This is a genomic window from Leifsonia sp. Root112D2, from assembly GCF_001424905.1.
In the GTDB taxonomy this organism is placed as follows: Bacteria; Actinomycetota; Actinomycetes; order Actinomycetales; family Microbacteriaceae; genus Root112D2.
The window spans coordinates 2,784,747-2,842,417 of the sequence record NZ_LMCU01000001.1; the positions used below are offsets into that span (position 1 = coordinate 2,784,747).

Here is a 57,671-nt window from a genome sequence, read left to right on the forward strand (position 1 = left end):
TCAAGCCAGGCACCGACATCGAGCCCTATCTCGAGCTGCTGGCCGAATTCGATCAAGTACTCGTCATGACCGTCGAACCCGGGTTCGGCGGCCAGTCGTTCATGCCCGAGACGATGCCCAAGCTGCGGATGCTGCGCGAACGAGCCCTGAAATCCGGTCTCGACGTGTGGTTGCAGGTCGACGGCGGAATCACCGAGGAAACCATAGTGACCGCGGCGGAGGCCGGGGCGGACACCTTCGTGGCCGGCTCCAGCGTCTTCGCCTCCGAAGACCCCGCTGCCCGGATCGCGCTGCTGCGCGAGACGGCCGCGCGACACAGCCACTGATGCGATACCGGTAGCCTGTATTCGTGAAAACTTTCGACGACCTCTTCGCCGAGCTGAGCGAGAAAGCCAGGACCCGTCCGGCCGACTCTCGCACCGTTGCGGAACTCGACGCCGGCGTGCATGCCATCGGCAAGAAGATCGTCGAGGAGGCCGCCGAGGTGTGGATGGCCGCCGAATACGAGACCACAGAGAACACGGCCGAGGAGATCTCGCAGCTGCTCTACCACCTGCAGGTGCTCATGATTGAGCGCGGGCTGTCGACGGCGGATGTGTACCGACATCTGTGATGTGCACACCACAGATGTTCGAACATCACACCCCCTGACACTTTTATCGATAGGCCATCACCATGCTGAGAATTGCGGTGCCCAACAAGGGCTCCCTGTCTGAAACCGCAGCACAAATGCTGCTCGAGGCCGGCTACAACGGTCGCCGCGACCCCAAAGAACTCATCGTCGCCGACCCGCAGAACGACGTTGAGTTCTTCTACCTGCGCCCCCGCGACATCGCCACCTATGTCGGCTCCGGCGCGCTCGATGTGGGCATCACGGGGCGCGACCTGCTGCTGGATTCCGGGTCGAGCGCGGCAGAGATCGCCACACTCGACTTCGCAAAGTCGACGTTCCGCTTCGCCGGCCCGACGGGTGCGTTCTCGGAGCTCGCCGACCTCGAGGGCACCCGTGTGGCGACAAGCTATCCGGGACTCGTCGGGAGCTTTCTCGCGGCATCCGGGATCTCGGCCGATCTCGTCACCCTGGACGGCGCCGTCGAGTCCGCGGTGCGCCTCGGCGTCGCGGATGCGGTCGCCGATGTCGTCGAGACCGGCTCAACCCTGCAGAAACAGGGCCTGGAGATCTTCGGCCCGGTCATTCTCGCCTCGGAGGCCGTACTCATCAGTCGCGAGCCGGATGCCGCGGCCGGCGACGTACACGGCGTCGACGTTCTGCTGCGGCGGCTGCACGGCGTCATGGTGGCTCGCCAGTTCGTGCTCATGGACTACGACCTGCCGGTCAAGCTGCTCGAGCAGGCCGTTGCGCTGACCCCCGGCGTGGAGTCGCCAACGGTGTCGCCGCTGCGCGACCCCGAATGGGTGGCCGTGCGGGCGATGGTGCGTCGCGACGGCACCAACCACATGATGGACGCGCTGTACGACCTCGGCGCGCGCGCCATTCTCGTCACGCCCATCCACGCGGCCAGGATCTGAGATGTCCCTCGCGGTGCGGGTCATTCCCTGCCTCGACGTGGCAGACGGACGCGTCGTCAAGGGGGTCAACTTCCAGAACCTGCGCGACGCGGGCGATCCCGTTGAACTCGCCCGGCGCTACTACGAGCAGGGCGCGGATGAACTGACCTTTCTCGACGTCACGGCGACCGTCGACAACCGCAACACGACCTACGACGTGGTGCGGGCGACGGCCGAACAGGTCTTCATACCACTGACCGTCGGCGGGGGAGTGCGCAGTACGGAGGACGTCTCCCGCCTGCTGGCGAGCGGAGCGGACAAGATCGGCGTGAACAGCGCCGCGATTGCGCGCCCCGCCCTCATCGGCGAGATAGCCGACCGCTTCGGTGCCCAGGTGCTGGTGCTGTCGCTGGACGTGAAGCGGGCGCCGGGTACGGCATCCGGTTTCGTGGTGACGACCCACGGCGGTCGCACCGAGACGACGCTCGATGCGCTCGAATGGGCCGAGCAGGCCATAGCGCTCGGCGCGGGTGAGTTGCTCGTGAACTCGATTGACGCCGACGGCACCAAGGCCGGGTTCGACACCGAGTTGATAGCGCTCATGCGCGGTATCAGCTCTGTTCCCGTGATCGCCTCCGGGGGCGCGGGAGCCGTCGAGCACTTCGCGCCGGCCATCGTGGCCGGAGCCGATGCTGTGCTTGCTGCCAGCGTCTTCCACTCGGGACAGATCACCATCGGCGAGGTCAAGTCTTCCCTCGCCGCAGCAGGACTGGAGGTGCGCTCATGACCGACGACCGCGCGGTGGAAGGCCTTGACCGTATTACCTTCAACGACGCGGGCCTGGTGCCGGCGATCATTCAGCAGTGGGACAGCCATGAGGTGCTCATGATGGGCTGGATGGATGCCGAGGCGTTTCGGCGCACCATGACCGAGGGCCGTGTGACGTTCTGGTCGCGCTCCCGCCGCGAATATTGGCGCAAGGGCGACACCTCCGGCCACGCACAGTATGTGCGCGGCGCGGCGCTCGACTGCGACGGCGATACCCTGTTGGTTCAGGTGGAGCAGATCGGCGCCGCCTGCCACACCGGCGCGCACGCCTGCTTCGACGTCGATCCTTTGAACCCCACCATTCTGAACCCCACCGTTTCTGGCCCCCTGGAGCCGCAGCAATGACTACCGCAACCGGTACGACCACCTCGAGCGATTTCGCGGCCTTGCTCGCCGAGCACCGCGTGATCCCGGTGACCCGCGAACTCTTCGCAGACGGCGAGAGCCCGGTCGGCATCTATCGCAAGCTCGCGGCGGGCCGACCCGGCACCTTTCTTCTGGAGTCCGCAGAGCAGGGTGGCATCTGGTCACGCTTTTCCTTCGTGGGTGTTTCCTCCTTCGGTGTTCTCACGCAGCACGGCGACGAGATCTGCTGGCTCGACTACGGCGTCTCGGCCGAGCGCGCCCTCGGTGCGGATGCCACGGGGCTGGCCCCGCTCGATGCTCTCGCGCACCTTTACGCGCGCTGGCAGACACCGCGCATCGACGGGCATCCGCCGCTCACCGGGGGCCTCGTCGGCTTCATCGGCTGGGAGGCCATTCGGCAGATCGAACGGCTGCCCAACCAGCCACCAGCCGACTACGACGTGCCCGGGCAGGCCTTCTGCTTCGCGGCCGACCTCGTCGTGCTCGACCACAAGTTCGGCACGGTGCAACTCATCTCCAACGTTCTGAACGACGGTGAGGAGAGCGCCGAGGAGTTGTGGAGCGGGGCACAACAGCGACTGGATGCGATGCAGGCCGCCCTAGCGAAGCCGTCCGAGGCGTGGCTTGCCGAGGTGGACCTCTCCACGCCGTCGAACGCGGTCTCACGTACCAAGCGGCAGGATTTTCTCGACGCCGTTGTCACCGCAAAACAACGCATCCACGACGGCGACATCTTTCAGGTCGTCATCTCGCAGCGCTTCGAGGAGCCGCTCACGGCGCATCCGATCGACGTCTACCGGGTGCTGCGCAGCCTGAACCCCAGCCCCTACATGTACCTGCTCAATCTGCACCGGCCGGACACGAACGGCACTGGCGGCGGTGAATACACCATCGTCGGCTCGTCACCCGAGGCCCTCGTCAAGGTGGCCAACCGCCGTACCTTCATGCACCCGATCGCCGGTTCCAAGCCCCGCGGCGCCACCCCCGACGAGGACATCGAACTCGGCGAGAGCCTGCGCGCCGACGAGAAGGAGCGCGCCGAGCACCTCATGCTGGTGGATCTTGCCCGAAACGACCTGCTCAAGGTGTGCGAGGCGGGCAGCGTCGAGGTCACCGAATTCATGCGGGTCGAACGCTTCAGCCATATCATGCACCTGGTTTCCTCGGTCGAGGGCAACATGCTGCCGGATGCCACCGCCATCGACGTCTTTCGGGCCACGTTCCCCGCCGGCACGCTTTCGGGCGCGCCCAAACCGCGGGCGCTCGAAATCATCGACGAGCTGGAAACCAGCCAACGCGGCGTTTACGGGGGAGTCGTGGGCTACTTCGGCTTCGCCGGAGACGCCGATCTGGCCATAGCCATTCGTACGGCGACGCTCATGGACGGGGTCGCGCGGGTGCAGGCCGGTGGCGGACTCGTCGCGGACTCGAACCCCGTGAGCGAGTTCGAGGAATCGCAGAACAAGGCCGCGGCGCCGCTCCGCGCGGTAGCCGTGGCGAACGCCATGAGGCGCGTTTCCTGATGCGGGAGCAGAATTCAGCGACCGATGCCGAGCCACCAGCCGAGATGCCGCGTCCGAATCGGCGCGCCAAGTACACGGCGATGCTGGCCACGGTTCTCAGCAGCGGCCTCGTGCTGCTGGCCGCGACACAGAACTGGTACGCACTGCACCTGAACGCGACGGCGAACCATGACGGGGCAGTGAGCGTGCAGGGATCGCTCGCCGCGCCCGCCCTGACGGCGCTGGCTCTGGCCGGCCTCGCGCTGACGGCGGCCCTGGCCATCGGCGGTCGCATCGCCCGGCTCGTGCTCGGCGTGCTCGGGGTTGTCATCGGCGCCTGCATCCTGTTCTCCGCTTTTGCCGCCATCGGGGATCCGGCACATGCCGGTGCCACGGCCGTGACAACTGCAACCGGCGTGGCCGGGGACGCCTCGGTGACGCATCTCGTGGATCGGGTGGACGCATCCGTCTGGCCGTGGGTCGCCGTTGCCGGCGGAATCCTGCTGCTCGCGGCAAGTGTCGTCGTGCTTGTCACCTCGCCACGCTGGCCGGGACCGTCGAGAAAGTATCAGGCCACCCGCCTGGAGCCGACGAACAGCCGCGATTCAGCCATCGACAGCTGGGACGAGCTCAGCCACGGTGAAGATCCGACGGTCGAAGATCCGAGCACTGCCGCCCCGACCGCTGAAGGCCCAGACGCCGAAGATCCCACCCGCTGAGCCCGCTGCGCCTCGGCTCGTTCTCTCTTCGCTAGACTGGCATGGCCCCTCATCGCACGAACAACAGGAGTCTCATGAGCACGGAATCGGTTGAGCCCGGTCACGGACACTCACCCGCAGCCTGGACGGCTGTCATCATCATGCTGGTCGCCGTGCTGATCGGCACCGTCGCGTTCTGCCTCGAGACTGTCGCGTGGCTCGTGTGGGTTTCTGTCGTGATCTTCCTTCTCGGCCTCGTGGTCGGCTGGGTGATGAAGAGAATCGGCTATGGCGTCGGCGGTTCCAAGTACACGCCGAAGGGTCACTGACCCACGTGCTCACCGACCTCATCGCGGGGGCCGTTGCCGACGCCGGGGAACGCGAATCCCGCCGCTCGCTCGCCGCTGTCGAATCGGCCGCGATCGAACGCGAATCCGCGCTCGACGCGCTGAACCTGCTGCAGCCGACCGAACGAGTCAGAATCATCGCCGAGGTCAAGCGCTCCAGCCCGTCACGGGGCGTTCTCGCCGAGATCTCTGACCCCGCCGCCCTCGCCGTCTCGTACCAGACGGGCGGAGCGAGCGCCATCAGCGTGCTCACCGAGCAGCGCAAATTCAATGGATCGCTCGCCGACCTCGAGGCCGTGCGCGAGGCCGTAAGCCTGCCCGTCCTGCGCAAAGATTTCATCGCCACGCCGTACCAGGTGTTCGAGGCTCGTGCCGCGGGCGCCGACATTGTGCTGCTCATCGTGGCGGGGCTCGACCAGCCCACCCTGGCCTCGCTCTTCGAGTTGAGCACCTCGCTCGGCATGACGACACTCGTCGAGACGCATTCGGCGGATGAGATCACGCGCGCACTCGACATCGGCGCCAATCTGATCGGCGTCAATGCCCGCAACCTCTCCACATTCGAGCTCGACCGCGATCTGTTCGGCCGGCTCGCGGATCAACTTCCCGCCGGTGTCGTGCGCGTCGCGGAATCCGCAGTGAAGTCCGCCGACGATGTCGCCCACTACCGCGCGAGCGGTGCGGATGTCGTGCTCGTCGGCGAGGCGCTCGTCACGAGCGACCCCATTGCCACCCTCGAAGAATTCCTGGCGGTCTGATGTCCCTCCGTTCTGAAACCGGTCCCTATTTCGGGGATTTCGGCGGACGTTTCGTTCCCGAATCCCTCATCGCAGCCCTCGATGAGCTGTCCGAGGCCTGGGAGCTGGCGAAGGCCGATCCCGCGTTCCACGAGGAGCTCGACTTCCTGAACCGCACGTACACCGGGCGTCCCTCCCTCATCACGGAGGTTCCACGCTTCGCTGAGCATGCCGGGGGAGCGCGCGTCATCCTCAAGCGCGAAGACCTCAACCACACCGGTTCACACAAGATCAACAACGTGCTCGGCCAGGCGATTCTCACCAAGCGCATCGGCAAGACCCGCGTGATTGCCGAGACCGGCGCCGGCCAGCACGGCGTCGCCACGGCGACCGCTGCCGCGCTGTTCGGCCTCGATTGCGTCATCTACATGGGTGAAGTCGACACCGAACGCCAGGCCCTCAATGTGGCCCGCATGCGGCTGCTCGGAGCCGAGGTCGTCTCCGTGAAGACCGGATCTCGCACTCTCAAAGACGCCATCAACGACGCCATGCGCGACTGGGTCACGAACGTCGAGAACACCAACTACATCTTCGGCACCGTCGCCGGGCCACACCCGTTCCCGGCCATGGTGCGCGACCTGCAGAAGATCATCGGCGAAGAGGCACGCGCACAGGTGCTCGAACTCACCGGCGCGTTGCCGACTGCGGTGGCAGCCTGTGTGGGCGGTGGATCGAACGCGATAGGAATCTTCCACGCCTTCCTCGACGACCCCTCGGTCGCCCTGTACGGCTTCGAGGCGGGCGGTGAAGGCGTCGAGACCAGCCGTCACGCGGCGACCATCACCAAGGGCCGCGCCGGCGTGCTGCACGGCGCCCGCAGCCTGCTGCTGCAGGACGACGACGGCCAGACCATCGAGTCGCACTCCATCTCCGCGGGCCTCGATTACCCGGGCGTCGGCCCTGAACACGCGTGGCTTGCCGAGATCGGCAGGGCCACGTATCGACCCGTCACCGACGCCGAGGCCATGGATGCGCTGCGCCTGCTCAGCCGCACGGAGGGCATCATTCCCGCCATCGAGTCCTCGCACGCCCTGGCCGGCGCGATGCAGCTGGGTCGTGAGCTCGGTCCGGATGCCACGATCCTGGTCAATCTCAGCGGTCGCGGTGACAAGGACATGGAGACCGCAGGGCGCTACTTCGACCTGCTCGATGCCGACGCGGTGCAGTCGTGAGCGGCAACGCTGCGGGAGTGAGCAGCTCCGTCGCATCCGCCATCACCGCGAGAGCGGATGCAGGCAGCGGGGCGCTTATCGGCTATCTGCCTGCTGGGTTCCCCGATCTCTCGACGAGCATCGAGGCCGCGGTGGCGCTGGCGAACAACGGCGTCGACGTGATAGAACTCGGCCTGCCGTATTCCGATCCCGTCATGGACGGCGCGGTCATCCAGGCTGCGACGCAGCAGTCCCTGGCCGGCGGCTTTCGCCTGCGCGACGGCTTCACGGCCGTGCGTGAGATCACGAGCCAGGTCGAGATTCCCGTGCTGCTTATGACGTACTGGAACCCCGTGCTGCAGTACGGGGTCGACCGCTTCGCCGACGATCTTCTCGCTGCCGGCGGCGCGGGTCTCATCACTCCCGACCTCATCCCTGACGAGGGGGCGGCCTGGCTGCAGGCCTCCGAACGCACCGGCCTCGACCGCGTGTTCCTGGCGGCTCCGTCGTCGACAGACGCACGGCTGCGCCAGGCGGTCGAGAAGAGCCGTGGTTTCGTCTACGCGGTCTCCACCATGGGCATCACGGGGGCGCGCACCGATGTCGATTCCGCGGCACGCGCGCTCGTGACACGGCTGCGCGCCGTCGGAGCAACGAGCGCCTGTGTCGGACTCGGCATCTCCAGTGCGGCCCAGGTCGCGGAGGTGCTCGAATACGCCGACGGTGCCATCGTGGGTTCCGCGCTCGTGAAGGCACTCGCCGACGGAGGCGTGGCACGGCTCGCCGAGGTGGCCGCGGCGCTGGCAGAGGGCACCCGTGCTCAAGGAACGCACACCGCGAATTAGACTATGGTGGCCGAGGCGCATGTGAGCGCCGATGGTCCCTCAGAACCCCCGCAAGAAAGGTGAGTCATCGGGTGATTGCGCCGTTGAGTCTGCTGCACCAGAGCATCCCGAGTCCTGACCCGTCCTGGCAGTCCATTCCCATCAAGTTCTGGTTCGTCGACTGGCACATCCAGACCTACGCCCTGTGCATCCTGGCCGGCATCATCATCGCCGCCATCTGGACCTCTCGTCGGCTCACCAAGCGTGGTGCCGAGCCGGGAGTCGTGCTCGACATCATTCTGTGGGCGGTGCCCATCGGCATCATCGGTGCCCGCTTTTATCACGTATTCACTCACCCCACCGACTACTTCTACCAGGGGGCCGACCTCTGGAAGGTCTTCTTCATCTGGGAGGGCGGCAACGCCATCTTCGGTTCGCTGCTCGGCGGCGCCGTCGGCGCGTACATCGGCTGCCGGCTCTCCGGCATCCGGTTCTGGTCATTTGCGGATGCGCTGGCTCCCGGAATGCTGCTGGCCCAGGCCACGGGGCGCCTCGGCAACTACTTCAATCACGAGCTCTTCGGCCTGCCGACGAACCTGCCGTGGGGCCTGCAGATCGAACAGAGCAACGCCGCCTTCCCGGCCGGGCTGCCCGCGGGAACGCTGTTCCAGCCGCTGTTCCTCTACGAGATCATCTGGAACATTATCGGTGTGATTGTGATCATCGCCATCGAGCGCAAGCTGCGGTTGCGCTGGGGCAAATCGTTCGGCCTCTACCTCATCTGGTACGGGCTCGGTCGCTCCTATCTCGAGTCGATTCGCATCGATCCGAGCGAATACAACTTTCTCGGCATCCAGAGCAACGTGTGGGCAGCTTTCGCCGCGGTTGTCATAGGCATCGTCATCATCATCGTGCAGACACGTCGGCACCCCGGCCAGGAGATCAGCCCCTACCGACCGGGTCGTGAATGGAGACGGCCCGATGCTGAGGTAGACTTCGACGACACCGATTCGGATGATGAGGATCACGGCGATGACGCCGGCCGGACCACCGAACCGGGTGAAGCCAGGGCCACAAGCCTTCTCGGCTCCTGATTCCGAAGCTGACCATTCCAGCACCGGGAACCCCACCGCAGTAACCGTCTCTCGCTTCCCAAGCGGGAGTTTCTCCCTCCCTATTTCATGGGCCGAAGGCGTCCCACCTCGGTAATACCTTCGTGAGGACGGTAGACCATGGCGCTTACCCCCGCATTTTCCCGCTTCGGCTCGATTCCCGCGCGCCAGGGCCTCTATGACCCTGCCGCCGAGAAGGATGCCTGTGGCCTGGCCATGGTTGCCACGCTGCGCGGCACCGCCGGCCACGACATCATCGACACGGCGCTGAACGCGCTGCGCAACCTGGAGCACCGCGGTGCGGTCGGCTCCGACGCCGGCACCGGTGACGGTGCGGGCATCATCACCCAGATTCCGGATGCGTTCCTGCGCGCCGTCAGCGGATTCGAACTTCCCAGCGCCGGCCGGTACGCGGTGGGCAACGCCTACCTGCCCGCGGAGGCGGGCGAGCGCGCGCGCGTCAAGGCCGCCATCGAGGCCATAGCCGCTGAGGAAGACCTCGAGGTCATCGGCTGGCGTGACGTTCCCGTGCGGCCCGATGAGATCGGGACCCTCGCCAGGGCCGCGATGCCCGCCATCGAGCAACTCTTCGTGAAGAGCACGCGGCTGGGGGAATCCGGCTCGCCCGTGCGCGGCATCCTGCTCGACCGCCAGACATTCCGGCTGCGCAAACGCGCCGAACGCGAGTTCGAGGTGTATTTCACCTCGCTGTCCTGCCGCACCATGGTCTACAAGGGCATGGTCACGACGCTGCAGCTCGAACCGTTCTATCCCGACCTCTCCGACGAGCGCTTCGCCTCGAAGCTCGCCCTCGTGCACTCGCGCTACTCGACGAACACTTTTCCGTCGTGGCCGCTTGCCCAGCCGTTCCGCATGATCGCCCACAACGGCGAAATCAACACCGTGCAGGGCAACCGCAACTGGATGCGTGCCCGCCAGTCCCAGCTCGAGAGCGAGTTGCTGGGGGATCTGGCACCGATCCTGCCCATCGTCACGCCGGGCGCCAGCGACTCGGCATCCTTCGACGAGGTTGTGGAGTTGCTCACTCTTTCGGGCCGTTCGCTGCCACACGCGATCATGATGATGGTTCCGGAGGCGTGGGAGAACCAGACGGAGATCGAGCAGAGCCGCAAGGACTTCTACGAGTACCACTCGATGCTCATGGAGCCGTGGGACGGCCCCGCGGCCATCGTCTTCACCGACGGCGCGCTCGTGGGCGCCACTCTCGACCGCAACGGGCTGCGCCCCGGTCGCTTCCTGGTGACCGATGACGGCCTCGTCGTACTCGCGAGCGAGATCGGCGTCATCGACGTCGACCCCAGCCGCGTGGTGCGCAAGGGCCGCCTGCGCCCCGGCAAGATGTTCCTCGTCGACACCGTCGCAGGGCGGCTCATCGAAGACGAGGAGGTCAAGTCAGAGCTCGCGGCCGAACAGCCCTGGGGAGAGTGGCTCGAGGAAGGCCGCATCAATCTGAAGGATCTGCCCGAGCGGGAGCACATCGTGCACACCCGGGCATCCGTCACCCGCCGTCAGCGCACCTTCGGCTATACCGAGGAGGAGCTGCGCATCCTGCTGATGCCCATGGCCCAGACCGGCGCGGAGCCTCTTGGTGCCATGGGCACTGACACGCCCATCGCGGTCCTCTCCGAGCGGCCGCGGCTGCTCTTCGACTACTTCACCCAGCAGTTCGCCCAGGTCACGAATCCGCCGCTCGACTCCATTCGCGAGTCCGTGGTCACCTCACTCGCGCTCGGCGTTGGCCCCGAGCGCAACCTGCTCTCCGCCGGTCCCGAGCATGCCCGCCAGGTCGTGCTCGACTTCCCGGTGATCGACAACGACGAACTCGCGAAGATCCAGCACATCGACCCGCGGTTCGACAGCGCCCGCACCACGACGGTCAAGGGCATCTACCGCTTCGACGCCGGGCCCGACGCCATGCAGAACCGCATCGAAGAAATGTGCCAGGAGGTCGATTCAGCCATCGAGGCCGGCGCCGAGTTCATCGTGCTGAGCGACCGCGACTCCAACAAAGACCTCGCACCCGTGCCATCGCTGCTCATGCTCGCCGCGGTGCATCACCATCTCATTCGCACCGAGAACCGCATGAAGGTCGGCATCATCGTCGAGGCCGGCGATGTGCGCGAGGTGCACCATGTCGCGCTCCTCATCGGCTACGGCGCCTCGGCGGTGAACCCCTATCTCGCCATGGAGACCTGCGAAGAGCTCGTGCGCAGCGGCATGATCACCACGGTTAGTGCCGAGGCCGCGGTCAAGAATGTGATCAAGGCCCTCGGCAAGGGCGTGCTCAAGATCATGTCCAAGATGGGCATCTCCACGGTTTCGTCGTATGCCGCCGCACAGACGTTCGAGGCGGTCGGGCTCAGCGAGCAGTTCCTGGAGCGATATTTCACGGGCACCACAAGCAAGCTCGGTGGTGTCGGCATCGAGACGATAGCCGCCGAGAACCTCGACCGGCATACGAGCGCGTATCCGGAAGACGACGCTGTGCTCGCCCACGAACGCCTTGCCACAGGCGGCGAATACGACTGGCGTCGCGACGGATCCCCGCACCTCTTCAACCCGGAGACGGTCTTCAAGCTGCAGCATTCCACGCGCACCCGCCGCTACGACATCTTCCGTGACTACACGCGGGCCGTCGACGACCAGGCCGAGGCGCTCAAGACGCTGCGGGGCATGTTCCGTCTGAAGACGGGCCAGCGACCGGCGGTCCCCCTCGACGAAGTCGAGTCGGTGGCATCCATTGTCAAGCGATTCTCCACCGGCGCGATGAGCTACGGCTCCATCTCCGAGGAGGCTCACACGACCCTCGCCATCGCCATGAACAGCATCGGCGCGAAGTCGAACACGGGCGAGGGCGGCGAAGACCTGGACCGCCTGCTCGACCCCGAGCGACGCAGCGCCATCAAGCAGGTGGCATCCGGTCGTTTCGGCGTTACGAGCATGTACCTGACCCACGCGGACGACCTGCAGATCAAGCTGGCGCAGGGAGCGAAGCCGGGGGAGGGCGGCCAGCTACCACCCGGCAAGGTGTACCCGTGGATCGCGCGCACCCGGCACGCCACGGCGGGCGTCGGGCTGATCTCGCCGCCGCCGCACCACGACATCTACTCGATCGAAGACCTCAAGCAGCTCATCTATGACCTGAAACGCGCGAACCCGAACGCCCGCGTGCACGTCAAGCTCGTCAGCGAGAGTGGCATCGGGGCTGTGGCCGCGGGTGTCGCGAAGGCTCTTGCCGACGTGATTCTCGTCTCCGGTCACGACGGCGGCACGGGCGCAAGCCCACTGAACTCGCTCAAGCACGCGGGAACCCCGTGGGAGCTCGGGCTCGCCGAGACACAGCAGACACTGATGCTCAACGGCATGCGCGACCGCGTGGTCGTGCAGGTCGACGGCCAGCTCAAGACCGGCCGCGACGTCATCATCGGCGCATTGCTCGGTGCCGAGGAGTTCGGTTTCGCCACGGCACCGCTCGTGGTCTCCGGCTGCATCATGATGCGCAAGTGTCACCTGAACACCTGCCCGGTCGGCGTGGCCACGCAAGACCCGGTGCTGCGGGCCCGATTCACGGGCAAGCCGGAGTTTGTGGTGAACTTCTTCGAGTTCATTGCCCAGGAGGTGCGCGAGTACCTGGCAGAGCTCGGTTTCAGGAGCCTCGACGAGGTGATTGGCCACCGCGAGCTGATCGACGTCAACGAAGCGATAGGAAACTGGAAGACGTCGGGGCTCGACCTGGCACCGATCCTCGTCGGCCCTGAATTCGAAGCGGATGCCCCGCTCAAGAACACGCGCGGCCAGGATCACGAACTCGACAAGCACTTCGACAACCAGCTCATCGCCGCAAGCGCCGATGTGCTGGAGAACGGCGGCCACATCGAGTTGAGCCTGCCGATCCGCAACACGGAGCGTGCGGTCGGCACCATGCTCGGTCACGAGGTGACGGTGCGCCATGGGTTCAACGGGCTGCCGACCGGATCAATCGAGGTCACGCTCAGCGGCTCGGCGGGCCAGTCCCTCGGCGCTTTCCTTCCTAGCGGCATCACCCTGCGCCTGGAGGGTGACACCAACGACTATGTCGGCAAGGGGCTCTCCGGCGGCCAGATCGTCATTCGACCCGACCGTGGCAGCCTCTTCGCCGCGGAGCGCAACGTGATTGCCGGCAACGTGATCGGCTACGGAGCGACCCAGGGCAGCATGTTCATTCGCGGCATAGTGGGTGAGCGATTCCTGGTGCGCAACTCCGGTGCGACGGCCGTCGTCGAGGGTGTGGGAGACCACGCGCTCGAGTACATGACGGGTGGGCTCGCGCTGATCCTCGGTGCAACGGGGCGCAACCTCGGCGCGGGCATGTCCGGCGGCACCGCCTATGTATACAAGCTGCGCACGGAGCGGGTGAACCCGGACTCGCTGGCATCCGGCGAGCTTGAGTTGCTGCCGCTCGGCAGCGCCGACGTCGAGATTGTGCGCGATCTGCTGCAGCAGCACAGGCAGCAGACCGATTCCGCCCTCGCGGCGAAAATGCTCGAGAACTTCAACGAGGCCGTTGGCGACTTCGTCAAGGTGTACCCGCGCGACTACGCAGCGGTGCTGGCAACCAGGCAGACGGCCGTCGATGAGGGGCTCGACCCCGACGGCGACGTGGTCTGGGAGAGAATCATGGAGGTGACCGGTGGCTGACCCCAAAGGCTTTTTGAAGACCACGGAGCGCGAACTGCCCAAGCGGCGTCCGGTCTCGGTACGCCTCATGGACTGGAAAGAGGTGTACGAGCCCGGTGACCCGACCGAGTTGCAGCGCCAGGCCGGTCGCTGTATGGACTGTGGTGTGCCGTTCTGTCATCAGGGCTGCCCGCTGGGCAACCTCATTCCCGAGTGGAACGACCTCATGTGGCGCGGTGAGGGCCGACTGGCCTCCGACCGCCTGCTGGAGACGAACAACTTTCCCGAGTTCACCGGCCGCCTCTGCCCGGCGCCGTGTGAGACCTCGTGCGTGCTGGGCATCAACCAGCCCGCCGTGACCATCAAGCAGGTCGAGGTGTCGATCATCGACCAGGCGTGGCAGAACGGATGGGTGCAGCCGCACCCGCCGGAGCGCCTCACCGGCAAGACGATAGCCGTCGTCGGTTCCGGCCCCGCAGGGCTCGCCGCCGCCCAGCAGCTCACCCGCGCCGGCCACACCGTCGCGGTGTACGAGCGCGACGACCGCATCGGCGGCCTGCTGCGCTACGGCATTCCCGACTTCAAGATGGAAAAGAAGAACATCGAGCTGCGCCTGAACCAGATGATGGCCGAAGGCACCCGCTTCCGTGCCGGCGTCAACATCGGTGTCGACATCAGCTGGGACGAGCTGCGCACGCGCTACGACGCTGTTGTGGTTGCTACCGGCGCCATGGTGCCCCGCGACCTGCCCATTCCCGGCCGTGAGCTCTCCGGTGTGCATTTCGCCATGGAATACCTCGTTCAGCAGAACAAGGTCGGCGCCGGCACGGTCGTCGAGAACCAGATCACCGCACAGGGAAAGCATGTGGTCGTTCTCGGTGGCGGCGACACGGGCGCGGACTGCATCGGCACGGCACACCGCCAGGGGGCGGCATCCGTCACCAATCTGGCCATCGGCGTGCAACCGCCGAGCGAGCGTCCTGCCCACCAGCCGTGGCCCATGACGCCGACGCTCTTCGAGGTGCAGAGCGCCCACGAAGAGGGCGGCCACCGTGCCTACCTGGCCTCCACCGTCGAGTTCCTGCGCAACGAGTACGGCGAGGTGCGGGCCATCCGCGTCGCCGAGACCGAGTTCCTCGACGGGCGCCGCGTTCCCAAGGCCGGCACGGAGAAGGAGATTCCTGCCGACCTGGTGCTGCTGGCACTCGGATTCACCGGTCCCGAGCAGGCCGAGATCAGTGCGCAGCTTGGACTGGACTTCGACGAGCGCGGAAACATGCAGCGCGCATCCGACTACCAGAGCAGCACCCCGGGCGTCTTCGTCGCCGGCGATGCAGGGCGCGGCCAGTCGCTCATCGTTTGGGCGATAGCGGAGGGCCGGGCTGCGGCCAGCGCCTGCGACAGGTATCTTGAAGGGACGACCCAGTTGCCGTTCCCGGTCAGGCCGACCGATAGAGGCATCACCCTCTAAGCCCTAGTCCTTAACCCCCATGAAGCCCGCGGGCGCGACACGCGCCCGCGTTCTTCAGCCCCGACACCCACGCGTCATCCGGCGCAGAATCACGGAGTACATCAAGCATGAGACGAGCAAAAATCGTCGCAACACTGGGCCCGGCAACATCGAGCTACGAGAACATTCGTGCCATCATCGATGCCGGTGTCGACGTGGCCCGCATGAACCTGAGCCACGGCAGCTACGACGTTCATGAGAGCGTCTATGCCAATGTGCGCAAGGCAGCGGATGATGCCGGTCGTGCCGTCGCCGTGATGGTCGATCTGCAGGGTCCCAAGATTCGCCTCGGCAAGTTCGAGGGCGGCCCGTACGACCTCGCCGTCGGCGATACGTTCACCATCACCATCGATGACATCCTGGGCACCAAGGAGCTCTCGTCGACGACGTTCAAGGGGCTGCCCCAGGACGTCAAGGCCGGCGACTTTCTGCTGATCGACGACGGCAAGGTGAAGGTGCGCGTTGTGAAGTCCGACGAGCGCACGGTGACCACCGAGGTCGTCGTGGCCGGCGCCGTCTCGAACAACAAGGGCATCAATCTGCCCGGCGTTGCGGTGAACGTGCCCGCTCTCTCTGAGAAAGACGAGGCCGATCTGCGCTGGGGCCTCAAGCTCGGCGCCGACCTCATCGCCCTCTCCTTCGTGCGCAACGCCAGCGACATCACGCGCGTGCACGAGATCATGGCCGAAGAGGGCCGAAAGATTCCTGTCATCGCCAAAATCGAAAAGCCGCAGGCCGTCGACGCGCTCGAGGAGATCATCGACGCCTTCGATTCCATCATGGTCGCCCGCGGCGACCTCGGCGTCGAGTTGCCGCTCGAGGCCGTGCCGATCGTGCAGAAGCGTGCCGTCGAACTGGCCCGCCGCATGGCCAAGCCCGTCATCGTGGCAACGCAGATGCTCGAGTCCATGATTTCCAGCCCGGTTCCGACCCGCGCCGAGACCTCGGATGTCGCGAACGCCGTTCTCGACGGCGCGGATGCCGTCATGCTCTCCGGCGAGACAAGCGTCGGCGAATACCCGGTGATCACGGTGCAGACCATGGCCCGCATCGTCGAATCCACCGAGGAGCACGGTTTGGAGCGGGTCGCACCGCTCGGCACGAAGCCGCGCACGCAGGGTGGCGCGCTCACGCTGGCCGCCGCCGAGGTTGCCGAATTCGTCGACGCGAAGTTCCTCTGCGTGTTCACGCAGTCCGGGGACTCCGCACGCCGCATGGCGCGGCTGCGCTCGAACATTCCGATGCTGGCCTTCACGCCTGAGCCCGCCATCCGCCGCCGCCTCGCACTCACGTGGGGCATCCAGAGCCACCTCGTGGAGATGGTGACGCACACCGACCAGATGTTTGTGCAGGTCGACGACATCCTTCTGGGCAACGGCACGGCCAAGGTCGGCGACAAGGTTGTGGTCATCTCCGGTTCGCCCCCCGGAATCTCTGGCTCGACCAACGACGTGCGCGTGCACGTCGTCGGCGACGCCCACAACGGAGCGGCCCCGGCGTACGCCACCAAGTAGCCGCGTCGCCGACAGGCTCGGGCTTCAGGCCTGGCTGAGATCCACGGGCTCCAGGGTGGCGATCTTCGCCACCCTGCCGTCGCCGGACGAGCGTCCTGTCAGACGACGTCCGATCCACGGCAGCACGAAGCTGCGGTAGTAGGCGGCAGTGTTGCGTGCCCGTTCCCCGGGCGGCGCAGCGGCCACCTCCTCAACGCCCCATGCGCTCGGCACGGCTACGCCGAGCGCGGTAAGAACGTTGCTCGCGACGCGTGCGTGGCCAAGCGCATTCAGGTGCAGCTTGTCGGCCGACCAGTATCGGATGTCCTCGAGCCCGGCATCCGCCCAGTTGTCGACGAAGGTGACGTTCTGGCGCGGGTAATGTGCCCGCACGGCGCGCGCGAGCCGCTCGCCACGCGTGCGTACGACACCGCCGAAGGGCAGGTGCTGTGACGGATTCGCTCCGCTCAAGAGCAGCACATGGATGCCTGCGGCCAGCGCCGCCGTGACCGCGTCATCGAGTTGCCTCGCGACCGCCTCGATCGACACCCGCGGACGCATGATGTCATTGCCGCCGCCGTTGACGCTCAGCAGCTCGGGGCGCAGCTCGATCCCGGGCTGCAGTTGCTCGGCGATGAGCGGGCCGAGCTTGCGCCCGCGAATGGCCAGATTGGCGTAGCGAACCGGCTCGGTCGTTGCCGCAGCCAGCCCGAGCGCCACGAAGTCCGCCCAGCCGCGCGCCCGGCCATCCGCACGCTCGTCGCCAACACCCTCGGTGAAACTGTCGCCGATGGCAACGTAGCTGTGAAACATGGTCTTTACGCTACTCGCGCCGTTCCGGAGACCCGAAGATGTCTTGTGCCGGTGGTGGGACTCGAACCCACACGCCCTTTCGAGCAAAGCATTTTGAGTGCTCCGCGTCTGCCATTCCGCCACACCGGCGCACAACAACGACCCTCAGAATACCGTAGGCTTTCACTCGTGAGTGACCAGGACATTGCCCCAACCGCACCCCGCCGCGTCGTCGTTGCGGAGGATGAATCGCTGATTCGTCTCGACATCGTGGAGATTCTTCGCGATAACGGCTTTGAAGTCGTGGGGGAGGCCGGTGACGGCGAGACGGCCGTGGCCCTCGCAACCGAGTTGCGGCCCGACCTGGTGATCATGGACGTGAAGATGCCGCAGCTTGACGGCATCTCCGCCGCCGAGCGGCTGTCGAAGGCGCACATCGCTCCCGTGGTGCTGCTGACCGCGTTCAGCCAGAAAGAGCTCGTGGAGCGGGCCACCGAGGCCGGCGCTCTGGCCTATGTGGTCAAGCCGTTCACGCCGAACGACCTGCTGCCTGCCATCGAGATCGCCCTTGCGCGCTACGCGCAGATCATTGCCCTCGAGGCCGAGGTCACCGATATGGTGGAGCGCTTCGAGACCCGCAAGCTCGTCGACCGGGCCAAGGGCCTGCTCAACGAGAAGATGGGACTCACCGAGCCGGAGGCCTTCCGCTGGATTCAGAAGGCATCCATGGACCGTCGCCTCACCATGCACGATGTCGCCCAGGCGATCATCGAGCAGTTGTCAGCGCCGAAGAAGTAGTTACTGCGAAGGCGTAGCTACCGGGCGTCTTTGATCAGGTTCGTGATGCGCACCGTGGAGCAGCGGCGCCCCTGATCGTCTGAGATCACGATTTCGTGTGTCGTCAGGGTACGTCCCAGATGAATGGGTGTGCACACCCCCGTCACGAAACCGGATGTCGCGGAGCGGCTGTGCGAGGCGCTGATCTCGATGCCGAGGGCGAACCTGTCCATGCCAGCGTGCAGATTCGCGGCCATCGAACCGAGAGACTCCCCGAGAACGACGTAGGCCCCGCCGTGCAGCAGATTGCGCGGCTGGGTGTTTCCTTCGACCGGCATCGTGGCGACCGCACGTTCGATAGTGAACTCGGTGAACTCAATGCCCATCTTGTCGGCCAGGGCGCCGACTCCACGTGCCTGAACCCAGGCAAGGGCATCCGTAATGAGTTCGGTCATGGTCACCTTCGTACGATTGGCGGGCTCAGGAATTATGCAAGCAGAGTGTCTGACGGCACTTGTAGGCTGGCCGTGTGCCGCACTCAGAAAAGCCTACCCTCCTGATCATCGACGGTCATTCGCTCGCGTTCCGGGCGTTCTACGCTTTGCCGGTGGACAGTTTCATGAACCGCGAGGGGCAGCACACCAATGCCATTCACGGATTCATCGCCATGTTCATCAACCTGCTCAAGCAGGAGAAACCCACCCACATCGCCGTGGCCTTCGATATCTCGCGGTATTCCTTCCGCACCCGCGAATATCCCGAGTACAAGGGCACCCGCGGTGAGACGCCGCCGGAGTTCGTTGGGCAGATTCCGCTGCTCGAAGAGGCGCTGCACGCCATGAATATCGTCACGGTCACGAAGGAAGACTTCGAGGCCGACGACATTCTCGCCACGCTTGCCCGGCAGGGCGACGAGGCCGGATACCGGGTGCTCGTCGTTTCCGGCGACCGCGACGCGATCCAGCTTGTCAACGAGAATGTGACCCTGCTGTATCCGAACGCCCGCGGCGTTTCTGAACTGAAACGCTACGACATCGAGGCGGTGCACGAGCGTTACGGCATCCAGCCACATCAATACCCCGAGATCGCCGCCCTCGTCGGCGAGACCAGCGACAACCTCATCGGCATCGACAAGGTCGGCGAGAAGACCGCCGTCAAGTGGATCACGCAGTACGGCAGCCTCGACGAGGTGCTGGCGCACGCCGACGAAATCAAGGGCGTCGTGGGGGAGAAGCTGCGGGAGCAGAAGGAGAACGCGATTCGCAATCGCCGCCTCAACCGGCTCGTGAACGATGTCGAGCTGCCCGTCGGGCCCGCCGACCTCGAGCGTCGCCCCATGAACGAGCAGGCGATTCGGGAGATCTTCGACAAGCTGCAGTTCAAGACGCTGCTGGAGCGCGTGCTCACGATTGCGGCGGCTGAGGGCGGCATCGACGAGGCAGCCCCGTCCGATGCGGCACTGGCCACGGAAGATGACCTCACGCCGCGCGCCCCGGCCGTGCGCACCCTGATCGACGAAGAGCTCGCCAACTGGCTGAAGAAGGCCACGAGCGACGGGTCTCCGGCCATCGCCGTGCAGATCGAGCACGGCCAGGCTGGCATCACCGGCTTCGGCCTCGCCACCGAAGACGATTCGGTATACGTGCCGTGGGCGGCCGAACGTCCGGACTACACGGCCCTGGAGGCCTGGCTCGCCAGCGATGCGCCGAAGCAGTTGTACTACGCCAAACCTCAGCTGAAGGCGCTCTCGCGCGCCGGCATCGCCTTCGACGGACTCGCTTTCGACACGCGGCTCGCGGCCTGGCTGATCAAGCCCGGCGGGCATCCGCTCTCGCTTGCCGACCAGGTATACGAGGTTCTGGGAGAGAACCTGCCGCAGTCCGACCCCAACCAGTTGGTGCCTGCGGACGACGCCATCGGTGTGGCCACCGAGGCCTGGTATGTTCTGCGCATCGCCGAGAGCCAGGCGTTGGCGATAGACGCCGGTTCCAGGCGCGTGCTCGACACCATCGAGCTGCCGCTGGTCTCGGTGCTGGCGCGCATGGAACTTGACGGCGTCGCCATCGATCGACCGGTGCTCACCGGGTTGCGCGAAGAGCTCACGACTCGGGCGGATGATTACGCAACGCGCGCGTACGCCGAGATCGGGCGCGAGGTGAACCTCGGCTCGCCCAAGCAGCTGCAGCAGGTGCTGTTCGACGAACTCGGCATGCCCAAGACCCGTTCCACCAAGACCGGGTACTCCACGGATGCCGCGTCGCTGACAGATCTGCAGGAGAAGAGCCCGCATCCGTTCCTGGGTCTGCTGCTGCAGCACCGCGATGTCACCAAGCTCAAGCAGATCATCGAGACGCTCGAGCGCGGCGTCGAGCAGAACGGGCGCATCCACACCACGTATGACCAGACCGGCACGAGCACGGGCCGCATCTCGTCGAACGATCCCAACCTGCAGAACATCCCGGTGCGCACCGAGGAGGGCCGTCGCATTCGCTCGGCCTTCATCAGTGCCCCCGAATACGACACTCTGCTGACGGCCGACTACTCGCAGATCGAGATGCGCATCATGGCGCATCTCTCGGGCGACGCCGGGCTCATCGAGGCGTTCAACGCGGGGGAGGACCTGCACCGCTTCGTGGGTTCGCGCATCTTCGGCGTCGACCCGGCCGAGGTTACCTCTGCCATGCGTTCCAAGGTCAAGGCGATGTCGTATGGGCTCGCGTACGGACTCAGCGCTTTTGGGCTCTCGAAGCAGCTGCGCATCGAATCGTCCGAGGCGAAGCAGCTGATGACAGACTATTTCGCCCGCTTCGGGGCGGTGCGCGATTATCTGCGCAACGTTGTCGAACAGGCCCGCGTCGATGGCTACACCGAGACCATCTTCGGCCGCAGGCGGCCCTTCGGCGATCTCACGAGTTCGAACCGGGTGCTGCGCGACAATGCCGAGCGCGCGGCGCTCAATGCGCCGATCCAGGGATCGGCCGCCGACATCCTGAAGATCGCCATGCTCGGCATCGCCCGCGACCTCCGCGAGCAGAAGCTCGAATCACGCATGCTGCTGCAGGTGCACGACGAGCTCATCTTCGAGGTCGCGACGGGAGAGTGGGACGCGCTTAGCGGCATCGTCACGAACCGCATGTCCACGGCCGCCGAGCTCAGCGTTCCACTCGACGTGCAGCTGGGTCGCGGGCCCAACTGGGACGCCGCCGCGCACTAGCCCCCGGTCCTGCCGGGGTTAGGCTCGAACGCATGACAAACGCAGAGAAGCGAAACCCCACTGCCATCGACACAATTGCTGACGAGTGGGTCGATACCGAACTCGATCTGTACCCGGAATTCCGGGTCTATTTGGGCCGGGAAGGCCGCGAAGGCGAATACGCCGACTACTCGCCCGCCGGGGCCGAGAGCGCCGTTGAAGAGACCAGAAAGGCCTTGGCGAAGATCCGCGCGGCCGAGGCCGTCGACGATGTCGACCGCGTCACCAAGCTTGATCTCACCCGCGAACTCGAGCTCGAGATCGAGAAGCACGAGGCCGGCTTCGAGCAGCGCGACCTCAACGTTATTGCGTCTCCGGTGCAGAGCCTGCGCGATATCTTCGACCTCGTTCCCACCGCGACGGAGGCCGATTGGGGCAACATCGCCAAGCGAATGCACAATCTTCCGCAGGCAATGGCGGGCTACATCGAAACGCTGCGCAGCGGCATCCGCGCTGGCAACGTGCCGGCCATCCGCCAGGTGCGGGAGAACATCGTGCAGGCCCAGAAGCAGGTGGCCGACACCGGCTTCTTCTTCCAGCTCGCCCAGAATGCGAAGGCCGGAGAGGCAGGGCTGCCCGACTCGCTGAAGAGCGACCTCGCCGCGGGTGCCCGTGAATCGGCCGCGGCCTATGCGTCGCTGGCCGCATTCCTGAAGGACGAACTCGCCGAGCACGCCCCCGAGAAGGATGCCGTCGGCCGGGATCTCTACACCCTCGCCTCCCGCAGCTTTCTCGGTGCCGCCGTCGACCTCGACGAGACCTACGAATGGGGCATCGAGGAGCTCGCCCGCATGACCGCCGAGCAGGAGGCGATAGCGCGCGAGATCAAGCCCGGGGCATCCGTTGCCGAGGCCATCGAGTTTCTCGACGGCGACGCCAGCCGCAAGTTGCACGGCACCGACGCCCTGCAGCGCTGGATGCAGGAGACCAGCGACCGCGCCGTCGAAGAGCTCGGCAAGACGCACTTCGACATTCCGGATGAGATACGCCGGCTCGAGTGCATGATCGCTCCCACGCAGGAGGGCGGCATCTACTACACGGGCCCGTCTGACGACTTCGTGCGCGCCGGCCGCATGTGGTGGAGCGTGCCCGAGGGCGTCACGGAGTTCGATACCTGGCGCGAGCTCACCACCGTGTACCACGAAGGCATTCCCGGGCACCACCTGCAGATCGGCCAGGCCACATACAACAAGGCCATGCTCAACTCGTGGCGCCGCATCGCCGGCACCTCGGGGCACGCCGAAGGATGGGCCCTCTACGCCGAACGCCTCATGGAGCAGCTCGGATACCTCGACGACCCCGCCGACCGGCTGGGCATGCTCGACGGCCAGCGCATGCGCGCCGCCCGCGTCGTGCTCGACATCGGCGTGCACCTCGAGAAGACGCTGCCCGACGGCAGCGGCCCCTGGACCGGCGAGTACGCCTTCGGATTCCTCGGCCGCAACGTCAACATGAACGAGCCGTTCGTGCGTTTCGAGGTGAACCGCTATCTGGGCTGGCCCGGACAGGCGCCGTCGTACAAGATCGGGCAGCGCATCTGGGAGCAGCTGCGCGACGAGTACGCACGCCGCGAGGGCGCCTCCTTCGACATCAAGGCGTTCCACAAGAAGGCGCTCGACATCGGCGGTGTGGGACTGGACACTCTGCGGTCTGCACTGCTGGACTGACTCTGCACACCTGAGAAGTGGGCGGACACGGAGGGCGGCCCGCCGGTGTCGCGGCGGGCCGCCGGTCAGGGGGATTGCCGGTCGGTGGGGGCTGCTCAGGCCGATTCGAGGGTGGCGTCGACGGTGATCGAAGCGCCGGCGAACAGGCGTGAGACTGGGCACAGAGCGGATGCCTCATCGACGATGCTCTGGAATGTCGCGGCGTCAACACCCGGCACGACGGCCTTCACCGTGAGCGCAGACGAGACGATAGTGGGCAACCCGTCGACGGCATCGAGCGTGACAGTGGAGGAGACGTGCAATCGCTCAGGTGTGAGCTTGTGCTCGCCGAGACTGAGGGCGAGAGCCATGGAATAGCAGGACGAATGTGCGGCAGCCGCGAGTTCCTCTGGACTGGTCTTTCCGCCGGGTGTCTCCGTGCGCGCGGCCCAGGTGACCGACTGGTCTTTCAATGCCCCGCTGCCGGAGTTGATGCTGCCGGCTCCCTGCGCGAGGTTGCCTGTCCAAACGGTTTCGGCCGTGCGATCCGCAATGCTCATGGTGACGTCTCCGGTTCTCTATTTGAAGGGAATTTCTTCCTTCAAACTAGCAGCGATCGCCGACCGTGAACATCCTTCCGCGAGCGGAGCTTCAGCGCTCGATGCGGAAACCATGCTCGTCGTTCGGCGTACATTCCGTGACCTCGAGGGCATCGACCGTCGCCCATGCCGGGCCGTGCCGCAACCAGTCGAGCATCTGCTGCACCGCCACCTCATCGCCCTCGATCTCGGCCTCCACTACGCCATTCGGAGCATTTCGCACGAATCCCGCCAGATTCAGCGAGCTCGCCCGCTGTCGCGCGGAGTAGCGAAAACCCACTCCCTGTACCTGCCCGTGCACCACGATGCGCCTGCGAATCATGTCTCTATTCTGGAGTGGACGGGGACGGCCGAAAACAGCTAAGCTTGACTGTCACATTTGTGACGTCCTATCCGCATGCCACTCGCGGAATAACAACACCATCCTGTTCGGTCGTCAACGGCGTATCGAACATCGCGAGTGGCCCGATATATGTCCATCCTGGAGCACTTACTACATGACAATCGCAACGACCGAAAAGGCACCCAAGCAGGTCGCCATCAATGACATCGGATCTGCTGAAGACTTTCTTGCCGCGGTCGAAAAGACGCTGAAGTTTTTCAACGACGGGGACCTCATCGAGGGCACCGTCGTCAAGATCGACCGCGACGAGGTTCTGCTCGACGTCGGTTACAAGACCGAGGGTGTCATTCCCTCCCGCGAGCTTTCCATCAAGCACGATGTGAACCCCGATGAGGTCGTCTCCGTCGGAGACACCGTCGAGGCCCTCGTTCTTCAGAAGGAAGATAAAGAAGGTCGCCTCATCCTCTCCAAGAAGCGGGCTCAGTACGAGCGTGCGTGGGGCGATGTGGAGAAGATCAAGGATGCCGATGGCGTGGTGACCGGAACGGTCATCGAGGTCGTCAAGGGCGGCCTCATCGTCGACATCGGACTGCGCGGCTTCCTGCCTGCCTCGCTCATCGAGCTGCGCCGCGTGCGCGACCTCACCCCGTACCTCAGCCAGGAGATCGAGGCGAAGATTCTCGAGCTCGACAAGAACCGCAACAACGTCGTGCTCTCACGTCGTGCGCTTCTTGAAGAGACCCAGTCGGCCAGCCGCACCTCGTTCCTCAACAACCTCCAGAAGGGCCAGGTCCGCAAGGGCGTCGTCTCCTCGATCGTCAACTTCGGTGCGTTCGTCGACCTGGGCGGCGTTGACGGCCTCGTGCACGTCTCCGAGCTCAGCTGGAAGCACATCGAGCACGCATCCGAGGTCGTCGAGGTCGGCCAGGAGGTCACCGTCGAGATTCTCGAGGTGGACCTCGACCGCGAGCGTGTCTCCCTGTCGCTCAAGGCAACGCAGGAAGACCCGTGGCAGGTCTTCGCCCGCACCCACGCCATCGGCCAGGTTGCACCGGGCAAGGTCACCAAGCTCGTTCCGTTCGGTGCGTTCGTTCGCGTCGCAGACGGCATCGAGGGTCTCGTGCACATCTCCGAGCTCAGCGGCAAGCACGTTGAGTTGGCCGAGCAGGTCGTTTCCGTCGGCGAAGAGGTCTTCGTCAAGGTCATCGACATCGACCTCGAGCGTCGCCGCATCTCGCTCTCGCTGAAGCAGGCGAACGAGGGCGTCGACCCTGAGGGCACCGAGTTCGACCCGGCCCTGTACGGCATGCTCACCGAGTACGACGACGCGGGCAACTACAAGTACCCCGAGGGCTTCGACCCGGAGACCAACGAGTGGCGCGAGGGCTTCGACAGCCAGCGCGAGAAGTGGGAGCAGGACTACGCTGCAGCCCAGGCTCGCTGGGAAGCGCACAAGAAGCAGGTCGCCAAGGGCCTGGAGGAAGAGGCGGCTGGCTCCAGCACCTCATCCGCCGGCTCGGCATTCACGGCGGAATCCGCCAACGGCGGCACCCTCGCCGACGACGAGACGCTTGCCGCCCTGCGCGAGAAGCTCTCGAGCAGCAACTAGCACCTAGCAGCTAGTACTCAAACGGCCGGTCCCGATGGGGCCGGCCGTTTGTGCGCGCCGGGCAGCGAATGCCCCCGCCCGATAGCATGGGCGGATGCTTGTGGTCGCGCTCACCGGGGGAATCGCATCCGGCAAGTCCACCGTTGCGAAGCGCCTCGTCGAGCACGGTGCGGTGCTCGTCGACGCGGATAAAGTGGCGCGCGAAGTCGTGGAGCCCGGCACGGCTGGCCTGGCCGCTATCGCCGAGCGCTTCGGTTCAGGTGTCATCGATGCCGATGGGCGGCTGAACCGGCCCGCGCTCGGCGCGATCATCTTCTCCGACGAGCAGAGCAGGCTCGATCTGAACGCCATCACGCATCCGGCCGTCTGGCGCCGAGCCACCGAGTTGTTCGCCGCCGCCGAGGCGACGAACCCGGATGCCGTCGTGATCTACGACGTGCCGCTGCTCGTGGAGGCGAGCGGGGATCGTCCGCTGAACTTCGACCGCGTTGTGGTCGTGCACGCCGATCGTGACGAGCGGATGCGACGGCTCGTCGACGTCCGCGGCCTGAGCACGCGGGAGGCGGCGAGCCGCATCGACGCGCAGGCCGGCGACGCGGAGCGGCTCGCGGTGGCCGATGTCGTCATCGACGCCAACGGCACGCTCGCGCAGACCCTCGAGCAGGTCGACGCGCTCTGGGCCGAGTTGAGCTCCGGCCGATAAACGCCGTCAGTAACCCTCGGCCGTGCCGGTTCAGACGAACGCCGGTGCCACCAGAAGGACGGTCGGCACCGCGAGGAGGGCGACGGCACACGCGATGGCCAGCGCACGCAGCGGCGTGGGCAGGGCACCCCGGGCGTCCACGAGACGCGCGATGCGCCTGGTGGCGCTGGGGCCGTCGGCGGCGAGCGGGCTTTCCAGCCCCGGTGAGAGGGTGGACGGCTCGCCGGATTCGCTCGCCACGAGGGCAATCGAACGCACGAGCGTGGCATCCGTCACCTCGCGACGTGCCCCGTCGTCGGCCAGCATCTCCACGAGCATGGCAACGGCCTCGTGCGCCCGGGTCGCGATGGGAAACCACGGCAGAGCCCCGCGCCAGGCGCGGAACGACAACAGCACCAGGTGGTGCCGTTGGGAGGCGTGGGCGCGTTCGTGGGCCACCACCGCCCGCAGCTGGTCCTCATCGAGCAGGTCAATGAGGCCGGCCGAGAGCACCGTGACCGAGCGGGTGGTTCCCGGTAGGCAGTATGCGACCGGCGCGGCGTGGTCTATCAAGCGGGTTCCCGGGCGCTCAGGCATGGGGTCGCTGAGCAGCGTTACCAGTTGCGCGTGCCGACGTCGCAGCCGTTCGGCCTTCACGAAGGTGGTCACCAGGCTCAGCAGCAGGTGGATGCCGAGCAGAATAGCGCCACTGAGGGCGAACATCTGGCTGAACTCGGCACCGAGCGGCAGGGTGCCGGCCACCAGCCTGGCCACAAAACTGCGCAGCCCATTGACGAGATCGTTGCCGAACGGCACCAGTCCATAACTCAGCATCGCGCCGATCATCGACAGCCCACCGGCCAGGGCTATCGACTGCCACACCACGAGCGCCGCGCCGGGGGCGCGGGCAGGCCAGTGGGCGCGAGCGAGCAGGATGGGCACCGGCCACGCCAGCGCAACGGCAAGAGCCGCCAGCGCGAACGAGGTGAGCAGCACCGTATCTACTTGCGTTCGAGCATCCGGCGCAGCGCCTCGGCCTCGTCCGGACCGACCTGCCCGACGAAGCGCGCCAGCACCGCCTCGCGGTCGGTCGCGCCGCCCAGCACCTCGTGCATGAGTTCGGCCATGTGATCGGCCCGCCCCGTTGCGGCGTGGTACAGGTGCGGGCGCGTCTCGCGGTCACGCGTGACGAAACCCTTGTTCTCGAGCCGCGAGAGCACGGTGAGTACCGTCGTCGCGGCCAGTGACTTGCCCGCATCTGCCGCCGTTCGCTGGGCGAGTTCATCCCGCAGGGCGACGGCCGAGAGCGCGCCGTCGCTGTCCCAGAGAACATCCATCACGCTGCGTTCGAGATCACCGAGTGTTGCCATGGAACCGATTCTATCGGTAATTCTACGGCGTGTAGAAAATTACTTCTACACGTGGTAGAACTGAAATGTTCTACACGCCGTAGAAGACGACAGGAGGCGTTGTGCACGCGATGGATCTGGACCCGCTGCTGATAGCACGGTGGCAGTTCGGCATCACAACGGTCTACCACTTCTGGATGGTGCCACTCACGATAGGCCTCGGGCCGATCGTGGCCTTCATGCAGCATCGCTGGCACGTCACCGGCGACGATCGCTACTACCGCATGACCAAGTTCTGGGGAAAGCTTTACCTCATCAACTTCATCGTGGGTGTGGCCACCGGCCTCGTGCAGGAGTTCCAGTTCGGCCTCGCGTGGAGCGAATACAGCAAGTTCGTCGGCGATGTCTTCGGTGCTCCGCTGGCGATGGAGGCACTGCTCGCCTTCTTTGTGGAGTCGACGTTCCTGGGGCTGTGGATATTCGGCTGGGGCAAGCTGCCGAAGAAGGTCCACCTGGCATGCCTGTGGGTCGCCGTGGCCGGCTCCACCCTCTCGGCCTACTTCATCATCGTCGCGAACTCGTGGATGCAGCATCCGGTCGGTGTCGAGCTGCACAACGGGCGCCCGGTGATGACGGATGTCTGGGCCATCCTGGGCAACAACACCGCTGTCGCCGCGTTCACCCACACCATCTTCGGCTCGCTCGGCGCGGCAGGGGCGTTTTTGCTCGGCATCGCCTGGTACCAGCTCTGGCAGCGTCGCCGCGACGGAATCGATACGGTCGATGCCACCGGGCGCGTCGTCGTGGGCGAGGCACCCGAGATTCGCGGGCGCGACGCCCGCGACCACCGGGTATGGCTGGGTTCGCTGCGCATCGGCGCCGTCGTCGCGATAGTCGCGTTCGGCGGCCTGGCCATCACGGGCGACATTCAGGGCAAGCTCATGTTCGTGCAGCAGCCCATGAAGATGGCCGCCGCCGAGGCCGCCTGCCACACGGGCACGAGCTTCTCGGTGCTCTCGATCGGCGATCCGGGTTCGCGTGACTGCTCGGGTGTTGTCGGCGTCATCGAGATTCCCGGAGTGCTCTCGTTTCTCGCGAACGGCAACTTCGACACCCCGGTCAAGGGGGTCAACCAGCTCGTGCCGGAATACCAGCAGAAATACGGCACGACACTGCCCGACAACCCGCTCTACGGCGCACGCGCCGGCGAGACGATCCATTACGTGCCCATCATGGAGGTCACGTACTGGGGCTTCCGCATCATGATCGGCTTCGGTGCCCTCGCCGCCTTCGCGGCCGCCGTCGCACTCTGGCTGACCCGAAAGGGCACGGTGCCCCGCTTCAAGTCGCTCATGCTGCTTGCCGTCATCGGCATCGCCGCACCGTTCATTGCGAACTCAGCGGGCTGGATCTTTACGGAGATGGGCAGGCAGCCGTTCGTGGTGGCCCCTAACCCGAGCGGGGTAGACGGCGTCTTCATGTTCACCGCCGCGGCGGTCTCACCCGGAGTGAGCTTCGGCGAGATCCTGTTCTCGCTCATCGCCCTCGGCAGCGTGTACGCCGTTCTGCTCGTGTTCGAACTGCGGCTCCTGATCCGCTACGTGCGCGGCGGAGTCGCGAGCGCCCTGCCTGAACTCGGTGACCACAAAACAGACGGAACCGGTTCCAGCGGCGGCGGCGGCGCATCCGACGACGATGTGCTCGCTTTCGCGTACTGAGCTCGCAGACTGAGAAGGAGTTAAGAAAATGGATGTTCTGCCCTCACTGTGGTTCGTGGCTATCGCCGTGCTCTGGACCGGCTATCTCTTTCTCGAGGGCTTCGACCTCGGCGTCGGCATGCACCTGCTGTTCTCCGCGCGGAGCGAGAACCAGAAGCGGGTCATGCTGAACGCGATAGGCCCCGTCTGGGACGGCAACGAGGTGTGGCTCATCACGGCCGCCGGCGCCACCTTCGCGGCGTTCCCGATGTGGTACGCCTCGCTCTTTTCGAGCCTGTACCTGCCGCTCGTGATCCTGCTGCTGGGCCTCATCTTTCGTGCCGTGGCCATCGAGTTCCGTGGCAAGGGACATACCGAGCGCTGGAAGCGCGGCTGGGATCTCGCCCTCGGTCTGGGTTCGCTCGTCTCGGCGTTCGGCATCGGTGCGATGCTCGCGCTCACGACGACCGGCATTCCGCTCGACGCCAACGGTGACAGGGTGGGCGGGGCATTCGCCTGGTTCAACGGCTATGCGGTCATCGGCGGTCTCGCCGTCGTCGGGTTCAGCCTCGTGCATGCGTCGGCCTTTCTCGCACTCAAGACGGATGGCGAGGTGCGCCTCTTCGGTCGCCGCTTCTTCCGCATTGCGGCACCAATCGCGCTGCTTCCGCTCGTCGCGTGGGTGTTGGGCGTGCAGTTCATGAATGGAACCGAGCTCACGTGGGGGCTCGTTGTCGTCGCCGTGGCGGCCGCCGTCATCGCCTGGTTCGCCAATCGCGCCGGTCGTGAGGGCTGGGCGTTCCTCAGCCTCGGCGTGTTTCTCGTCGCGGGCGCGGCATCCATCTTCGCCGCCAGTTACCCGGTGGTACTGCCCTCGACCCTCAACTCGGCCTGGGACCTCACGATCAGCAACGCCGCGTCGTCGTCATACACGCTCGGTGTCATGACGGTGGTCGCCTGCTTCGGCCTGCCGCTTGTGCTGCTCTACCAGGGCTGGACGTACTGGGTCTTCCGTAAGCGCGTCAGCGGGGCGCACATTCCCGACGCGCGCCCGGTCACGCCCGCGGTCAGGTCGTCATGAAAGGTCTCGACCGGCGCAGCCTGTACCTGCTCGGGCTGTTGAGCGCGCTACGCGGCCTCAGCCTGGTGGTGATGGCGGATGCCGTCGCCAGCGGCATCGTGAGCGTCATCGCCGGTACGCAGGCCTGGCGCGCATGGCTGGCCTGGGGGCTCGCATCCGCGGTGCTGCGCGCACTGATCACGTGGGCTCACCGCGTGGTGGCGGCCCGCGCGCTGCTGGGCACGAAGGAGAAGCTTCGCGCAGAACTGGCCGAGAAACTCGTGGCGCAGCCCGGTCCACCACTCGGCGCGTCGTCGACCCTCGCCACACAGGGACTCGACGAACTCGACAAATACATCACGGTCTTTCTGCCCGCCCTCGTGGATGCGGCGGTCGTGCCCCTGCTCGTGGGCGCCCGCATCCTGTTCGCCGACTGGATCAGTGCGGCCATCATCGTCGTCACGGTTCCTCTCATCCCGGTGTTCATGGCGCTCATTGGCATGCACACGCGCGAACGCGTCAGCGCGGCGACGGATGCTCTCGCCCGTCTCTCGGAACACCTGGTGGAACTCGCGCGCGGACTTCCCGTGCTCGTGGGGCTCGGGCGGGCCCAGGAGCAGACGCTCGCGCTGCGCACCATCTCGGAGCGGTACCGCGAGAAGACGGTGCAGACGCTGCGCACCGCGTTCCTCTCCTCGCTCGCGCTCGAGCTGATCGCCACAATCTCCGTCGCCCTCGTCGCCGTCACCATCGGCGTTCGCCTCGTCTCTGGCGACATGCCGCTCGAGATCGGCCTGCTGGTGCTCGTGCTCGCGCCCGAGTGCTATACGGCATTTCGTGAGATCGGCACGGCTTTCCATGCATCCCAGGACGGCAAGGAGGCGCTGACCCGGGTGAACGCGGTGCTCGAGGTGCCTGCCCCGATTCTCGATGCGAGCGGTGCCACGGGCGCGGTTCGGGTGCGAGGGTTGCGGGTTACGTACTCCGGTCGTGACAGGCCCGCGGTCTCCGGCCTCAGTTTCACCGCAGCAGCTGGCGAGATTACCGTGCTCGACGGCGCGAGCGGCGCCGGCAAGTCCACGATCTTCGCCGTGCTCACGGGCAGCCTCAGCGACTCCGAGGACGGCGCGCGGGTGATCGGGCAGGTCGCGGGAGTGGATGGCGAGCGGCTTGCGTGGCTGCCGCAGCATCCGAAGTATGTGGCTGGCAGCGTGCTACGCGAACTGCTCGTGTACGGCGAGGGGGTACCGGATGCCGCCGCCTCCGCCGCGCGTCTGCTCACCCAGCTGTCTCTGGCGCACCTCGCGAATGCCGACCCGGCCCGACTCAGCCCGGGGGAGCTGCGCCGGCTGGCCTTCGCCCGGGTGCTTCTGCGGGTCGAGGCCGGCGCGCGGCTCGTGCTGCTGGACGAGCCGACCGCACATCTCGACACGGCAAGCGCCGACATCCTGATTGCGGCCATCGCCGCACTGCGGCGCCGGGTGACGGTGATCGTCGCCTCACACGATCCCGCCGTGCGCGCGCTTGCGGAGAATACGGTGCTCGTGAGCGGGCGGGCGGCCACGGTCGCCCACGCTGAGCGAGCCGAGCGTGCGACCGCGAGCCTGCCCGCGCCACTGTCCGCGTCCGCGCCCGTGCCCGTGCAGGCGCACCAGAACCGCCCGGCGACCGCCGCATGGCCACATCCGCTCCGCGAGTTGGGCGCCTTCCTGCGCCCCGTCGCGGGCCGTATCGCTGCCGCGATTGTGCTCGGCACCTTCGCCACCCTGTTCGCCATCTCGCTGACCGCGCTCTCCGGCTGGCTGATCGTGCGCGCCAGCCAGCATCCGCCCATCATGTATCTGCTCGTCGCCATCGTGGGGGTGCGCTTCTTCGGAATCGGCCGCGCCGTGCTGCGCTACGCGGACCGCCTGGTGAGTCACGAGGCCATCTTCGCCGCGGTCACGACGATGCGCATGCGGCTCTGGACTGCGCTGGCCAGGCACGGAGCACGCAATCGGGCACTGCTCACGGGGTCGAACGCCCTCGACAGGCTCATTCGCGATGTCGATCAGGTGAGAGACCTCTCGATCCGTGTGATCATGCCACCGGTCGCCGGGTTGCTCACGGCTGTCGCAGCTATCACCGCGCTGGGCATCGTCTACCCGCCGGCAGTCCCGCTGTTCGTCGCCCTCGGGGCGATCACCGTGGTGATGGCGCCCGCGGTGGCGCTCGGCGCCGATCGTGCGGCGGCACGGGGGCAGCAGCAGCTGCGTTCACGGGTGCTGCGGCGCTTCGCCGCCATGCTCGCCTCGGCCGACGAGCTGCGCGCGAACGCCGTCGATGGCGTGGTGCGTCGCCAGCTGCGCCAACTCGACGCGCGGGCAAGCGGTGTTGCCCGCCGCAGCGCCTGGGCTCTCGGTCTCGGCAACGCCCTGGTCGTGCTGGCCTGTTGCGCCGTCGCGATTCTCATTTTGCCGCTCACGGCCGCCGCCGTGGCCGATGGCACATTGGCGCCCGAGCTCGTCGCCGTGCTCGTGCTCACGCCGCTCGCCCTCATCGACTCGATGCTCGACGTGGTCGCCGCCATTCAGCAGTGGCCGGCGCTGCGTGAGGTGCTGGGCCGCGTGTCCACATTGACGGCGGGGGAGAAGGCGAGAGCCGGTGACCTCGCTGATGGCCTCGCCGATGACCTCACTGGCGAGCCCGCCTCGATGCCGGCTGTCACGAGCATCCGGCTCGACGACGTGTCGGCGCGCTGGCCTGGGGCATCCGCACCGGTGTTCGAGCACGTGCACGCCCACGTTCGCCGTGGCGAGTGGCTCGTCGTGTCCGGGCCGTCGGGAAGCGGCAAGACCACGCTGCTCACGCTGCTGCTCGGCCATCTGCGCCCCGAAACGGGCCGCTACCTGGTGAATGACACGGATGCGACGACGCTCGATTCCGAGAATCTGCGCCGATCTTTCGCCTGGTGCCCACAGGAGGGTCACCTGTTCAACTCGACGCTACGCGCCAACCTGCTGCTCGCGCGAGGCCGCGAGGATGCGCCTGATGCCGCGGAGATGACGGCAGTACTGCGTCGCGTCGGCCTCGGCCCACTCCTCGACACGCTTCCACAGGGTCTCGACACGGTACTCGGCCCGTCGGGCGGCCACCTCTCCGGGGGAGAGCGGCAGCGTGTCGCCGTGGCGCGCACGCTGTTGACCCGCGCCGACGTGATTCTCCTCGACGAGCCCACCGCGCACCTCGACGAGGAGGCGGCCGAGTCGTTGATGGCCGATCTGCGCGTCGCCCTCGCCGAGAAGATCACGGTACTCGTCACGCACCAACCGGTGGGCGTGCTGCCCGGGGACCAGAGGCTGCGGCTCGACGAGGCAGACGGGGTCTTTGCTGACCGCTCGCGACGCAATGTCGGTGCTGCTGCCTAGACTTGAATTCATGGAAGCCACGCGCGCGGTGCGCCCTTTTGAGGTCATCAGCGAATACTCACCGAGCGGCGACCAGCCGCAGGCGATCGCCGAGTTGGCGGCCCGCATCAACGCGGGCGAGACGGATGTCGTGCTGCTCGGCGCTACGGGAACCGGCAAGTCCGCAACCACGGCCTGGCTCATCGAGCAGGTGCAACGGCCCACACTGGTGCTCTCGCACAACAAAACACTGGCCGCACAGCTCGCCAACGAGTTCCGCGAGCTCATGCCCAACAACGCCGTCGAATACTTCGTCTCGTATTACGACTACTACCAGCCCGAGGCATACGTTCCCCAGACAGACACTTTCATCGAGAAGGATTCCTCGGTCAACGCCGAGGTCGAGCGGCTTCGGCACTCCACCACCAACTCGCTGCTCAGCCGGCGCGACGTCGTGGTGGTGTCCACGGTCTCCTGCATCTACGGTCTCGGCGCCGCAGAAGAATACCTCGAGGCCATGGCAGCCCTGCAGGTGGGCCAAAGAATCCCTCGAGACGTGCTCATCCGCAAGTTCGTGGGCATGCAGTACCAGCGCAACGACGTGGACTTCTCGCGCGGCAAGTTCCGTGTGCGCGGCGACACCATCGAGATCATCCCGATGTACGAGGAGCATGCGATTCGCATCGAGATGTTCGGCGACGAGATCGAGGCACTGTACGCGCTGCATCCGCTCACCGGTGAGGTCATCACGACCATGGATGCCGTCTCCGTGTTTCCGGCGACGCACTACGCCGCCAGCCCCGAGACGATGCAGCGCGCCATCGGCACGATCCAGACCGAGTTGCACGAGCGGCTGATCGAACTCGAGCGCGAGGGCAAGCTGCTGGAGGCCCAGCGACTGCGCATGCGCACCACCTTTGACATCGAGATGATGGAGCAGATCGGTTTCTGCTCCGGCATCGAGAACTACTCCCGTCACATGGACGGGCGCGTGGCGGGCGAGCCGCCGAACTGCCTGCTCGACTATTTTCCCGACGACTTCCTCATCGTGATCGACGAATCCCACGTAACAGTTCCACAGATCGGCGCCATGTACGAGGGCGACGCGTCACGCAAGCGCACGCTCGTCGAACACGGCTTCCGGCTGCCGAGCGCCCTCGACAACCGCCCGCTCAAGTGGAACGAGTTCAAGGAACGCGTCGGCCAGACCGTCTATCTCTCAGCGACCCCCGGTCGATACGAGATGGGCATCGCCGACGGCGTCGTGGAACAGATCATCCGCCCCACCGGCCTCATCGACCCCGAGATCGTGCTGAAGCCCACCAAGGGCCAGATCGACGATCTGCTCGAGGAGATCCACCTGCGCACCGAGCGCAACGAACGCGTTCTGGTCACCACCCTCACCAAGAAGATGGCCGAAGAACTCACGTCGTTCCTCGCCGAGGCTGGCGTTCGTGTGCGCTACCTGCACTCGGATGTCGACACGCTGCGCCGTGTGGAACTCCTCACCGAGTTGCGGGCCGGCGTCTACGATGTGCTCGTGGGCATCAACCTGTTGCGCGAGGGCCTCGATCTGCCCGAGGTGTCGCTCGTGGCGATCCTCGACGCAGATAAGGAGGGCTTTCTGCGCTCCTCCACCTCGCTCATCCAGACCATCGGTCGCGCCGCCCGCAACGTATCCGGCCAGGTGCACATGTATGCCGATGTCGTCACGGACTCCATGGCGAAGGCCATCGACGAAACCAACCGTCGTCGCGAGAAGCAGGTCGAGTACAACACCGAACACGGCATCGACCCGACGCCGCTGCGCAAACGCATCGCCGACATCACCGACATTCTGGCTCGCGAGGGTGCAGACACCGCTCAGATGCTCGCCAAGCGCAACTCCGCCAACCAGGGCACGGGCAAGAAACGCAGCCCGACACCCAATCTGCGCCACGTGGGCATCGCCGCCGAGGGGGCCAACGAACTCGAATCGATCATCGCCGACCTCAACGACCAGATGCTGGCCGCGGCCGGCGAACTCAAGTTCGAGCTGGCGGCCCGTCTGCGCGACGAGCTCTCTGACCTGAAGCGAGACCTGCGCCAGATGGAAAAGGCCGGCCATGCCTGACACCGGCTGCCGCCTGCGATGCTGAGGCGGCACCGCACCACCATCGTGTGTGCGGTGCTCGGGCTCGTTCTCATCGTCGGGGCCGCGCTGCAGGGGGCACCTGAGTTCACGGGGCTGCGCTGGGATCCAACCGCCGCGCTGCCTCCGGCCGGGATCAAGCCGACCATGCCGAACCTTCCTTCGGCATCGAGCTCACCCGGGTCTCCGCCACCGGCTCACACGCCGTTCACACTCGACCTGACCCCCGTGTTGTGGATCATCGCCGCGATCATCGCGTTCCTCGTGGTCATCGCCTTCCTGCGCTGGTGGGCACGCCGACCACCTCGACAGCAGCCCGCCCTGCTCGATGCGGAGGTCAGCGCCACGGCTGACCTCGAGCCTCAGGACGAGGGGAGCACGATTCCGGACGCGCCGACGATGCGCCGCGGCTTCGCCCACGCCTTGCGCATCCTGAACGACGAACGCGAACCCCACGACGCGATAGTCAAGGCCTGGCTCGGCCTGCAGGAGGCGGCAGAAGAATCCGGCATCCAGCGACGAGCCGCCGAGACGCCCACGGAATTCACCTCGCGCATCGTCGCCCAGAAACCGGCCGACGAGGCGCCGGTGGCCGCGCTGCTCGGTCTCTATCTTCGCGTGCGCTTCGGCGACCACCCGGCGACGCAGGCGGACGTCATGCAGGCACGCCAGGCCTATGAGACGCTCGCCACGTCATGGGCGCCCGTGCACGTGAACCGCGACGCAGGCGGCCCTTCGTGAGCATCCGCATGGTCTTCGCATGGCTTGGTGCACGCCGAAACCGTCAGCGCGTCATTCTCGTCGCCCTGGCCGCCGTCATTATCTCTGGCATCTGCTGGTACATCGGCATGGACACGGTGCACGCGATCACTGTGGCGCTGGCGCTCCTGGCGATAGGCATCACGGTGATCGCCGTACCGGATGTCGAGCTGCCGCCGTGGGACAGCGCGGCCCCCGGCGACGGCGACGGGATTCGACGCGATGTGACGCGCCTCTCCTGGTCACTGCGCATGCGACGCGGCGTCGTTCCCAGCGCAGGCCTTCGACGTGTGCACGATGTGGCCGCGCGGCGACTCTCCGGCGTCGGCCTCGACGTCGACGACCCGCACGACCGCAACGCTATCGAGGCCCTTCTCGGCCGCAGCGCATACCGGGTTCTGCACCCCGGATCCGGCCGCGGTCCCGGTCTCGTGGCGGTGGTCGACTGCCTCGATCGACTCGATCAGCTCGATGTCGCTACGGCCGCCGATGCGAACACCGACCGACGCGCCGAAACCCGTCTCGCCGTGCGCGGCATCCTCGAACGATTCACTCCCGCATTCCTCGTACCGATCCACAGGAGAAGCAGCAATGACCGATGACACCGTGCACACCGTGAAGCCGATGGCCATTGAAGAAATCTCCCGACTCTCGCGCGACATTCTCGCCGAGGTCGGCACCGTCGTCGTGGGCATGCGCGAGCCGCTCGAACTCGCCCTGGCCGCCGTTCTCGCCGGCGGACACGTACTGTTCGAGGATGTGCCGGGCCTGGGTAAGACCCTGGCGGCCCGCAGCATTGCCACCGCCATCGGCCTCGACTTTCGTCGGCTGCAGTGCACGCCGGACCTGCTGCCCGCCGACATCACCGGCTCATTCGTCTACGCTCCGGCAACCGCCGAATTCGTCTTTCGCCCCGGCCCCATCTTCACGGGACTGTTCCTCGCGGACGAGATCAACCGCACCTCACCCAAGACCCAATCGGCGCTGCTGGAAGCCATGGCAGAGGGCCAGGTGACGGTCGAGGGCACAGGGTTCTCGCTGCCCGTGCCATTTCACGTCATCGCCACGTCGAACCCGATCGAATACGAGGGAACGTACGCACTGCCGGAGGCCCAGCTGGACCGCTTCATGGTACGTCTCGCCGTCGGCTATCCCGATCGCGCCGGGGAAAGCACCGTGCTGCTCAATCGCGTCGCCCGGCAACGAGAGGTCGCCAGCGTTCGCGGCGTCGTCGACGCCAACACCCTGCGCGCGATGCAGGCGGGCGTGGAGACCGTGACCGTCGACCCCGACATCGCGAACTACTGTGTCGATCTCGCCACGGCAACCCGCGCGCACCGCTCCGTGCAGGTGGGCGCCTCGCCCCGCGGTTCCCAGGGGCTGCTGCTCATGGCACGCGCCCGCGCGGTCATGGCCGGACGCGACTTCGTGACCCCCGAGGATATCAAGCTGGTGGCAGTGCCCGTGCTCGCACACCGGCTGTCGCTGACAACGCAGGCCTGGGCCGGCGGCGTGCAGCCCTCCCGCATCGTCGAGGAGGTTGTCGGCGAGGTAGCCGGGCCACCCGTCGTCGGATCGCGGATGCCGTGAGCGAGGCAACCGCATCCGGTTCAAGCGCCGCCGAAACCGTTCCACGCTGGGTGCTGTCGGCTGCGCCTCCGGCCGCGGCCATCGTCTCGGTGCTCCTGGCCGGACTCGGGCTGCTTTCCTCGCAGGTGGCGCTGGTGCTCTTCGCCCTGCCTATCGCCGTGTCGGCCGCCTGGGCGTGGGACCGTCGGCCCCGTGCCGGCGCGCCGGCGCGGGTGACCGCCACGGTGACAGCCCCGCAGGCATCCGCGCAGCAGGCATCACCGCAGCAGGCATCCGCGTATTTGCACTACTCGATAGCATTCGATCTGCCGCCCGACGTGGAATCGGTGCAGCTCCGTCTCGGCACACTCGGCGCCCGCACCAGCGACCTCGTGCTCTCCCGCGCGCGTGCCAGGCACCTCGAGGGCCGCGTACCAGTGTTGCACTCCGGGCCGCAGCAGATTCTGCACATCGAATACCGCCTTCTGGCAACCGAAGCGGCCTTCGTCAGCGCGCCCGCCGAACCGTTCCTGGTGCGCCGTGTCGTCACGCCGCCCTTCGCCGCCATCGCCAGCCTGCCGCTGCCGAGCCGGCTTCTCGGTCTCACCGGAACACACGACTCGTCGCGGCCCGGCGACGGGGGCGAGTTCCACGACATCCATCCCTTCACCCCGGGGGACCGGCTGCGACGCATCGACTGGAAGGCCACGGCCCGGCGGGCACAGCTGCCCGGCGAGCTGTACGTGCGGCGCTCTCACGCCACCGCGGATGCCACGGTGCTGCTGGTCGTCGACAGCCGCGACGACGTCGGCGAGAACGTGGCCGACTGGTCGCGCAGCACCTCCGCGGGCAAGGGGCTCGGCTCCATGGATGTCGCCCGTGAGGCAGCGAGTTCCGTCGCGGCAGGCTACATCAAGGCCGGTGACAGGGTCGGCTTTCAGGATCTGGCCACGCAAAGTCGCCTCATCGCGGCCGGTGCGGGCACCCGGCACCTGCACCGGGTGCTGCGCGCCATCGAGTTGACCCAGCCCTCCGGCGCACCAAGCTATCGACAGCGGCCGCCGCTCGTGACGCCCGGTTCGCTCATCTACGTGTTCTCGACCTTCCTCGACGACGAAGCCGGCCGCATGGCCGAACTCTGGCGTGGGGGAGGCCACCGCGTCATCGGCATCGACGTGCTGCCCACGCCGCGGCTTGACGGGCTACGACACGAGGAGGCCATAGCCCTGCGCATCGTGATGATGGATCGACACGACCGCATCAGGGCCCTGAAGGCGATAGGCGTCGAGGTGCTGAGCTGGCACGAGGATTCCGCATCGGCGTCTGGGTCCTCATCGCGCGAGGCACAGTTTCGCGCGCTCAGCCGGGTCAGGAGCCGACGATGAGCGATCAGCATCAAGCATCCGCCTCGGTCAGCGCTGCGCGTGCGCTGCCGCAACTCGGCGCGTGGGTGCCCGGTTACGTGCTGCGCATCGCGTATGCGGTGACCGCCGCCATAGCCGCCTTGTTGCAGTTTCCCTTGGGCAGTTGGCTCTACCTGGCGCTGCTCGTGGCTCTCGTCGGCGCGCTGCGCCCGCGCACACTCGCGCCGTGGTTCTTCCTGGCGATGACCGGGCTGAGCATGCTCTGGGCGCCGCCGAACACCCACTCCGCGGCATTCTTTGCGCTGCTCGCCCTGGGCCACCTGACTCATGTGTTCGCGGCGCGGATGCTCGCGGTGCCCGCACGAGCCAGGCTGCAGCTGCGTTCCCTCGCCAGGCCGCTGCTGCACTTCGCCGTCATCCAGGCGACAACCCAGTTGCTCGCCGTTCTCGTCGCGGTGCTCCTGCCGGGATCGAGCGGTGCATCGGCGGTGCCGCTGATCGGCGTTATCGCCGCCCTGGCCCTGCTCGCGCTGGCCTTCGTGCTGATCACACCGCTGCTCAGGCACGAGCGGCGAGACGAGCGCCGCTAGCGAACAGTGCACGCGAGTGTCGGGGGTGCTGCATAGACTCGGTGGGTGTCAGTTTCGAAGGTAGAGTCAGAGGCCAAACTCAGTGTGCGCGGGGCCCGTGTGCACAATTTGCACAATGTCGATCTCGAGATTCCGCGGGATTCACTGGTGGTATTCACCGGGCTTTCGGGGTCGGGCAAATCCTCGCTCGCCTTCGACACGATCTTCGCGGAGGGCCAGCGCCGCTACGTCGAGTCGCTGTCGGCATACGCCCGGCAATTCCTCGGCCAGGTCGACCGCCCCGACGTCGATTTCATCGAGGGCCTGAGCCCCGCGGTCTCCATCGACCAGAAGTCCACTAACCGCAACCCGCGCTCCACGGTGGGCACCATCACCGAGATCTACGACTACATGCGGCTGCTGTGGGCGCGCATCGGCGTTCCGCACTGTCCCGTCTGCGGTGAGCCGATCCAGCGCCAGACCGTGCAGCAGATCGCCGACCAGCTCATGGAGCTGGGGGAGGGCATCCGCTACCAGATTCTCAGCCCGGTGGTCTCGCAAAAGAAGGGCGAGTTCGTCGATCTCTTCGCCGAACTGGCCGCGAGCGGCTACTCCCGCGCCCTCGTCGACGGCGAATCGGTGCAGCTCTCCGATCCGCCCACACTCAAGAAGCAGTACAAGCACGACATCTCCGTGGTCATCGACCGTCTCGTTGCCGGCCCCGAACTGCTCTCCAGGCTCACCGACTCGCTCGAGACCGCACTGTCTCTCACCGACGGCCTCGTGCAGATCAACTTCGTCGACGCCGACGGGCCGGATGCCTGGCAGACCTTCAGCGAGAAGCTCTCCTGTCCCAACAACCATCCCATCCAGCTCACCGAAATCGAGCCGCGCACGTTCTCCTTCAACGCTCCGTTCGGTGCCTGTCCGGAGTGCTCCGGCCTCGGCACGCGCATGTCGGTCGACGAAGACCTGCTGCTGGGCGACCCGGAGTTGAGCATCGCCGAGGGTGTGATCCTGCCGTGGACCACCCAAGGCAAGGGCCTGTTCCAGTACTACGAGAAGCTGCTCGACGGGCTCTCCCGCGACCTTGACTTTTCGCTCGAGACGCCGTGGCAGGACCTCAAGCCGGATGTACGGGCCGCCGTGCTGCGCGGCGATAATTTCGAGGTCAAGGTCAAGTGGAAGAACCGCTACGGCCGCGTCATGAGCTACACCTCCGGTTTCGAGGGCGTCGTGCCGTACATCGAGCGCCAGTACGCCGACGCCGAGACCGACAATCAGCGCCAGCGCTGGTCGGAATACCTGCGCGAGGTGCCCTGCCAGGTATGCGGCGGCAAGCGCCTCAAGCCCGAGGTGCTGGCCGTTCTCGTGCACAATTCGAGCATTGCGGATGCCGCGGAGCTGAGTCTCACAGACGCGCGCGCGTTCATGGAGACTCTCACGCTCACCGACCGCGAGCAACGCATCGCCGCGCAGGTGCTGCGCGAGATCAAGGTGCGTCTGGACTTTCTCATCAAGGTCGGCCTCAACTACCTCAACCTGGCGCGCGCGGCGGCGACGCTCTCGGGCGGCGAGGCGCAACGCATCCGACTGGCCACACAGATCGGCTCCGGCCTCACGGGCGTGCTGTACGTGCTCGACGAACCGTCGATCGGCCTGCACCAGCGTGACAACCGGCGCCTGATCGAGACCCTGGTGGCGCTGCGCGATCTCGGCAACACGCTCATCGTGGTGGAGCACGACGAAGACACGATTCGAACGGCCGACTGGATCGTCGACATCGGGCCAGGAGCCGGCGTCAACGGCGGCACGGTCGTGCACTCGGGCTCATACGCCGATCTGATCACGAACACGCGGTCACTCACGGGCGACTACCTGGCCGGCCGCAAGGCCATCGAGACGCCGAAGACCCGTCGCCCCATCGACCCGCAACGGCAGATCACCGTCGTGGGTGCCGAGGCGAACAATCTCAAAAAGGTCACCGTCGAGTTTCCGCTCGGAACATTCATCGCCGTCACAGGGGTTAGCGGATCAGGCAAGTCGTCACTGGTCAACGATGTGCTGTACCGGGTGCTCGCCAACCGGCTGAACGGCGCGCGCAAACTGCCGGGCAAGCACACCAGGGTCACCGGTCTCGAGAATCTCGACAAGGTCATCCACGTCGACCAGGCACCCATCGGGCGCACGCCGCGCTCGAACCCCGCAACGTATACGGGGGTCTTCGACCGCATCCGCACCCTGTTCTCCGAAACGCAGGAGGCCAAGACGCGCGGTTACCTGCCCGGGCGCTTCAGCTTCAACGTCAAGGGCGGTCGCTGCGAGGCCTGCTCGGGCGACGGCACCATCAAGATCGAGATGAACTTCCTACCCGATGTGTATGTGGCGTGCGAGGTGTGCGGGGGAGCCCGCTACAACCGCGACACGCTCACGGTGCACTACAAGGGCAAAAACATTGCCGAGGTGCTCGACATGCCCATCGCTGAGGCCGCCGAGTTCTTCGAGCCGATCACGGCCATCCATCGCTACCTGCAAACCCTCGTCGAGGTCGGTCTTGGCTATGTGCGGCTCGGGCAGAGTGCCACGACGCTCTCGGGCGGCGAGGCCCAGCGGGTCAAGCTCGCCACCGAGCTGCAGCGCCGCTCAAACGGCCGCAGCGTCTACGTGCTCGACGAGCCGACCACCGGCCTGCACTTCGAAGACGTGCGCAAGCTGTTGATGGTGCTGAACGGTCTGCTCGACAAGGGCAACACCGTCGTGGTGATCGAGCATAATCTCGACGTGATCAAGTCGGCAGACTGGGTCATCGACCTCGGGCCCGAGGGCGGCGCAGGCGGCGGAAAGATCATCGCCACAGGCACGCCTGAGCACCTCGCCACGGTCAAGAAGAGCTTCACCGGCCAGTTCCTTAAAGAGATTCTGCCCAAAGAGATTCTCGACGCCGAGGAACCGGAGCGAAAGAGCGCCTGATGGCCGATACGGTCAGCTACCGCCCGAAGGCGGGGGAGATCCCGACCCAGCCGGGCGTATACCGGTTTCGGGACTCCGGCGGTCGGGTGCTGTACGTCGGCAAGGCCAAGAACCTGCGGTCACGCCTGAGCAACTACTTCCAGCCGTTGCGCAGCCTGCACGAGCGCACCCGGCGCATGGTGACCACGGCGGCATCCGTGGAGTGGACGGTCGTTGCCACGGAATTCGAGGCGCTGCAGCTCGAGTTCACCTGGATCAAGGAGTTCAACCCGCCGTTCAACGTGCAATTCCGCGACGACAAGAGCTACCCGTATCTGGCGGTAACCCTCGGCGAGGACGTGCCGCGGGTGCTCGTGACGCGCAACCGCAACCTCAAGGGGGCCCGCTACTTCGGCCCGTACACGAAGGTGTGGGCGATTCGCGAGACCGTCGACCTCATGCTCAAGGCCTTCCCCATGCGTAGTTGCTCGAGCGGCGTCTACCGTCGCGCCGAACTCACCGGGCGCCCGTGCCTGCTCGGCGACATCGGCAAATGCGCCGCGCCATGCGTCGGTCGAGTGAGTAAAAATGAACATCGCGAGATAGCGAACGATTTCGTCTCCTTCATGGGCGGCAACGACTCGAGCCACATTCGTGCCCTCACCGCACAGATGACGCAGGCAGCGCACGAGCAAAACTACGAGGCCGCGGCGAGGCACCGTGACGCCATCCAGGCGCTCGAGGCGGCAATGTCCAAGAGTGCCGTCGTGCTCTCCGACCGCGTCGATGCGGATGTCTTCGGCATCGCCGACGACGAGCTCGCGGCCGCCGTGCAGCAGTTCATCGTGCGCGGCGGGCGCATCCGGGGTGTGCGCAGCTGGGTGGTCGACAAGGAACTCGATCTCTCGATCGGTGATCTCGTCGAGACGGTGTTGCAGAATGCATACGAAGACACCGTGCCGCCCCGCGAAATACTGGTGCCGATGCTGCCCGACGATGCCCGAGAGCTCGAGGTGTGGCTCACCGAACGTCGCCATGAGACCGACGAGACCCTGACGGGCCGCGTCGCTCTGCGCACCCCGCAGCGTGGCGACAAGGCCGCCCTCGCCCAGACCGTGGCGATGAACGCGAAAAACGCGCTCGTGCTCTACAAGACCCGGCGTAGTTCCGATTTTGTGGCCCGGTCGCAGGCGCTCACCGACATTCAGGATGCGCTCGGCATGGCGGATGCTCCGCTGCGCATGGAGTGCTACGACGTCTCGCACCTGAGCGGCACGAACATCGTGGCCTCCATGGTCGTGTTCGAAGACGGCCTGGCGCGCAAAGACCAGTACCGCCGCTTCAGCATCCCGAATTCGACGGACGACACCGAGTCGATCTACCAGGTGATCACGCGCCGGCTGGCATACCTCAAAGAGTTGCCGCCGGTTGCTGAAGAACTCGAAGTCGAGAGCGAGATGGAAAGCGAGATCAAGAGCGAACTCATCGTCGACCCCGATCTCGCGGAGCGCAACCGCAGCAAGAAATTCTCCTCGCCGCCACAGCTTCTCATCGTCGATGGGGGCCAGCCACAGGTCGCCGCCGCCGCTCGCGCGCTCGAGGAGTCCGGGGTCACCGGCATCCAGCTCGCCGGCATCGCCAAACGGCTGGAGGAGATCTGGCTGCCCGACTCGGATTACCCCGTGATCCTGCCCCGCAACAGCGACGCGCTGTTCATGATCCAGCGCATCCGTGACGAGGCGCACCGCTTCGCCATCACCTACCAGCGCGCGAGACGCAAGCGCGACATCTCGACCGTCCTCGGCGAAGTTCCCGGCCTCGGCCCTGCCCGGGTGCGCGAACTGCTGCGGCACTTCGGTTCCGTCGCCCGGCTGCGCACGGCAACGCTCGAGCAGATCACCGAGGTGAATGGAATCGGCGCTTCCCTTGCATCCTCTATCCATGAGCACCTCAGCGGGTAGGCTTGAGACACAGATGACCCGGGAGTGAAGGCCTGCACCATGTCGACCGAACTCGAACAGCAGCAAGAAGTGCTCATCGTCACCGGCATGTCCGGAGCCGGCCGGTCCACGGTCGCCAACGCGCTGGAAGACCTCGACTGGTATGTCGTCGACAATCTGCCGCCGCAGATGCTGCGGCCGCTCGTCGATCTGGCCAGGCGCGCGGGATCCCGGCTGCCGCGCATCGCCGCGGTCGTGGATGTGCGCGGGGGCGACTTCTTCTCCGATCTGCAGGAGATCATCCAGAATCTGCGCGACGGCACGCATGTGCGCATCCTGTTCATGGATGCGACGGACGAGACGCTCGTGCGCCGCTTCGAGGCGGTGCGCCGACCGCATCCGCTGCAGGGCAACGGCACGATCCTCGACGGCATTGCGGCCGAACGCGTGCGGCTGAGCGAGATCCGCGAATCCAGCGATCTTGTCGTCGACACCTCCGACCTGAATATCCACCAGCTGGCCACGAGCATCACCGCCACCTTTGCCGCCGAGAACACGGCGGGCGCGCAGCTCACCATCATGAGCTTCGGCTTCAAATACGGGCTGCCGCAGGATGCGGACATGGTCGCCGACGCCCGCTTTTTGCCGAACCCGTTCTGGGTTCCCGAACTGCGCGCGCACACCGGGCAGGATGCGATAGTCAGCGACTACGTTCTCGGCCAGAACGGAGCCTCCGAGTTCATCGACGCCTATACCGCGGCGCTGAAGCCCGTGCTCGCCGGCTACCAGCGAGAGAACAAGCGGCACGCCATGTTCGCGATAGGCTGCACAGGCGGAAAACATCGCTCCGTCGCGATAGCCGAAGAGCTCGTCAGACGGCTCGCGCCGCTCCCCGGCGTCGCCGTCAGCGTCAAGCACCGCGACCTCGGCCGCGAATAGCGCGAACAGTTCTCACGCTCGCTCCGGGTCGCATATCCTTCACTTCGGGATCCTCGAATCAACAGAACAGGCAGGACAACGATTGGCACTCACCGCGGACGTCAAGGATGAGCTGGCTCGAGTCGAGGTCAGCAAGACCACCGTCCGCGCCGCGGAGCTCGCCACCATCCTGCGCTTCTCCGGGGGCCTGCACCTCATCTCGAGCCGTATCGCGGTCGAGAGCGAATTGGATACTCCCGAGCTGGCCAAACGGGTGCGCAAAGATCTCGCCGAACTCTACGGCGTGCGCAGCGAGGTTTCCGTCATCTCAGCCTCGGGTCTGCGGCGCACCAACCTGTATCTCGTGCGCGTCGTCGACGGCGGCGAAACACTCGCCCGCCAGACGGGCCTGCTCGATGCCCGGCGTCGGCCGATTCGCGGCCTGCCCAACCGACTCACCACGGGTTCGCGTGAGGAGCTCGCCGCCGTTTGGCGTGGGGCCTTCCTTGCTCATGGCTCGCTGACCGATCCCGGCCGCTCCGCAGCCCTGGAGGTCACCTGCCCCGGCAACGAATCGGCGATGGCCCTCGTGGGCGCTGCCGGACGTCTCGGCATCGCGGCAAAGGCGCGCGAGGTGCGCGGCGTGCACCGCGTGGTCATTCGCGACGGCGACGCGATAGGCGCGATGCTGCGCCATATGGGCGCGAGCGAGACCGTCGAGAGCTGGGAGCAGCTGCGCCAGCGTCGTGAGGTGCGCGCCACCGCGAACCGCCTGGTCAACTTCGACGACGCCAACCTGCGGCGAAGCGCACAGGCCGCGGTGGCCGCGTGTGCGCGCGTCGAGCGTGCCTTGGAGATTCTTGACGGGAATCTCCCGGATCACCTGCGGTACGCGGGCGAGCTGCGCCTGAACTTCCGTGATTCCAGCCTCGATGAGCTGGGACACCACGCCGACCCGCCGATGACGAAGGATGCCGTGGCAGGTCGCATCCGTCGCCTGCTGGCCATGGCCGACAAGAAAGCCGTGGAACTGGGCATCGAAGGTACGGATGCGAACCTTCCGCCCGACCTGGATGACGTGTAGGGAAACATCCGGCTGGCGCATCGCCTGTCCTGAGTAGACTCGAAGAGTCGTATGAAATCCGTGTGTGAAGACATCGCACACGACGCATGACGAGGAGAAAAGCAATGGCTGATTACACGCTCGCTGAACTTCCCTATGACTACTCGGCACTCGAGCCGAGCATCAGTGGGACGATCATGGAACTGCACCACGACAAGCACCACAAGGCGTATGTCGACGGCGCGAACACCGCGCTGGTGAAGCTGGCCGAGGCGCGAGACGGTGACGACCTTTCCAACGTCAACAAGTTGCAGAAAGACCTGGCGTTCAACCTGGCCGGCCACGTCAACCACTCGGTGTTCTGGAACAACCTGTCTCCGGATGGCGGCGACAAGCCCACGGGCGAGCTCGCGGCGGCAATCGATGATTCCTTCGGCTCCTTCGACAAATTCCGCGCGCACTTCACGGCCTCCGCGCTGGGTATCCAGGGTTCCGGCTGGTCGATCCTCGCCTGGGACTCGCTGGGCGGCAAGCTCATCATCGAGCAGCTCTACGACCACCAGGGCAACCTCGCCGCCGCCACCGTTCCACTGCTGCTGATCGACATGTGGGAGCACGCCTTCTACCTCGACTACCGCAACGTGAAGGCCGACTACGTCAAGGCATTCTGGAACATCGCCAACTGGGCCGATGTGCAGAAGCGCTTCGAGGCCGCCCGCGAAAAGACCTCCGGGCTGCTGCTACTGTCATAGCGGGATTCGGTGCCCCGGCAGTGCAACCGCCGGGGCACCGCTCAGCCCCCTCCACCCCCCAACCCCGTAAATGCGCCGTTCGGCGCCCCAGTATCAGGAGTTTTACGTGTCTGTAAAGATCGGTATCAACGGGTTCGGCCGCATCGGCCGCAACTACTTCCGCGCAGCGCTGGCCAAGGGCAGCGAGCTTGAGATCGTCGCCGTGAACGACCTCACCGACAACAAGTCGCTCGCACACCTGCTCAAGTACGACTCCATCACCGGCCGCCTCGACGCCACCGTCGAGCTCGACGGAGACAACATCGTCGTCAACGGCAAGGCAATCAAGGTGCTCGAGGAGCGCGATCCCGCCAACCTCCCCTGGGGCGAGCTCGGTGTCGACATCGTCATCGAGTCGACCGGTCGCTTCACCAAGTCGGACGATGCACGCAAGCACATCACCGCGGGCGCCAAGAAGGTCATCGTGTCCGCTCCCGCGACCGGAAGCGACGTCGCGACACTCGTTCTCGGCGTCAACGAAGGCACCTACGACCCGGCCACGCATGACATCATCTCGAACGCGTCCTGCACGACGAACTGCCTCGCGCCGCTCGCCAAGGTGCTGCTCGACAACTTCGGCATCGAGCGTGGCCTCATGACCACGGTGCACGCGTACACGGCCGACCAGAACCTGCAGGACGGCCCGCACAGCGACCTGCGCCGCGCCCGTGGTGCCGCCATCAACATTATCCCGACCTCGACCGGCGCCGCCAAGGCCCTCGGCCTGGTCATCCCGGAGCTCGTCGGCAAGCTCGACGGCTACGCCCTGCGCGTTCCGGTACCCACCGGTTCCATCACCGACCTCACCGTTGAGCTGACGAACCCGGCCACCGTCGAGGAGATCAACGCGGCATACAAGGCAGCCTCCGAGGGCGCGCTCAAGGGCATCCTCAGCTACACCGAAGACCCGATCGTCTCGAGCGACATCGTCTCCGACCCGCACTCCTCGATCTTCGACTCGGGCCTCACCAAGGTCATCGGTTCACAGGTCAAGGTTGCTTCGTGGTACGACAACGAGTGGGGCTACTCCAACCGTCTCGTCGACATCACCGAGTACGTCGCCGACCGCCTCTAAGCACAAGGGAACTCGAGTGACGCTTCGCACCCTCGAATCACTGGGTTCGCTCGCCGGCAAGCGGGTCATCGTCCGTTGTGATCTGAACGTCCCCCTCAAGGACGGCCAGATCACGGACGATGGCCGCGTGCGGGCGTCGCTGCCGACCCTCAACGCTCTCATCAACCAGGGCGCCCGTGTCGTCATCGTCTCCCACCTCGGGCGACCCGATGGTGCACCCGATGCCAAGTACAGTCTCGCGCCCGTCGCCCAGCGACTCTCCGAGCTGCTGGGCAAGCCTGTCACCTTCGCCAGCGACACCGTCGGCTCCGCTGCGGCGGATGCCGTTGCCGGCCTGCACGACGGAGATGTCGCCCTGCTCGAGAACCTCCGGTTCAACCCGGGGGAGACGAGCAAAGACGAGGCGGAGCGCCAGTCGTTCGCCGACAAGCTCGCGGCATTCGGCGACGCCCTCGTCTCCGACGGCTTTGGTGTGGTTCACCGCAAGCAGGCGAGCGTCTACGAGCTCGCCAAGACGCTGCCCAGCGCGGCAGGTCTGCTCATCGCGGCAGAACTTGAGGTGCTCGACAGACTCACCGAGAACCCCGAGTCGCCGTATACGGTGGTTCTCGGCGGATCGAAGGTCTCCGACAAGCTCGGCGTTATAGGCCACCTGTTGCCCCGCGTCAACACCCTGCTCATCGGTGGCGGCATGCTGTTCACCTTCCTGGCAGCACAGGGCCACAAGGTCGGCGCGAGCCTGCTGGAGAAGGACCAGATCGATACCGTGACCGGTTATCTCGCGAAAGCGAAGCAACTCGGCGTCGAGATCGTGCTGCCCACCGATGTGGTCGTCGCATCCGCCTTCGGTGCGGATGCCGAGCACCAGGTGTGCGCGGCAGATGCCATCGAGGACAGCCCGTGGGGGGCATCCGGTCTCGGCCTCGACATCGGCCCCGATACGGCTGCCCGCTTCGCCGAGGTGATCCGTTCCTCGCACACGGTGTTCTGGAACGGCCCCATGGGTGTGTTCGAACTCACCCCGTTCGCCGAAGGTACACGCACGGTCGCCCAGGCACTGACCGAGGTCGACGGCCTCGGCGTGGTCGGCGGCGGGGACTCAGCCGCCGCGGTACGCGCGCTCGGTTTCAACGATGACCAATTCGGTCACATTTCGACCGGCGGCGGTGCAAGTCTCGAGTTCCTCGAGGGCAAGCGCCTGCCGTCACTGGAGGTTCTCGGATGGCAGCAGTAGCTTCATCGACGCCAGCTTCAACCGTGCGTCGCACCCCACTCATCGCGGGCAACTGGAAGATGAACCTGGATCACCTCCAGGCGATAGCGTTCGTGCAGAAGCTGGCGTGGAGTCTCAAAGACGCAGGCCATGACTTCACGGGTGTCGAGGTCGCGGTATTTCCCCCGTTCACCGATCTGCGCAGCGTGCAGACGCTCGTGGCTGCAGACAAGCTGCCTCTCGCCTTCGGCGCACAGGATGTCTCCGAGCACGATTCTGGCGCGTACACCGGTGAGATCTCCGGTGCATTTCTCGCCCAGCTCGAGTGTCGCTACGTGATCATCGGTCACTCCGAGCGCCGCACGCTGCACGCGGAGAGCAACGAGCAGGTGTCGGCCAAAGTGCAGGCAGCGCTGAAGCACAACCTCACGCCGGTCATCTGCGTCGGCGAAACTGCTGAAGACCTGGAGACCCACGGACCCAGTGCCGTGCCCGTCTCCCAGTTGCGTGCCGCCCTCGATGGCGTCACGAGCGCCGCGGACATCGTTGTGGCGTACGAGCCGGTCTGGGCCATCGGCTCTGGCCAGGCGGCGACCCCCGACCAGGCCGAGCAGGTCGCCGCTCAGTTGCGTGCGGTGCTCGTCGAGGTGCTGGGCGAGGATGTCGCCGCGAAGACGCGCATCCTCTACGGCGGCTCGGTGAAGGCGGCGAACATCGCCGGATTCATGCGTGAGCCGAACGTCGATGGAGCGCTCGTCGGTGGCGCCAGCCTGGACCTCACGGAGTTCGCGAGCATCGTGCGGTACCAAAAGCACGTCGGCAGCTAAGGCTCTTCGCTATACTTGTATTTTCCATCCCGATGACACCCGGCATCGAAACGCGTGCACGAAAGGTTCCTAAGTGCTCATTCTCCAGGTCGTGCTGCAGGTTCTCCTCGGCATCACGAGTCTCCTGCTGACGCTGCTGATCCTTTTGCATAAGGGGCGCGGTGGCGGTCTTTCCGACATGTTCGGCGGTGGTGTCACGTCCAATCTGGGTGCATCCGGGGTCGCGGAACGCAACCTGAACAGGATCACCGTGATTCTGGGCATCGTCTGGTTCGTCTGTGTCGTCGTACTCGGGCTGATCACCAAGTTCGGTTCGTAGGAGGAATCGTGGCATCTGGAGGAAGCGCCATTCGTGGCTCGCGCGTCGGCGCCGGGCCCATGGGGGAGCAGGACCGAGGCTTTCACGCCGATCGCATTGCGGTGTCGTACTGGGATGCTCTCGGCAACGAGACGGTGCGCTATTTCGCCGCGAATCTTCCCGATGAGGAGATTCCCGAGTTGATCGACTCGCCGTCGTCGGGCCTCCCCGCCGGCCGTGACAAGGAGAATCCTCCGTCGGTCGCCAAGCTCGAGCCGTACAAGACCCACCTGGCCTACGTGAAAGAGCGTCGCACGGAAGACGAAGCGACGCAGCTCCTCGAGGATGCCCTCAACCAGCTGCGTGCACGCCGCGGCAAGCTGACCCCCACGAACTGATCCTGGTGGTCGAGTAGCGAGGCACGAGCGTATCGAGACTCGCGCCGGGCTTCAGTAGCTCGGGGCGATGAGATTCTCGGGAACCTCCGCCGCGGCATCCTGGTCGACGAAGAAGACCGTGCGTTTGCGACCCTTGGCTCCCGCCACCGGCACCTCGGTGTAGGCGGCACCGGCAAGAGCCAGCCCGAGCGCCGAGGCCTTGTCCGCGCCAGCCAGCACGAGCCAGATGCGCTCGGAGGAGTTGATCACCGGTCGGGTCAGGCTCAATCGTTCCGGCGGCGGCTTGGGGGAGTCCCGTACTACGACGACCGCGGCCGATGTCTCCCGAATGCCAGAACGGTCGGGAAACAGCGATGCGATGTGACCATCGGGGCCGACACCGAGAAAGGTGATGTCGAAGCGCGGTTGTGCGGCTCCGTCAGCGGCGTACTCGGCCAACTTGTCCGCATAGGCGATGGCAGCATCATCCAGGCTCAGATCGCCGTCAGAGGCCGCAAAAGGGTGGATATTGTCTGCGGGCACGGTGATGTGGTCGAGCAGCGCCTGGCGCGCCTGGAGTTCGTTGCGCTCGGCATCTGCCGCCGGCACCCAGCGTTCGTCGCCCCACCAGAAGTGCACCCGCGCCCAGTCGACGCTGTCGCGGGCTGGGGAGGCGTTGATGGCGGCGAGCACGGCGACACCCATGGTGCCGCCGGTGAGCACGATGTGCGCGCTCTGCACCGCGTCATGGTCGTCGAGAATGTCGACCGTCTTGGTCAGAAAACGTGCGGCGACGGATCCGGCAAGCGCCTGTTTGTCCGGGTGGACCAGCACCCGCCGTTCATTCGTCATACGGTGTGGCCCGCTCCCTGTTCGTCGTCCTCGAGCTGATCGAGCCCCGAGGTGATGACCTCACCGTAGAGCACGTCAGGGTCCAGCCTACGCAACTCCTCGGCGAGGCAGTCGCGCAGGTTGCGTCGCGGGAGGGACAGGTCGTGAGTCGGCTGATTCGGCTGCACCAGGGTGGCGACGTTCGGAATCTCACGCTCCAGCTCGATCACACCGGACTCGCGACTCAGACGCACGCCGTGAATACCGGTTGAACCCGTCGAGCGGGTGAGGTCGTGCTGCACGGGCACCTTCAGCTGCAGTCGCAGCCAGGCCGCCAGAAGCACCGTGGAGGGTGAGTCAGCCGCACCGGCAACCTCGACGGCGGTGATCGGCTCGAACGGCGGCTGGTCGAGCACCGCCGCGAGCTGGGCACGCCAGAGCGTCAGCCGCGTCCAGGCGAAGTCGGTGTCGCCCGGAGCGTACGTCGCGGCGAGGTGGCGCAGCGCCTCATGCGGATCGGACTGCGTCGAGGCATCCGTGATGCGGCGGGTGGCGATGCGACCGAGCGGAGACTTCGACGCCACCTCGGGCGCCGTTCCCGGCCACCAGGCCACAACGGGGGCATCCGGCAACAAGAGTCCGGTGACCAGTCCCTCCTCATCGCTGGCGGTGTCGCCGTAGGCGCGCAGCACTATCACGTCACTGGCGCCGGCGTCTCCGCCGACGCGGATCTGCGCGTCGAGGCGACCCTCAACACCCGTGGGTGTGGCATCCTGCGCGGCCGTCGAGATCACTATGACGCGCATCGGATGCTCGCGCGAGGCGTCATTGGCGGCCTCGATGGCCTCCTCTTCCTGCCCCAACGTCGTGGCTATCACGAGCGTCAGCACCCGACCGAGCGCCACAGCGCCGCCGTCTTCGCGAATGCGCACCAGCGCCTTGGAGATCTTGCTGGTGGTGGTATCGGGCAAATCGACGATCATGGACGTCTCCAGGTTCGGCCGTCACGGGCAAGTAGGTCATCGGCGGATGTCGGGCCCCAGGTTCCCGGCCGGTACTGTTCCGGCTGGCCCTGGCTCGCCCAGAATTCCTCGATCGGGTCGAGGATCTTCCACGAGAGCTCAACCTCCTCGTGGCGGGGGAACAACGGCGGATCGCCGAGCAGGACGTCGAGAATCAGGCGCTCATAGGCCTCGGGGCTCGCCTCGGTGAAGGCATGCCCGTAGCCGAAGTCCATGCTCACGTCACGCACCTGCATCGCGGCGCCGGGCACCTTCGAACCGAAGCGGATGGTGACCCCCTCGTCAGGCTGAACCCGAATGACGAGGGCGTTCTGCCCGAGTGCGGAGGTCTGGCTCTCGGCGAAGAGTTGCTGCGGTGCACGCTTGAACACCACGGCGATCTCCGTGACCCGACGCCCGAGCCGCTTGCCGGCGCGCAGATAAAACGGCACGCCCGCCCAGCGACGCGTGCCGATCTCCAGCTTGAGAGCGGCGAAGGTCTCGGTCGCGGACTCGGGGTTCATGCCGTCTTCGTCAAGGAAGCCGACGACCTTCTCGCCACCCTGCCAGCCACCGGAATACTGACCGCGCGCGGTGGCCGTCGAGAGGTCCTTGGGCAGGCGAACGGCGCGCAGCACCTTCTCCTTCTCCATGCGCAGATCGGCGGCATCGAAGGAGACCGGCTCCTCCATGGCGGTCAGCGCGAGCAGCTGCAGCAGGTGGTTCTGGATTACGTCGCGTGCAGCGCCGATGCCGTCGTAGTAGCCGGCTCGACCACCAACGCCGATGTCCTCGGCCATGGTGATCTGCACGTGGTCCACGTAATTCGCGTTCCAGATCGGCTCGTACAGCTCGTTGGCGAAGCGCAGCGCCAGAATGTTCTGCACCGTCTCCTTGCCGAGGTAGTGGTCGATGCGGAACACCGAATCCGGCGGAAAGACCGACTCGACAACGGAGTTGAGTTCGCGTGCGGTCTTCAGGTCGCTGCCGAACGGCTTCTCGATGACGACGCGGCGCCAGTGACCCTCCTGCTGCTCCGCGAGGCCCGAACGACGCAGCTGCTCGGTGACCTGCGGAAACGCCTTCGGCGGGATGGAGAGATAGAACGCATGGTTTCCCATGGTTCCGCGCTCCCGGTCCAGCGTCTCGATCGTCTCCTTGAGCCGCTCGAACGAGGCATCGTCGTCGAACTCGCCGGGCACGAAACGGATGCCCTGGGCCAACTGCTGCCAGACCTCGTCCTGGAACGGGGTTCTGGCGTACTCCTTGACGGCGTCGTAGACGACCTTTTCGAAGTCCTGATCCTCCCAGTCTCGCCTGGCGAAGCCGACGAGCGCGAAGCCGGGAGGCAACAGCCCCCGGTTCGCCAGGTCGTAGACCGCTGGCATCAACTTCTTGCGTGACAGGTCACCCGTCACCCCGAAGATGATGAGGGCGCTCGGCCCCGCGATGCGGTTCAGGCGATGATCGGATGGCAACCGAAGAGGGTTGAACTCTTCGGAGATTTCCACCGGGGACATGCAGCTCCTTGTTGGCCAGTTGACGGATGCTTGTTGATGGATGCTAGTTGACGGCGTCGAAGAGAGGCACGAGGTTGGCCTCCGCATCCGTCAGGTTGAGCGTGAGAACAGGGCGGCCGTGGTCGGCGAGCACTCCAGCGTCACCGGCGGCCTGGGCCTGGATGAGCTGACCGAAGGTGAACGGACGATCCGGGATCTCGAGATCCTGCGAAGCGTTCTCGGTGATCTGCAGGAACACGCCGACGGGAGTGCCGCCCTTGTGGAACTGACCGGTCGAGTGCAGGAATCGCGGACCCCAACCGAAGGTGACGGGCCGCTTCGCCTTGGCGGCAACTAGATCGCGAATGTTCGCCAGCTGGGGGAGCGCCACGCGGTCGACATATGCCTGGATCGACACGTAACCATTCTCGGGCAGTTGCGCGAGAAGCGCGTCGATGGCTCCCTCGAGGCTTGTCGTGCCGGCGAGCAGGCTCGCGTCGCCACGCACCTCGACGCCGTCGGCGACGAAGGCGGGCGTGGTCGGCTCCGGACGGTTGTCGAGCAGCCCGCGCGCGGCGACCTTGGCCGACTCCACATCGGGCTGATCGAACGGGTCGATGCCCAGCAGGCGTCCCGCAACGGCCGTCGCATATTCCCAGACCAGCATCTGCGCGCCGAGGCTGCCCGAGATGAGAATCTCGCCATGGTGGCGGTCGGCGGGGAACAGGTGGTGGGCATCCGCGTTCTCGACCAGACGCACGATCTGCAGGTCGGCAAGGTTCTCGCCCAGCTCCGGTGCCAGCTTGTCGAGCACGACGGGGAGGATGCCCGTGCCCTGCTTTCCGGTGGATTCCGCAATCAGCTGCTCGGCCCAGTCGGCGAAGCCCTGAATGTGGGTTCCGTCGGCGACGATGCCGAGCTTGTCCCTACGCGGAACCGTTGCGGCGATCGCTGCTCCCAGAATGAGACCCGGGTTGCTGTCGCTGTCGACGGCCAGCTCGAGGGAGACGCCCTCTGCTTCGTTGAGCAGTCCGTCGATGTCGACGCCGGCCAGCCCTGAGGGAACCAGGCCAAAGGCGGTGAGAGCCGAGTAGCGGCCTCCGACGTTCGGGTCAGCATTGAAGACCGCGTAGCCGTCGGCACGGGCGGATGCGTCCAGCGGTGAACCGGGGTCGGTCACCACGATGATGCGCTCGCGCGGGTCGATACCCGCGTCGCGGAAGGCCTTCTCGTATGTGCGCTTCTGGCTATCGGTCTCCAGCGTGGAACCCGACTTGCTGGAGATCACAATCGCGCTCGTGGCGAGCCGGTCGTTCAGCGCGGCGAGCACCTGCCCGGGCGCCGTCGAATCCAGAATCGTGAGCTCGACACCGGCCGTGCGGGTGATCACCTCGGGAGCGAGCGAGGAACCGCCCATGCCGCCCAGCAGGATGTGGTCGACCCCGGCGGCACGCAGCGTGTCACGCAGCGCCGTGATCTCCGCGACGAGCGGGCGGGAGACGGTGACCACCTCGGTCCAGCCGAGGCGTACGGCCGCCTCCTTCTCGGCATCCGGTCCCCACAGCGCAGGATCCTGCCCCGTGATACCGGATGCCACCAGGTCGGCAACCAGCGTGGGAACGGTGGTCTTCACCGCGTCTTCGGCCGCACCGGAGACGTGCACGCGCACGCTCATTTTGCGGCCTCAAGAGCGGTCTTGACGCTCTCGAGCAACTCGCTCCAGGAGACGATGAACTTGTCGACGCCCTCCTTCTCGAGCTGCGCGGTGACCTCGTCGTAGGAGATGCCCTGCGCCGCAACGGCGTCGAGAACCTCGTTGGCGGCGGCATACGAGCCGGTCACGGAGTCGGCCGGGATCTCACCGTGGTCGAACGTGGCCTCGAGCGTCTTCTCCGGCATGGTGTTGACGACCTCGGGGGCGACGAGCTGTGTGACGTACAGCGTGTCGGGCAGGCTCGGGTCCTTGACACCGGTGGATGCCCACAGCGGGCGCTGCTTGTTGGCGCCAGCCTCGAGCAATACCGTCGCACGCTCGCTGGCGAACGCCTGCTCGTAGACCTGGTACGCCAGCTGCGCGTTGGCTACACCGGCCTTGCTCTTGAGCGCGAGCGCGGCATCCGTGCCGAGGGCCGTGAGCCGCTTGTCGATCTCGGTGTCGACCCGTGAGACGAAGAACGAGGCGACCGAGTGGATGGTCGAGAGGTCGATGCCGGCGGCCTTCGCCTGCTCCAGGCCGGTGAGGTAGGCGTTGATGACCTCGCGGTGCCTCGTGAGGCTGAAGATGAGCGTGACGTTCACGCTGATGCCGACCGCCGTGGCTGCCGTGATGGCCTCAAGACCCTCAACCGTCGCCGGAATCTTGATCATGGCGTTCTGCTTGTCGACCTTGGCCCAGAGGCGCTTGGCCTCAGCGGCCGTGCCTGCCGCGTCGTGTGCCAGGCCGGGCTCGACCTCGATCGACACGCGGCCGTCGAAGCCGTTCGACGCGTC

At 66.1% G+C, this 57,671-nt stretch carries 50 protein-coding genes and 1 tRNA gene (2 of these 51 cut by a window edge); 39 read left to right on the forward strand and 12 right to left on the reverse strand.

Annotation, left to right across the window (positions count from 1 at the left end; all coding sequences use genetic code 11):
- The 15 genes from rpe to pyk all read left to right on the forward strand — a co-directional run.
- Positions 1-326, forward strand: partial view of a ribulose-phosphate 3-epimerase gene (gene rpe, locus ASC63_RS13020; RefSeq protein WP_055814091.1) — the final stretch only. Its footprint begins 337 nt before the window's first position; 326 of the gene's 663 nt are visible here — the last part of the coding sequence; its start codon lies beyond the left edge, outside the window; the stop codon is at positions 324-326.
- Between the two features lie 23 nt (positions 327-349).
- Positions 350-613: a phosphoribosyl-ATP diphosphatase gene (locus ASC63_RS13025; RefSeq protein WP_055814094.1), complete on the forward strand. Its 264-nt coding sequence runs from the start codon at positions 350-352 to the stop codon at positions 611-613.
- A gap of 62 nt (positions 614-675) precedes the next feature.
- The gene (gene hisG, locus ASC63_RS13030; RefSeq protein WP_055814097.1) at positions 676-1,530 is read left to right on the forward strand and encodes an ATP phosphoribosyltransferase; all 855 of its coding nucleotides are present in this window, start codon (positions 676-678) and stop codon (positions 1,528-1,530) included.
- 1 nt (position 1,531) lies between these two features.
- Positions 1,532-2,296 carry an imidazole glycerol phosphate synthase subunit HisF gene (gene hisF / locus ASC63_RS13035; protein ID WP_055814099.1) on the forward strand — a complete coding sequence of 255 codons (765 nt, stop codon included), beginning with the start codon at positions 1,532-1,534 and terminating at the stop codon, positions 2,294-2,296.
- Positions 2,293-2,682, forward strand: a complete 390-nt coding sequence (gene hisI, locus ASC63_RS13040) for a phosphoribosyl-AMP cyclohydrolase (RefSeq protein WP_055814102.1) — start codon at positions 2,293-2,295, stop codon at positions 2,680-2,682. The genes hisF and hisI overlap by 4 nt, the downstream gene beginning before the upstream one ends.
- Positions 2,679-4,226: an anthranilate synthase component I gene (locus ASC63_RS13045; protein WP_055814105.1), complete on the forward strand. Its 1,548-nt coding sequence runs from the start codon at positions 2,679-2,681 to the stop codon at positions 4,224-4,226. Before hisI ends, ASC63_RS13045 begins: the two co-directional genes overlap by 4 nt.
- A complete protein-coding gene (locus ASC63_RS13050) occupies positions 4,226-4,924 on the forward strand; it encodes a Trp biosynthesis-associated membrane protein (protein ID WP_055814108.1) in 699 nt (232 codons plus the stop codon). Before ASC63_RS13045 ends, ASC63_RS13050 begins: the two co-directional genes overlap by 1 nt.
- Positions 4,925-4,998: 74 nt before the next feature.
- Positions 4,999-5,232, forward strand: coding sequence for a DUF6704 family protein (locus ASC63_RS13055; RefSeq protein ID WP_055814111.1), 234 nt, complete (start codon positions 4,999-5,001; stop codon positions 5,230-5,232).
- 5 nt (positions 5,233-5,237) lie between these two features.
- Positions 5,238-6,008: an indole-3-glycerol phosphate synthase TrpC gene (trpC, locus tag ASC63_RS13060; protein ID WP_055814114.1), complete on the forward strand. Its 771-nt coding sequence runs from the start codon at positions 5,238-5,240 to the stop codon at positions 6,006-6,008.
- Positions 6,008-7,219, forward strand: coding sequence for a tryptophan synthase subunit beta (gene trpB, locus ASC63_RS13065; protein WP_055814117.1), 1,212 nt, complete (start codon positions 6,008-6,010; stop codon positions 7,217-7,219). Before trpC ends, trpB begins: the two co-directional genes overlap by 1 nt.
- 17 nt (positions 7,220-7,236) lie before the next feature.
- Positions 7,237-8,043, forward strand: a complete 807-nt coding sequence (gene trpA, locus ASC63_RS13070) for a tryptophan synthase subunit alpha (protein WP_055815533.1) — start codon at positions 7,237-7,239, stop codon at positions 8,041-8,043.
- A gap of 71 nt (positions 8,044-8,114) precedes the next feature.
- Positions 8,115-9,116, forward strand: coding sequence for a prolipoprotein diacylglyceryl transferase (gene lgt, locus ASC63_RS13075; protein ID WP_235492243.1), 1,002 nt, complete (start codon positions 8,115-8,117; stop codon positions 9,114-9,116).
- Between the two features lie 138 nt (positions 9,117-9,254).
- Positions 9,255-13,832: a glutamate synthase large subunit gene (gene gltB / locus ASC63_RS13080; RefSeq protein ID WP_055814120.1), complete on the forward strand. Its 4,578-nt coding sequence runs from the start codon at positions 9,255-9,257 to the stop codon at positions 13,830-13,832.
- On the forward strand, positions 13,825-15,282 hold the full coding sequence (locus ASC63_RS13085; protein WP_055814123.1) for a glutamate synthase subunit beta: 1,458 nt from the start codon (positions 13,825-13,827) through the stop codon (positions 15,280-15,282). Before gltB ends, ASC63_RS13085 begins: the two co-directional genes overlap by 8 nt.
- Before the next feature lie 107 nt (positions 15,283-15,389).
- Entirely contained in the window at positions 15,390-16,835 is a 1,446-nt protein-coding gene (pyk, locus tag ASC63_RS13090) for a pyruvate kinase (RefSeq protein ID WP_055814126.1), read from the forward strand.
- A gap of 24 nt (positions 16,836-16,859) precedes the next feature.
- On the opposite strand, the gene ASC63_RS13095 is transcribed toward pyk, so the two are convergent.
- The gene (locus ASC63_RS13095) at positions 16,860-17,627 is read right to left on the reverse strand and encodes an SGNH/GDSL hydrolase family protein (protein WP_055814129.1); all 768 of its coding nucleotides are present in this window, start codon (positions 17,625-17,627) and stop codon (positions 16,860-16,862) included.
- Between the two features lie 46 nt (positions 17,628-17,673).
- A tRNA-Leu gene (locus tag ASC63_RS13100) sits at positions 17,674-17,756 on the reverse strand.
- A gap of 39 nt (positions 17,757-17,795) precedes the next feature.
- On the opposite strand from ASC63_RS13100, the gene ASC63_RS13105 reads away from it, so the two are divergent.
- The gene (locus ASC63_RS13105; RefSeq protein ID WP_055814133.1) at positions 17,796-18,404 is read left to right on the forward strand and encodes an ANTAR domain-containing response regulator; all 609 of its coding nucleotides are present in this window, start codon (positions 17,796-17,798) and stop codon (positions 18,402-18,404) included.
- Between the two features lie 17 nt (positions 18,405-18,421).
- On the opposite strand, the gene ASC63_RS13110 is transcribed toward ASC63_RS13105, so the two are convergent.
- Positions 18,422-18,838, reverse strand: coding sequence for a hotdog fold thioesterase (locus tag ASC63_RS13110; protein WP_055814135.1), 417 nt, complete (start codon positions 18,836-18,838; stop codon positions 18,422-18,424).
- Between the two features lie 74 nt (positions 18,839-18,912).
- Here ASC63_RS13110 and polA point away from each other — a divergent pair, with 74 nt between their 5' ends.
- Both polA and ASC63_RS13120 read left to right on the forward strand, forming a co-directional pair.
- Positions 18,913-21,597, forward strand: coding sequence for a DNA polymerase I (polA, locus tag ASC63_RS13115; RefSeq protein WP_055814138.1), 2,685 nt, complete (start codon positions 18,913-18,915; stop codon positions 21,595-21,597).
- A gap of 32 nt (positions 21,598-21,629) precedes the next feature.
- Positions 21,630-23,303, forward strand: coding sequence for a DUF885 domain-containing protein (locus tag ASC63_RS13120; RefSeq protein WP_055814141.1), 1,674 nt, complete (start codon positions 21,630-21,632; stop codon positions 23,301-23,303).
- 95 nt (positions 23,304-23,398) lie between these two features.
- Here ASC63_RS13120 and ASC63_RS13125 read toward each other — a convergent pair whose 3' ends face one another.
- Entirely contained in the window at positions 23,399-23,842 is a 444-nt protein-coding gene (locus ASC63_RS13125) for an OsmC family peroxiredoxin (protein WP_055814143.1), read from the reverse strand.
- A gap of 91 nt (positions 23,843-23,933) precedes the next feature.
- Positions 23,934-24,203, reverse strand: a complete 270-nt coding sequence (locus tag ASC63_RS13130) for an acylphosphatase (protein WP_055814146.1) — start codon at positions 24,201-24,203, stop codon at positions 23,934-23,936.
- A 175-nt stretch (positions 24,204-24,378) separates the two neighbouring features.
- On the opposite strand from ASC63_RS13130, the gene rpsA reads away from it, so the two are divergent.
- Entirely contained in the window at positions 24,379-25,833 is a 1,455-nt protein-coding gene (rpsA, locus tag ASC63_RS13135) for a 30S ribosomal protein S1 (RefSeq protein WP_055814149.1), read from the forward strand.
- Positions 25,834-25,927: 94 nt separating this feature from the next.
- Positions 25,928-26,536 carry a dephospho-CoA kinase gene (coaE, locus tag ASC63_RS13140; protein WP_055814152.1) on the forward strand — a complete coding sequence of 203 codons (609 nt, stop codon included), beginning with the start codon at positions 25,928-25,930 and terminating at the stop codon, positions 26,534-26,536.
- A gap of 30 nt (positions 26,537-26,566) precedes the next feature.
- Here coaE and ASC63_RS13145 read toward each other — a convergent pair whose 3' ends face one another.
- Positions 26,567-27,511 carry a M56 family metallopeptidase gene (locus ASC63_RS13145; RefSeq protein WP_055814156.1) on the reverse strand — a complete coding sequence of 315 codons (945 nt, stop codon included), beginning with the start codon at positions 27,509-27,511 and terminating at the stop codon, positions 26,567-26,569.
- A 5-nt stretch (positions 27,512-27,516) separates the two neighbouring features.
- Complete coding sequence (locus tag ASC63_RS13150) at positions 27,517-27,885, reverse strand: BlaI/MecI/CopY family transcriptional regulator (RefSeq protein WP_055814159.1); 369 nt, start codon at positions 27,883-27,885, stop codon at positions 27,517-27,519.
- Between the two features lie 116 nt (positions 27,886-28,001).
- Here ASC63_RS13150 and ASC63_RS13155 point away from each other — a divergent pair, with 116 nt between their 5' ends.
- The 19 genes from ASC63_RS13155 to ASC63_RS13245 all read left to right on the forward strand — a co-directional run bounded on the left by ASC63_RS13155 (position 28,002) and on the right by ASC63_RS13245 (position 51,871).
- The gene (locus tag ASC63_RS13155; RefSeq protein WP_055815538.1) at positions 28,002-29,582 is read left to right on the forward strand and encodes a cytochrome ubiquinol oxidase subunit I; all 1,581 of its coding nucleotides are present in this window, start codon (positions 28,002-28,004) and stop codon (positions 29,580-29,582) included.
- 28 nt (positions 29,583-29,610) lie between these two features.
- Complete coding sequence (cydB, locus tag ASC63_RS13160; protein ID WP_055814162.1) at positions 29,611-30,642, forward strand: cytochrome d ubiquinol oxidase subunit II; 1,032 nt, start codon at positions 29,611-29,613, stop codon at positions 30,640-30,642.
- Positions 30,639-34,028: a thiol reductant ABC exporter subunit CydD gene (gene cydD / locus ASC63_RS13165; RefSeq protein WP_055814163.1), complete on the forward strand. Its 3,390-nt coding sequence runs from the start codon at positions 30,639-30,641 to the stop codon at positions 34,026-34,028. Before cydB ends, cydD begins: the two co-directional genes overlap by 4 nt.
- A gap of 10 nt (positions 34,029-34,038) precedes the next feature.
- Positions 34,039-36,120, forward strand: a complete 2,082-nt coding sequence (uvrB, locus tag ASC63_RS13170; RefSeq protein WP_055815541.1) for an excinuclease ABC subunit UvrB — start codon at positions 34,039-34,041, stop codon at positions 36,118-36,120.
- Positions 36,121-36,138: 18 nt separating this feature from the next.
- On the forward strand, positions 36,139-36,879 hold the full coding sequence (locus tag ASC63_RS13175; protein WP_055814166.1) for a DUF4129 domain-containing protein: 741 nt from the start codon (positions 36,139-36,141) through the stop codon (positions 36,877-36,879).
- Positions 36,876-37,499, forward strand: coding sequence for a hypothetical protein (locus ASC63_RS13180; protein WP_157487676.1), 624 nt, complete (start codon positions 36,876-36,878; stop codon positions 37,497-37,499). Before ASC63_RS13175 ends, ASC63_RS13180 begins: the two co-directional genes overlap by 4 nt.
- A gap of 22 nt (positions 37,500-37,521) precedes the next feature.
- A complete protein-coding gene (locus ASC63_RS13185; protein ID WP_442915069.1) occupies positions 37,522-38,487 on the forward strand; it encodes an AAA family ATPase in 966 nt (321 codons plus the stop codon).
- Entirely contained in the window at positions 38,484-39,851 is a 1,368-nt protein-coding gene (locus tag ASC63_RS13190; protein WP_055814175.1) for a DUF58 domain-containing protein, read from the forward strand. The genes ASC63_RS13185 and ASC63_RS13190 overlap by 4 nt, the downstream gene beginning before the upstream one ends.
- Complete coding sequence (locus ASC63_RS13195; RefSeq protein ID WP_055814179.1) at positions 39,848-40,420, forward strand: hypothetical protein; 573 nt, start codon at positions 39,848-39,850, stop codon at positions 40,418-40,420. Before ASC63_RS13190 ends, ASC63_RS13195 begins: the two co-directional genes overlap by 4 nt.
- A gap of 45 nt (positions 40,421-40,465) precedes the next feature.
- Complete coding sequence (uvrA, locus tag ASC63_RS13200) at positions 40,466-43,369, forward strand: excinuclease ABC subunit UvrA (RefSeq protein ID WP_055814182.1); 2,904 nt, start codon at positions 40,466-40,468, stop codon at positions 43,367-43,369.
- A complete protein-coding gene (uvrC, locus tag ASC63_RS13205; RefSeq protein ID WP_055814185.1) occupies positions 43,369-45,309 on the forward strand; it encodes an excinuclease ABC subunit UvrC in 1,941 nt (646 codons plus the stop codon). The genes uvrA and uvrC overlap by 1 nt, the downstream gene beginning before the upstream one ends.
- 39 nt (positions 45,310-45,348) lie before the next feature.
- Entirely contained in the window at positions 45,349-46,227 is an 879-nt protein-coding gene (rapZ, locus tag ASC63_RS13210; protein ID WP_055814188.1) for an RNase adapter RapZ, read from the forward strand.
- A gap of 82 nt (positions 46,228-46,309) precedes the next feature.
- Positions 46,310-47,290, forward strand: coding sequence for a DNA-binding protein WhiA (whiA, locus tag ASC63_RS13215; RefSeq protein WP_055814191.1), 981 nt, complete (start codon positions 46,310-46,312; stop codon positions 47,288-47,290).
- 104 nt (positions 47,291-47,394) lie between these two features.
- Positions 47,395-48,021, forward strand: a complete 627-nt coding sequence (locus ASC63_RS13220) for a superoxide dismutase (RefSeq protein WP_055814193.1) — start codon at positions 47,395-47,397, stop codon at positions 48,019-48,021.
- 106 nt (positions 48,022-48,127) lie between these two features.
- A complete protein-coding gene (gene gap, locus ASC63_RS13225; RefSeq protein ID WP_055815544.1) occupies positions 48,128-49,135 on the forward strand; it encodes a type I glyceraldehyde-3-phosphate dehydrogenase in 1,008 nt (335 codons plus the stop codon).
- 16 nt (positions 49,136-49,151) lie between these two features.
- Entirely contained in the window at positions 49,152-50,369 is a 1,218-nt protein-coding gene (locus ASC63_RS13230) for a phosphoglycerate kinase (protein WP_055814197.1), read from the forward strand.
- On the forward strand, positions 50,357-51,175 hold the full coding sequence (tpiA, locus tag ASC63_RS13235) for a triose-phosphate isomerase (RefSeq protein WP_055814202.1): 819 nt from the start codon (positions 50,357-50,359) through the stop codon (positions 51,173-51,175). The genes ASC63_RS13230 and tpiA overlap by 13 nt, the downstream gene beginning before the upstream one ends.
- A 73-nt stretch (positions 51,176-51,248) precedes the next feature.
- Positions 51,249-51,494, forward strand: coding sequence for a preprotein translocase subunit SecG (gene secG, locus ASC63_RS13240; protein ID WP_055814204.1), 246 nt, complete (start codon positions 51,249-51,251; stop codon positions 51,492-51,494).
- Positions 51,495-51,502: 8 nt separating this feature from the next.
- Entirely contained in the window at positions 51,503-51,871 is a 369-nt protein-coding gene (locus ASC63_RS13245) for an RNA polymerase-binding protein RbpA (RefSeq protein ID WP_055814207.1), read from the forward strand.
- A 51-nt stretch (positions 51,872-51,922) separates the two neighbouring features.
- On the opposite strand, the gene pgl is transcribed toward ASC63_RS13245, so the two are convergent.
- The 5 genes in view from pgl to tal are tightly spaced (at most 43 nt apart) and all read right to left on the reverse strand, a layout consistent with a single transcriptional unit that may run on beyond the window.
- Positions 51,923-52,702, reverse strand: coding sequence for a 6-phosphogluconolactonase (gene pgl / locus ASC63_RS13250; RefSeq protein WP_055814210.1), 780 nt, complete (start codon positions 52,700-52,702; stop codon positions 51,923-51,925).
- Positions 52,699-53,664 (reverse strand): glucose-6-phosphate dehydrogenase assembly protein OpcA, encoded by a 966-nt coding sequence (locus ASC63_RS13255; RefSeq protein ID WP_055814213.1) that lies wholly within the window; start codon positions 53,662-53,664, stop codon positions 52,699-52,701. Before ASC63_RS13255 ends, pgl begins: the two co-directional genes overlap by 4 nt.
- Positions 53,661-55,202, reverse strand: coding sequence for a glucose-6-phosphate dehydrogenase (gene zwf, locus ASC63_RS13260; RefSeq protein ID WP_055814216.1), 1,542 nt, complete (start codon positions 55,200-55,202; stop codon positions 53,661-53,663). The genes ASC63_RS13255 and zwf overlap by 4 nt, the downstream gene beginning before the upstream one ends.
- A 43-nt stretch (positions 55,203-55,245) precedes the next feature.
- Positions 55,246-56,856 (reverse strand): glucose-6-phosphate isomerase, encoded by a 1,611-nt coding sequence (locus ASC63_RS13265; protein WP_055814218.1) that lies wholly within the window; start codon positions 56,854-56,856, stop codon positions 55,246-55,248.
- Positions 56,853-57,671, reverse strand: the 3' portion of a protein-coding gene (gene tal / locus ASC63_RS13270) for a transaldolase (protein ID WP_055814221.1). Its footprint extends 294 nt past the window's final position; only the last 819 of its 1,113 coding nucleotides appear in the window; its start codon lies off the right edge, out of view; it ends in the stop codon at positions 56,853-56,855. Before tal ends, ASC63_RS13265 begins: the two co-directional genes overlap by 4 nt.

Excerpts from the sequence above, each read along its gene's own strand:
- hisG (WP_055814097.1), top strand. The coding sequence starts at position 676 with ATGCTGAGAATTGCGGTGCCCAACAAGGGCTCCCTGTCTGAAACCGCA.
- hisF (WP_055814099.1), top strand. The coding sequence starts at position 1,532 with ATGTCCCTCGCGGTGCGGGTCATTCCCTGCCTCGACGTGGCAGACGGA.
- hisI (WP_055814102.1), top strand. The coding sequence starts at position 2,293 with ATGACCGACGACCGCGCGGTGGAAGGCCTTGACCGTATTACCTTCAAC.
- ASC63_RS13045 (WP_055814105.1), top strand. The coding sequence starts at position 2,679 with ATGACTACCGCAACCGGTACGACCACCTCGAGCGATTTCGCGGCCTTG.
- ASC63_RS13050 (WP_055814108.1), top strand. The coding sequence starts at position 4,226 with ATGCGGGAGCAGAATTCAGCGACCGATGCCGAGCCACCAGCCGAGATG.
- ASC63_RS13055 (WP_055814111.1), top strand. The coding sequence starts at position 4,999 with ATGAGCACGGAATCGGTTGAGCCCGGTCACGGACACTCACCCGCAGCC.
- trpB (WP_055814117.1), top strand. The coding sequence starts at position 6,008 with ATGTCCCTCCGTTCTGAAACCGGTCCCTATTTCGGGGATTTCGGCGGA.
- gltB (WP_055814120.1), top strand. The coding sequence starts at position 9,255 with ATGGCGCTTACCCCCGCATTTTCCCGCTTCGGCTCGATTCCCGCGCGC.
- pyk (WP_055814126.1), top strand. The coding sequence starts at position 15,390 with ATGAGACGAGCAAAAATCGTCGCAACACTGGGCCCGGCAACATCGAGC.
- ASC63_RS13095 (WP_055814129.1), bottom strand. The coding sequence starts at position 17,627 with ATGTTTCACAGCTACGTTGCCATCGGCGACAGTTTCACCGAGGGTGTT.
- ASC63_RS13110 (WP_055814135.1), bottom strand. The coding sequence starts at position 18,838 with ATGACCGAACTCATTACGGATGCCCTTGCCTGGGTTCAGGCACGTGGA.
- ASC63_RS13120 (WP_055814141.1), top strand. The coding sequence starts at position 21,630 with ATGACAAACGCAGAGAAGCGAAACCCCACTGCCATCGACACAATTGCT.
- ASC63_RS13125 (WP_055814143.1), bottom strand. The coding sequence starts at position 23,842 with ATGAGCATTGCGGATCGCACGGCCGAAACCGTTTGGACAGGCAACCTC.
- ASC63_RS13130 (WP_055814146.1), bottom strand. The coding sequence starts at position 24,203 with ATGATTCGCAGGCGCATCGTGGTGCACGGGCAGGTACAGGGAGTGGGT.
- rpsA (WP_055814149.1), top strand. The coding sequence starts at position 24,379 with ATGACAATCGCAACGACCGAAAAGGCACCCAAGCAGGTCGCCATCAAT.
- coaE (WP_055814152.1), top strand. The coding sequence starts at position 25,928 with ATGCTTGTGGTCGCGCTCACCGGGGGAATCGCATCCGGCAAGTCCACC.
- ASC63_RS13150 (WP_055814159.1), bottom strand. The coding sequence starts at position 27,885 with ATGGCAACACTCGGTGATCTCGAACGCAGCGTGATGGATGTTCTCTGG.
- cydB (WP_055814162.1), top strand. The coding sequence starts at position 29,611 with ATGGATGTTCTGCCCTCACTGTGGTTCGTGGCTATCGCCGTGCTCTGG.
- cydD (WP_055814163.1), top strand. The coding sequence starts at position 30,639 with ATGAAAGGTCTCGACCGGCGCAGCCTGTACCTGCTCGGGCTGTTGAGC.
- uvrB (WP_055815541.1), top strand. The coding sequence starts at position 34,039 with ATGGAAGCCACGCGCGCGGTGCGCCCTTTTGAGGTCATCAGCGAATAC.
- ASC63_RS13175 (WP_055814166.1), top strand. The coding sequence starts at position 36,139 with ATGCTGAGGCGGCACCGCACCACCATCGTGTGTGCGGTGCTCGGGCTC.
- ASC63_RS13185 (WP_442915069.1), top strand. The coding sequence starts at position 37,522 with ATGGCCATTGAAGAAATCTCCCGACTCTCGCGCGACATTCTCGCCGAG.
- ASC63_RS13195 (WP_055814179.1), top strand. The coding sequence starts at position 39,848 with ATGAGCGATCAGCATCAAGCATCCGCCTCGGTCAGCGCTGCGCGTGCG.
- uvrC (WP_055814185.1), top strand. The coding sequence starts at position 43,369 with ATGGCCGATACGGTCAGCTACCGCCCGAAGGCGGGGGAGATCCCGACC.
- rapZ (WP_055814188.1), top strand. The coding sequence starts at position 45,349 with ATGTCGACCGAACTCGAACAGCAGCAAGAAGTGCTCATCGTCACCGGC.
- ASC63_RS13220 (WP_055814193.1), top strand. The coding sequence starts at position 47,395 with ATGGCTGATTACACGCTCGCTGAACTTCCCTATGACTACTCGGCACTC.
- tpiA (WP_055814202.1), top strand. The coding sequence starts at position 50,357 with ATGGCAGCAGTAGCTTCATCGACGCCAGCTTCAACCGTGCGTCGCACC.
- pgl (WP_055814210.1), bottom strand. The coding sequence starts at position 52,702 with ATGACGAATGAACGGCGGGTGCTGGTCCACCCGGACAAACAGGCGCTT.
- ASC63_RS13255 (WP_055814213.1), bottom strand. The coding sequence starts at position 53,664 with ATGATCGTCGATTTGCCCGATACCACCACCAGCAAGATCTCCAAGGCG.
- zwf (WP_055814216.1), bottom strand. The coding sequence starts at position 55,202 with ATGTCCCCGGTGGAAATCTCCGAAGAGTTCAACCCTCTTCGGTTGCCA.
- ASC63_RS13265 (WP_055814218.1), bottom strand. The coding sequence starts at position 56,856 with ATGAGCGTGCGCGTGCACGTCTCCGGTGCGGCCGAAGACGCGGTGAAG.